At 55.3% G+C, this 57,671-nt stretch carries 48 protein-coding genes, 3 tRNA genes and 1 pseudogene (2 of these 52 cut by a window edge); 18 read left to right on the top strand and 34 right to left on the bottom strand.

From position 1 onward, the window contains the following. The 8 genes from AC2FAP_RS12695 to syd all read right to left on the bottom strand — a co-directional run. Positions 1 to 520, bottom strand: partial view of a glycerate kinase gene (locus AC2FAP_RS12695; protein WP_025203356.1) — the start only. It extends 626 nt beyond the left edge of the window; the window shows 520 of its 1,146 coding nt (coding positions 1-520); the start codon lies at positions 518 to 520; its stop codon lies off the left edge, out of view. Between the two features lie 77 nt (positions 521 to 597). After that, the gene (gudD, locus tag AC2FAP_RS12690) at positions 598 to 1,935 is read right to left on the bottom strand and encodes a glucarate dehydratase (RefSeq protein WP_252069826.1); all 1,338 of its coding nucleotides are present in this window, start codon (positions 1,933 to 1,935) and stop codon (positions 598 to 600) included. A gap of 15 nt (positions 1,936 to 1,950) precedes the next feature. Continuing rightward, positions 1,951 to 3,291: an enolase C-terminal domain-like protein gene (locus AC2FAP_RS12685; RefSeq protein WP_025203355.1), complete on the bottom strand. Its 1,341-nt coding sequence runs from the start codon at positions 3,289 to 3,291 to the stop codon at positions 1,951 to 1,953. Further along, entirely contained in the window at positions 3,291 to 4,646 is a 1,356-nt protein-coding gene (locus AC2FAP_RS12680) for an MFS transporter (RefSeq protein WP_020883799.1), read from the bottom strand. Before AC2FAP_RS12680 ends, AC2FAP_RS12685 begins: the two co-directional genes overlap by 1 nt. 372 nt (positions 4,647 to 5,018) lie before the next feature. Further along, entirely contained in the window at positions 5,019 to 5,468 is a 450-nt protein-coding gene (locus AC2FAP_RS12675) for a flavodoxin (protein ID WP_014171421.1), read from the bottom strand. Between the two features lie 15 nt (positions 5,469 to 5,483). Next, positions 5,484 to 6,269 carry a tRNA pseudouridine(65) synthase TruC gene (gene truC, locus AC2FAP_RS12670; protein WP_047366611.1) on the bottom strand — a complete coding sequence of 262 codons (786 nt, stop codon included), beginning with the start codon at positions 6,267 to 6,269 and terminating at the stop codon, positions 5,484 to 5,486. Then, positions 6,266 to 6,595, bottom strand: coding sequence for a YqcC family protein (locus AC2FAP_RS12665; protein WP_020883797.1), 330 nt, complete (start codon positions 6,593 to 6,595; stop codon positions 6,266 to 6,268). Before AC2FAP_RS12665 ends, truC begins: the two co-directional genes overlap by 4 nt. Before the next feature lie 630 nt (positions 6,596 to 7,225). Further along, the gene (gene syd, locus AC2FAP_RS12660; protein ID WP_040018897.1) at positions 7,226 to 7,771 is read right to left on the bottom strand and encodes a SecY-interacting protein; all 546 of its coding nucleotides are present in this window, start codon (positions 7,769 to 7,771) and stop codon (positions 7,226 to 7,228) included. A 69-nt stretch (positions 7,772 to 7,840) separates the two neighbouring features. Between syd and queF the strand changes: the two genes are divergently transcribed. From queF to xni, 5 genes are all read left to right on the top strand, one after another. Beyond that, positions 7,841 to 8,683, top strand: a complete 843-nt coding sequence (gene queF, locus AC2FAP_RS12655) for an NADPH-dependent 7-cyano-7-deazaguanine reductase QueF (protein ID WP_032680380.1) — start codon at positions 7,841 to 7,843, stop codon at positions 8,681 to 8,683. A 116-nt stretch (positions 8,684 to 8,799) separates the two neighbouring features. After that, entirely contained in the window at positions 8,800 to 10,164 is a 1,365-nt protein-coding gene (gene ppnN / locus AC2FAP_RS12650) for a nucleotide 5'-monophosphate nucleosidase PpnN (RefSeq protein WP_014171428.1), read from the top strand. A gap of 514 nt (positions 10,165 to 10,678) precedes the next feature. Continuing rightward, positions 10,679 to 11,974, top strand: a complete 1,296-nt coding sequence (locus AC2FAP_RS12645; RefSeq protein ID WP_333061514.1) for an HAAAP family serine/threonine permease — start codon at positions 10,679 to 10,681, stop codon at positions 11,972 to 11,974. Between the two features lie 65 nt (positions 11,975 to 12,039). After that, positions 12,040 to 13,407 (top strand): L-serine ammonia-lyase, encoded by a 1,368-nt coding sequence (locus AC2FAP_RS12640; RefSeq protein WP_020883793.1) that lies wholly within the window; start codon positions 12,040 to 12,042, stop codon positions 13,405 to 13,407. A gap of 112 nt (positions 13,408 to 13,519) precedes the next feature. Continuing rightward, positions 13,520 to 14,275: a flap endonuclease Xni gene (xni, locus tag AC2FAP_RS12635; protein ID WP_020883792.1), complete on the top strand. Its 756-nt coding sequence runs from the start codon at positions 13,520 to 13,522 to the stop codon at positions 14,273 to 14,275. A gap of 57 nt (positions 14,276 to 14,332) precedes the next feature. On the opposite strand, the gene rlmM is transcribed toward xni, so the two are convergent. The 4 genes from rlmM to AC2FAP_RS12615 all read right to left on the bottom strand — a co-directional run bounded on the left by rlmM (position 14,333) and on the right by AC2FAP_RS12615 (position 17,355). Beyond that, positions 14,333 to 15,433 (bottom strand): 23S rRNA (cytidine(2498)-2'-O)-methyltransferase RlmM, encoded by a 1,101-nt coding sequence (rlmM, locus tag AC2FAP_RS12630; RefSeq protein WP_025203351.1) that lies wholly within the window; start codon positions 15,431 to 15,433, stop codon positions 14,333 to 14,335. Beyond that, positions 15,426 to 15,821, bottom strand: coding sequence for a DUF423 domain-containing protein (locus AC2FAP_RS12625; protein ID WP_008499646.1), 396 nt, complete (start codon positions 15,819 to 15,821; stop codon positions 15,426 to 15,428). Before AC2FAP_RS12625 ends, rlmM begins: the two co-directional genes overlap by 8 nt. A gap of 39 nt (positions 15,822 to 15,860) precedes the next feature. Next, positions 15,861 to 16,778, bottom strand: a complete 918-nt coding sequence (gcvA, locus tag AC2FAP_RS12620) for a glycine cleavage system transcriptional regulator GcvA (protein ID WP_014171433.1) — start codon at positions 16,776 to 16,778, stop codon at positions 15,861 to 15,863. A gap of 349 nt (positions 16,779 to 17,127) precedes the next feature. Next, complete coding sequence (locus AC2FAP_RS12615) at positions 17,128 to 17,355, bottom strand: YgdI/YgdR family lipoprotein (protein ID WP_003862759.1); 228 nt, start codon at positions 17,353 to 17,355, stop codon at positions 17,128 to 17,130. 202 nt (positions 17,356 to 17,557) lie between these two features. Here AC2FAP_RS12615 and csdA point away from each other — a divergent pair, with 202 nt between their 5' ends. Both csdA and csdE read left to right on the top strand, forming a co-directional pair. Continuing rightward, on the top strand, positions 17,558 to 18,763 hold the full coding sequence (gene csdA / locus AC2FAP_RS12610) for a cysteine desulfurase CsdA (RefSeq protein WP_449541297.1): 1,206 nt from the start codon (positions 17,558 to 17,560) through the stop codon (positions 18,761 to 18,763). After that, complete coding sequence (gene csdE, locus AC2FAP_RS12605; RefSeq protein WP_014171435.1) at positions 18,763 to 19,209, top strand: cysteine desulfurase sulfur acceptor subunit CsdE; 447 nt, start codon at positions 18,763 to 18,765, stop codon at positions 19,207 to 19,209. Before csdA ends, csdE begins: the two co-directional genes overlap by 1 nt. On the opposite strand, the gene tcdA is transcribed toward csdE, so the two are convergent. Together tcdA and mltA are read right to left on the bottom strand one after the other, a co-directional pair. After that, on the bottom strand, positions 19,200 to 20,006 hold the full coding sequence (tcdA, locus tag AC2FAP_RS12600) for a tRNA cyclic N6-threonylcarbamoyladenosine(37) synthase TcdA (RefSeq protein ID WP_006811804.1): 807 nt from the start codon (positions 20,004 to 20,006) through the stop codon (positions 19,200 to 19,202). The genes csdE and tcdA overlap by 10 nt on opposite strands. Before the next feature lie 76 nt (positions 20,007 to 20,082). Beyond that, the gene (gene mltA, locus AC2FAP_RS12595; protein ID WP_025203349.1) at positions 20,083 to 21,180 is read right to left on the bottom strand and encodes a murein transglycosylase A; all 1,098 of its coding nucleotides are present in this window, start codon (positions 21,178 to 21,180) and stop codon (positions 20,083 to 20,085) included. 209 nt (positions 21,181 to 21,389) lie between these two features. Between mltA and AC2FAP_RS12590 the strand changes: the two genes are divergently transcribed. The 3 genes from AC2FAP_RS12590 (at position 21,390) to AC2FAP_RS12580 (ending at position 21,708) form a co-directional block, all read left to right on the top strand. Further along, positions 21,390 to 21,466, top strand: a tRNA-Met gene (locus AC2FAP_RS12590). A gap of 44 nt (positions 21,467 to 21,510) precedes the next feature. Then, positions 21,511 to 21,587, top strand: a tRNA-Met gene (locus AC2FAP_RS12585). Positions 21,588 to 21,631: 44 nt separating this feature from the next. Next, a tRNA-Met gene (locus tag AC2FAP_RS12580) sits at positions 21,632 to 21,708 on the top strand. Positions 21,709 to 21,795: 87 nt separating this feature from the next. Here the strand turns inward: AC2FAP_RS12580 and amiC are convergent. Then, positions 21,796 to 23,049 carry an N-acetylmuramoyl-L-alanine amidase AmiC gene (gene amiC, locus AC2FAP_RS12575; protein ID WP_020883787.1) on the bottom strand — a complete coding sequence of 418 codons (1,254 nt, stop codon included), beginning with the start codon at positions 23,047 to 23,049 and terminating at the stop codon, positions 21,796 to 21,798. 227 nt (positions 23,050 to 23,276) lie between these two features. Here amiC and argA point away from each other — a divergent pair, with 227 nt between their 5' ends. Next, on the top strand, positions 23,277 to 24,608 hold the full coding sequence (gene argA / locus AC2FAP_RS12570; RefSeq protein WP_020883786.1) for an amino-acid N-acetyltransferase: 1,332 nt from the start codon (positions 23,277 to 23,279) through the stop codon (positions 24,606 to 24,608). Between the two features lie 34 nt (positions 24,609 to 24,642). Here the strand turns inward: argA and recD are convergent, their stop codons facing one another. The 12 genes from recD to rppH form a co-directional block, all read right to left on the bottom strand. Next, positions 24,643 to 26,463, bottom strand: coding sequence for an exodeoxyribonuclease V subunit alpha (gene recD, locus AC2FAP_RS12565; protein WP_049023268.1), 1,821 nt, complete (start codon positions 26,461 to 26,463; stop codon positions 24,643 to 24,645). After that, complete coding sequence (gene recB / locus AC2FAP_RS12560) at positions 26,460 to 30,002, bottom strand: exodeoxyribonuclease V subunit beta (protein WP_049023267.1); 3,543 nt, start codon at positions 30,000 to 30,002, stop codon at positions 26,460 to 26,462. Before recB ends, recD begins: the two co-directional genes overlap by 4 nt. Further along, a complete protein-coding gene (gene ptrA / locus AC2FAP_RS12555) occupies positions 29,999 to 32,881 on the bottom strand; it encodes a pitrilysin (protein ID WP_020883783.1) in 2,883 nt (960 codons plus the stop codon). Before ptrA ends, recB begins: the two co-directional genes overlap by 4 nt. Before the next feature lie 139 nt (positions 32,882 to 33,020). Further along, positions 33,021 to 36,395, bottom strand: coding sequence for an exodeoxyribonuclease V subunit gamma (gene recC / locus AC2FAP_RS12550; RefSeq protein ID WP_449541298.1), 3,375 nt, complete (start codon positions 36,393 to 36,395; stop codon positions 33,021 to 33,023). 12 nt (positions 36,396 to 36,407) lie between these two features. Next, complete coding sequence (locus AC2FAP_RS12545) at positions 36,408 to 36,731, bottom strand: prepilin-type N-terminal cleavage/methylation domain-containing protein (RefSeq protein ID WP_014171443.1); 324 nt, start codon at positions 36,729 to 36,731, stop codon at positions 36,408 to 36,410. Next, positions 36,716 to 37,117 (bottom strand): DUF2509 family protein, encoded by a 402-nt coding sequence (locus AC2FAP_RS12540; RefSeq protein WP_020883781.1) that lies wholly within the window; start codon positions 37,115 to 37,117, stop codon positions 36,716 to 36,718. The genes AC2FAP_RS12545 and AC2FAP_RS12540 overlap by 16 nt, the downstream gene beginning before the upstream one ends. After that, positions 37,114 to 37,674, bottom strand: a complete 561-nt coding sequence (locus AC2FAP_RS12535) for a prepilin peptidase-dependent protein (protein WP_449540683.1) — start codon at positions 37,672 to 37,674, stop codon at positions 37,114 to 37,116. Before AC2FAP_RS12535 ends, AC2FAP_RS12540 begins: the two co-directional genes overlap by 4 nt. Further along, entirely contained in the window at positions 37,665 to 38,129 is a 465-nt protein-coding gene (locus AC2FAP_RS12530; RefSeq protein ID WP_063214020.1) for a prepilin peptidase-dependent protein, read from the bottom strand. The genes AC2FAP_RS12535 and AC2FAP_RS12530 overlap by 10 nt, the downstream gene beginning before the upstream one ends. 184 nt (positions 38,130 to 38,313) lie before the next feature. After that, complete coding sequence (thyA, locus tag AC2FAP_RS12525; RefSeq protein WP_048999247.1) at positions 38,314 to 39,108, bottom strand: thymidylate synthase; 795 nt, start codon at positions 39,106 to 39,108, stop codon at positions 38,314 to 38,316. Between the two features lie 6 nt (positions 39,109 to 39,114). Next, positions 39,115 to 39,990 carry a prolipoprotein diacylglyceryl transferase gene (gene lgt / locus AC2FAP_RS12520; RefSeq protein WP_014171449.1) on the bottom strand — a complete coding sequence of 292 codons (876 nt, stop codon included), beginning with the start codon at positions 39,988 to 39,990 and terminating at the stop codon, positions 39,115 to 39,117. Positions 39,991 to 40,203: 213 nt separating this feature from the next. Then, a complete protein-coding gene (gene ptsP, locus AC2FAP_RS12515) occupies positions 40,204 to 42,450 on the bottom strand; it encodes a phosphoenolpyruvate--protein phosphotransferase (protein WP_014171450.1) in 2,247 nt (748 codons plus the stop codon). A 12-nt stretch (positions 42,451 to 42,462) separates the two neighbouring features. Continuing rightward, positions 42,463 to 42,993 (bottom strand): RNA pyrophosphohydrolase, encoded by a 531-nt coding sequence (gene rppH / locus AC2FAP_RS12510; protein WP_013098553.1) that lies wholly within the window; start codon positions 42,991 to 42,993, stop codon positions 42,463 to 42,465. Positions 42,994 to 43,456: 463 nt separating this feature from the next. Between rppH and AC2FAP_RS12505 the strand changes: the two are divergent. From AC2FAP_RS12505 to AC2FAP_RS12490, 4 genes and pseudogenes are all read left to right on the top strand, one after another. Continuing rightward, positions 43,457 to 43,522 (top strand): annotated as a pseudogene (locus AC2FAP_RS12505) (hypothetical protein); the annotation flags it as partial. Positions 43,523 to 43,676: 154 nt separating this feature from the next. Continuing rightward, positions 43,677 to 44,369, top strand: coding sequence for a DNA mismatch repair endonuclease MutH (gene mutH / locus AC2FAP_RS12500; protein WP_449541299.1), 693 nt, complete (start codon positions 43,677 to 43,679; stop codon positions 44,367 to 44,369). A gap of 128 nt (positions 44,370 to 44,497) precedes the next feature. Then, positions 44,498 to 44,716 (top strand): YgdI/YgdR family lipoprotein, encoded by a 219-nt coding sequence (locus tag AC2FAP_RS12495; protein WP_020883776.1) that lies wholly within the window; start codon positions 44,498 to 44,500, stop codon positions 44,714 to 44,716. Positions 44,717 to 44,848: 132 nt separating this feature from the next. Further along, complete coding sequence (locus AC2FAP_RS12490) at positions 44,849 to 45,889, top strand: NADP(H)-dependent aldo-keto reductase (protein WP_047956049.1); 1,041 nt, start codon at positions 44,849 to 44,851, stop codon at positions 45,887 to 45,889. Between the two features lie 77 nt (positions 45,890 to 45,966). Here AC2FAP_RS12490 and lplT read toward each other — a convergent pair whose 3' ends face one another. Further along, complete coding sequence (lplT, locus tag AC2FAP_RS12485; protein WP_025203340.1) at positions 45,967 to 47,160, bottom strand: lysophospholipid transporter LplT; 1,194 nt, start codon at positions 47,158 to 47,160, stop codon at positions 45,967 to 45,969. Then, a complete protein-coding gene (gene aas, locus AC2FAP_RS12480; protein WP_020883773.1) occupies positions 47,153 to 49,312 on the bottom strand; it encodes a bifunctional acyl-ACP--phospholipid O-acyltransferase/long-chain-fatty-acid--ACP ligase in 2,160 nt (719 codons plus the stop codon). Before aas ends, lplT begins: the two co-directional genes overlap by 8 nt. A 424-nt stretch (positions 49,313 to 49,736) precedes the next feature. Between aas and galR the strand changes: the two genes are divergently transcribed. Then, on the top strand, positions 49,737 to 50,753 hold the full coding sequence (galR, locus tag AC2FAP_RS12475; RefSeq protein WP_020883772.1) for an HTH-type transcriptional regulator GalR: 1,017 nt from the start codon (positions 49,737 to 49,739) through the stop codon (positions 50,751 to 50,753). On the opposite strand, the gene AC2FAP_RS12470 is transcribed toward galR, so the two are convergent. The 4 genes from AC2FAP_RS12470 to AC2FAP_RS12455 form a co-directional block, all read right to left on the bottom strand. After that, complete coding sequence (locus tag AC2FAP_RS12470; protein WP_014171458.1) at positions 50,714 to 51,190, bottom strand: GNAT family N-acetyltransferase; 477 nt, start codon at positions 51,188 to 51,190, stop codon at positions 50,714 to 50,716. The genes galR and AC2FAP_RS12470 overlap by 40 nt on opposite strands. Then, entirely contained in the window at positions 51,187 to 51,960 is a 774-nt protein-coding gene (locus tag AC2FAP_RS12465) for a GntR family transcriptional regulator (protein WP_014171459.1), read from the bottom strand. The genes AC2FAP_RS12470 and AC2FAP_RS12465 overlap by 4 nt, the downstream gene beginning before the upstream one ends. Positions 51,961 to 52,050: 90 nt before the next feature. Then, entirely contained in the window at positions 52,051 to 53,478 is a 1,428-nt protein-coding gene (locus AC2FAP_RS12460; RefSeq protein ID WP_333061544.1) for a glycoside hydrolase family 1 protein, read from the bottom strand. Between the two features lie 7 nt (positions 53,479 to 53,485). Continuing rightward, a complete protein-coding gene (locus AC2FAP_RS12455) occupies positions 53,486 to 54,811 on the bottom strand; it encodes a PTS sugar transporter subunit IIC (RefSeq protein ID WP_020883770.1) in 1,326 nt (441 codons plus the stop codon). Positions 54,812 to 55,111: 300 nt separating this feature from the next. Here AC2FAP_RS12455 and AC2FAP_RS12450 point away from each other — a divergent pair, with 300 nt between their 5' ends. Further along, positions 55,112 to 56,149 (top strand): LacI family DNA-binding transcriptional regulator, encoded by a 1,038-nt coding sequence (locus AC2FAP_RS12450; RefSeq protein ID WP_032678896.1) that lies wholly within the window; start codon positions 55,112 to 55,114, stop codon positions 56,147 to 56,149. Here the strand turns inward: AC2FAP_RS12450 and lysA are convergent. Next, on the bottom strand, positions 56,119 to 57,381 hold the full coding sequence (lysA, locus tag AC2FAP_RS12445; protein ID WP_151887160.1) for a diaminopimelate decarboxylase: 1,263 nt from the start codon (positions 57,379 to 57,381) through the stop codon (positions 56,119 to 56,121). The two genes, AC2FAP_RS12450 and lysA, sit on opposite strands and share 31 nt — an antisense overlap. Positions 57,382 to 57,503: 122 nt before the next feature. Between lysA and AC2FAP_RS12440 the strand changes: the two genes are divergently transcribed. Further along, positions 57,504 to 57,671 carry the beginning of a LysR family transcriptional regulator gene (locus tag AC2FAP_RS12440; protein ID WP_449541300.1) on the top strand. 756 nt of this gene lie beyond the right edge of the window, so the window shows 168 of its 924 coding nt (coding positions 1-168); its start codon is at positions 57,504 to 57,506; its stop codon lies off the right edge, out of view.

The following is a 57,671-nucleotide window of genomic DNA, read 5'->3' as shown; positions in this document are numbered from 1 at the left end:
TACGGGCCAGTTTTGCCAGTTCGCCGCCCCCCTGTCCAAGGGGCTGCTCGTTGGTATCCAGCAGCTTTACCCCCAGTGCCTGCACCATGCCGGCACCGCCGTCATTGGTGGCACTGCCGCCAATACCAATAATAATATGCTTAACGCCCGCATCCAGCGCGTGCCGGATAAGCTCGCCGGTCCCCCAGGAGGTGGTAAGAAGGGGATTGCGTTGCGAAGGCGCGACCAGCTCCAGACCGCTTGCCGCCGCCATTTCAATAAACGCGCTCTGTTCGTCACCGGAGATGCCATAGAACCCGTCCACAGGCTCACCCAGCGGGCCTGAGACAGAGGCATGGACAATGCGCCCCTGCGTCGCCGCCACCATAGCTTCTACGGTACCTTCTCCACCATCGGCGACCGGCAATTTCACAAAGTCAGCCGCGGGGAAAATCTCGCGAAAACCCTGCTCAATCGCGGTGGCTACCTCAAGGGCACTCAGGCTTTCCTTATACGAATCCGGTGCGATAACAATCTTCATAAGCCATCCTTACGCATAGTCATTACGTTAAGCATACACCACGTAAACGACCGCTCATGGGAGCGGTCCCAATGCGTTTATCGTACCATGCACGGGCGTTTATTGTCGAATTTCCAGTCAGGTATCAAATATTGCATGGCCATCGCATCATCGCGTGCCCCAAGACCATGTTTTTGATACAGCTCGTGGGCTTTCATCACCTGATCCATATCCAGCTCAATGCCCAGACCCGGCGTGGTTGGCACCTGCACCATGCCTTCTTTGATCTCAAACGGCTCTCTGGTCAGACGCTGATTACCTTCCTGCCAGATCCAGTGAGTATCGATAGCGGTGATCGTGCCCGGTGCAGCAGCGGCCACGTGGGTGAACATCGCCAGCGAGACATCAAAGTGGTTATTGGAGTGCGAGCCCCAGGTCAGGCCAAATTCATGACACATCTGTGCCACACGCACCGACCCCTGCATCGTCCAGAAGTGGGGGTCTGCCAGCGGAATATCGACAGACTGTAACGACAGGGTGTGCCCCATCTGACGCCAGTCAGTGGCAATCATATTGGTCGCGGTGGGTAAACCGGTGGCGCGACGGAATTCCGCCATCACTTCACGGCCCGAGAAGCCCTGCTCAGCCCCGCACGGATCTTCCGCGTACGCCAGCACGCCTTTCAGTTGTTTACCAATGCGGATAGCTTCATCCAGAGACCAGGCACCGTTCGGGTCGAGCGTGACGCGCGCCTGCGGGAAACGTTTTGCCAGTGCGGTAATGGCTTCCGCCTCCTGTTCACCCGCAAGCACGCCGCCCTTAAGTTTGAAATCGTTGAAGCCATATTTTTCGTACGCGGCTTCCGCCAGGCGCACCACCGCATCCGGGGTCATCGCTTCTTCGTGGCGGAGTCGGTACCAGTCACATTGTTCATCCGCCTGGTTCTGGTACGGCAGCGGCGTCAGCGTGCGGTCGCCAACGAAGAACAGATAGCCCAGCATTTCCACTTCACTGCGCTGCTGGCCTTCGCCCAGCAGCGACGCAACGTTAACGCCCAGGTGTTGGCCCAGCAGATCCAGCATCGCGGCTTCGATACCGGTGACCACGTGAATGGTGGTTCGCAGGTCGAAGGTTTGCAGACCACGACCGCCGGCATCACGGTCAGCGAAGGTGCTCCGCACGGTATTGAGGATATTTTTATATTCGCCCAGCGTTTTTCCCACCACCAGCGGAGCGGCCTCTTCCAGCGTTTTGCGGATCTTCTCACCACCGGGGATTTCACCCACGCCGGTATGCCCGGAGTTATCGTTGATAATGACAATATTGCGGGTGAAAAACGGCGCATGCGCTCCGCTCAGGTTCATCAACATGCTGTCATGGCCGGCGACCGGAATGATCTGCATGGCAGTGACTACAGGGGTAGTAAAAGTACTCATCGTTCAATCCTTTTATCAGTGACGTCCAAAAACAGGGCGCTTACGATCAAATGTCCAGCCGGGGATCAGGTACTGCATCGGCCCCGCGTCGTTACGCGCGCCGCCTGGCAGTTTTTTATACGCCTCATGCGCGTGATGAACCTGATCCCAGTCAAGCTCAACGCCCAGCCCCGGTGCATCTGGTACGGCAATCTTGCCATTTTTGATTACCAGCGGTTCTTTCGTCAGGCGGGCTTCTCCCTCCTGCCAAATCCAGTGGGTATCAATGGCGGTCGGGTTGCCCGGAGCCGCCGCGCCAACGTGCGTAAACATCGCCAGCGAAATGTCGAAATGGTTGTTGGAGTGACAACCCCAGGTCAGTCCCCAGTCGTCGCAGAGCTGTGCGACGCGAACGGCACCTGAGAGTGTCCAGAAATGCGGGTCCGCCAGCGGAATATCGACCGCGTTCAGCATCACCGCGTGGCCCATTTCACGCCAGTTGGTGGCGATCATATTGGTGGCCACCGGTAGACCAGTGGCACGCCGGAATTCCGCCATCACTTCACGACCGGAGAAGCCCTGCTCGGCCCCGCACGGATCCTCCGCGTAGGTCAACACGTCGTCCAGCCCTTTGCATAAGGCAATGGCCTCATCCAGCAGCCATGCACCGTTCGGATCCACCGTGATGCGCGCATCCGGGAAGCGTTTTTTGAGCGCGCGGGCAGTTTCAATCTCCTGCTCGCCGGGCAATACGCCGCCTTTCAGCTTGAAATCTTTAAATCCGTAGCGATCCTGCGCGGCTTCCGCCAGCCGAACCACCGCCTCACCGGAAAGTGCCTCCTGGTGACGCAGGTGATACCACTCATGGTCGCCAGGGGAATGCGCCAGATAAGGCAGGTCGGTTTTGTTGCGATCGCCAACATAAAACAGATAACCGAGCACCGTCACCGCGTCGCGCTGTTTTCCTGGCCCCAGCAGTTCGCAGACCGGAACCTTCAGCGCCTTACCCAGTAAATCAAGCAGCGCAGCCTCCAGCGCGGCGACAGCGTTGACGCGCAGTTCGAACGTCCAGGCGCCTTTGCCGAACGTGTCAAAGTCTGCCGACTGATTGCCCTTGTGCACCCGCTGCACCACGTTATTGAGGCGAGCTACCTCTTTCCCGACGACCAGCGGAATGGCGTCTACCAGCGTCTGGTGGATAACCTCGCCACCCGGCGCTTCCCCAACGCCGGTGTGGCCCGCGGAGTCCGTCAGCACCACGATATTACGGGTAAACCAGGCGTTATGTGCGCCACCGATGTTGAGCAGCATACTGTCCTGTCCGGCCACCGGTATGACCTTCATGTCGGTAATCACCGGGCTTGATTGAGTCGTCATCAGCCGCGCTCCACTACAGGTTTAAGTTCCACGCGCTTGATATCACCCACCAGAACCAGGTAGCTCAGGACCGCCACCAGCGCGTGTACGCCAACGTAAATCAGCGCGCCGTTGAAGGAGCCGGTGGTTCCCACGATGTAGCCGATGGCAATGGGGGTCACAATCCCGGAGATGTTGCCAAACATATTGAACAGTCCACCGCTCAGGCCGCTGATCTCTTTCGGTGCGGTATCCGCCATGACCGCCCAGCCGAGGGCACCGATCCCTTTACCGAAGAAGGCCATCGCCATAAAGCCAATAATCATCCACTCAGCGCTAACGTAGTTACAGAACACCATGGTCATGGAGAGCAGCATACCGAGCACAATCGGCGTTTTACGCGCGATATTCAAAGAGCCTGTACGACGCATCAGCCAGTCGGAAATCACGCCCCCCAGCACGCCCCCTACAAAACCGCAGATAGCCGGGACTGACGCCACAAAGCCCGCTTTCAGGATCGACATCCCGCGCGCCTGCACCAGGTAAACCGGGAACCAGGTGATGAAGAAGTAAGTTAAGGCGTTAATGCAATACTGGCCCAGATAGATGCCGATCATCATGCGCGAGCCGACGAGCTGTTTGATCTGCGCCCATTTCTGGCTGAACGGCACTTTTGCTTTTGCCGATTTCTGATCCATGTTGATCAGCGCCCCGCCTTCAGCAATGTATTCCAGCTCTTTTTTATTCACGCCGGGATGCTGGTTCGGTTCGTGGATCACTTTCAGCCAGACGAAGCTAATGATGATCCCAAGCCCACCCATAAAGAAGAAGACATGTGACCAGCCCACTTCATGCGTCAGCCAGCCCATAATGGGTGCAAAGATCACCGTCGCAAAGTATTGCGCAGAGTTAAAAATTGCCACCGCCGTTCCCCTCTCCTGCGCCGGGAACCACGCCGCCACAATACGGCTGTTACCGGGGAAGGAAGGTGCTTCGGCTAAGCCCACCAGGAAGCGCAGGGTGAAGAGCGCAACGATGATGCCAAATCCGTTGAACACATCGACGAAGCCCTGCAACAGGGTAAATGCCGACCAGATGAAGATGGACCAGAAATAGACGCGTTTGGAGCCAAAACGATCAAGCAGCCAGCCGCCAGGAATTTGGCCTATAACGTAGGCCCATGAAAATGCGGAGAAAACGTAGCCCATGCCAACCGGATCAAGACCGATGTCTTTTGCCATTTCAGAACCGGCAATCGACAGCGTGGCACGGTCACCATAGTTAAAGGATGTGACGATAAACAGCATCACCACTATCCAGTAGCGCGCATTTGTGCGCTTCTCAGCGCTGCTCGCCGCGTGGCTTAATGTACTCATTGTTGCACTCCTGAATCCAGGCTCTCGCCAGTTCATTCTGTACAGCACCGGTAGGGTAACCAGAATGAGGGTTAGTATTTGGCAGTTTTGGTACGGCTTGATGCCGTTTTATAGTGCGCACTGCCTTTTTGATGACTGACCGGAAAAGTATAGGGAGAAGTGCCTCTGTCCCTCACCGTGCATGAACACAACATTGAGGGGTCAATGAGAAGTTGTTTGGGGCATAAGCCCAAAGCAGTGGAAGGTAGTTCACGGAATTCGCCGGAAGGCGGGAGAAAAGCAAAACGGTAACCGACGTTACCGTTTTGTGTTTGCGCTCGCGCCACGTGGGCGCGGGGGCCCGGGTATGCGAAGGGCTGCCCGGCCAGAGGGTTATTTAAGCAGCGTGGCCCAGTGTTCAACCCACGGGTTCGATTCACTCTCTGGCTCAGGGTGTTCACCGGCATCAATCAGCAGCATTTCACCGACGCGTTGCGCGCTCTGTTCCTGCAAAAGCGCATCGAACTGCTTACCGCCACCACAGAAATTGGCGTAAGAACTGTCGCCCAGAGCAATGATGCCGTAGTGAACATCTGGCTGATAGCCAAGCTGATCCTTGATTGCCTGGAAAAGCGGCACGATGCTGTCCGGCAGATCGCCCTGCCCGGTAGTGGAGGTAACCACCAGAATGTATTTATCTTTGTACTTTTCCCAGTCTGCCAGTTCCGGGTCTTCATAGACCGTGGCTTTATGGCCCTGACCTGCGAGTATCGCCTCAGCCTCTTCTGCTACCAGCAGCGAGTTGCCGTACATTGTGCCGACAAAAATGCCCACTTCAGCCATGATGTATTTCCTTGATTATTGCGCTTGCTGTTCATCCTGAACGTTGCCCGATACAAACTCAACCCTTTCATTTTCGGGGAGTTGCCCCAGCCAGCCAAACTGTGACAGGGCCTGCATCCAGACGTTATCCAGCCCCGCATAGAGAGTCAGCGGTTCGCCGGTAAACGGGTGCGTCAGGCTCAGTTCACTGGCATGCAGCATCAGGCGGTCGCAGCCAAAATGTTCGGCAGCACTGCGGTTCTGGCGCAAATCGCCGTGCTTGCTGTCACCGATAATCGGATGACGCAGATGTTTCAGATGACGGCGGAGCTGGTGTTTGCGCCCGGTTTTGGGCAACAGCTCAACCAGACTGTAGCGGGTGGTCGGAAACTTGCTGGTTGCCACCGGCATTTCCGTGGTGGCCATGCCGCGGTAATCCGTCACGGCAGGCTGCGGGCCTTTGTCATCGCGGGCAAATTTATCGGCAATTTTGTCCAGCTCTTCCACCAGCGGATAATCGAGCGTGGCGCTCTCCGTCAGCCAGCCACGAACGATCGCGTGGTAGCGTTTCTGGATCTGGTGCTGTTCAAACTGCTGCGACAGCAGGCGGCCCGCTTCGCTGGAAAGCCCCATCAGCAACACACCGGAGGTTGGCCTGTCGAGACGATGAGCCGTAAAGACGTGCTGACCAATCTGGTCGCGCACGGTTTGCATCACCACCACTTTTTCATCGCGGTCCAGCCAGCTTCGGTGCACCAGCCAGCCAGACGGTTTGTTTACCGCGACCAGCCACTCATCCTGATAGAGGATCTCAAGCGTCATGCATCTTCACCGACAAACACAGCATCCAGCTTTTCCAGCTCAATCAGCATGACATCGCGCGCAGGGTGGGTCGCGTCCAGCGCCATTTCATAATAAGGCGCAACAGCGAACGCCTGCGGCAGCGGGTGGCCGCCGTCGAGCAGCGCGTGCATGCGCGGAATTAATACCCACTGGAGCCATTCGAACGGTGCCAGCGTATCCAGACAGAACGGCTGAGTGCTTGCGAAGGCTTCTGGCTGCGGCGCGGTCTCCTGCCACAGCTGATGTTGGCGCAATAATGCCTCGATGGCGTGCAACCGGGCACGAACGCTATCGTGTTGCGTCATAGTAACCTCAACTGAAAAAGTGAACGGCGCGCAGCATAGCATTGCAGGAGGCAGAAATAAAAAAAGGGAGCACTGTAAAAACAGTGCTCCCGGTTCGTTCCGCAGCAATCCAGCTACAATTCGTGCTCCCTGCTCATCCGTGACAACTTTTCCTGAAGCCCGAAGGCCTGGTCATCCTTCACCTTATGCATCCTGCTCACATCGTCCTGATGTGTTTGTTTCATCCTGAAACGTCCTGGCCATCCTGACCCACCGACCATCCTGACCGGCTCTCATTCTCCCTTCCTGGAGGTGTCCCTTACGCATCCTGCGCGATCCTTTTGCTTCATCCTGAAGCCTTCCTGCAGCGTCATCCTGACGTGTTCCTGGTGAGAAACGCCATCATCCTGATGTTCGTTTCTCGTGTCGGCATCCTGTCGACACAACTAGAATCCGCTATTCTGCTTCGTCTTACAACCCATGCTGGCAGCGCTGTAAGCCGTCCCGTGCCCCCCTGGACGCGGCGATAGCTCATTAACATATTGAAAAATAGAGTAATGTTAATCTTAATTAAATAAGGCAATACTGAATGATCCAGCGATCTCTCACAACTCTGTAAGAGATCTCTCACACGTGCGATAGCATCGTGGATTACAGAAGTGGCTCAAGTCGGGTGAGGAATTCCGCAAGTGAGGGGGCGAGAGTCTCGCGATTGCGGGTACCGATGGTCTCTTTAACCACTTCACCAGACAGGTTGCAGACTGAGATAACGTCCAGTTCACTGTCCAGCGTGGCAATAAAGAGCGTCGGAGAAAGCTTAAGGCGTTTTTGCGTGACCAGATGACCAATCAGGTTTTCCTGAACACGCTGCAGATCGTCTTCACTCCAGGTCTGCAACAGCGTCAGCGTGATATCAGCAAATCGCGCAGGCATATCCCCTGCAAATTGCGTGGTATAAAACGCGTGAACCGCTGGTTGTACCACAATGTCCATTGCCCGTTCAACCGCATTTACATTTTGCTCACCCGTCGGGGATTGCGGTTGCCAGATAACGTAATCATCCGGAGAAGAGATAATACATGGCGAAGGTACACCATATAAGTCAGTGCTTTGCGGCCAAGTGCCGTGCGTTTCATGCCATGCATCGCAATAGCGGGTCGTGAAGGCAGTGAGGGCATTTGCAGTTTCGATGTCCACCGATTTCTCTCTTCTTGTAAGACAGGATAAACTCAGCCCATAAGTGTACCTGTAAAGTGACTATGAAACATGTCTTACGAAAATCATCAGGCGTTAACGGGCTTAACGCTGGGTAAATCGACCGATTACCGCGACACCTACGATGCAAGCCTGCTGCAGGGCGTACCGCGCAGTCTGAATCGCGATCCTCTGGGCCTGCGCGCTGACGCGCTGCCGTTTGTTGGCGGTGATATCTGGACGCTCTACGAGCTTTCCTGGCTCAACGCCCGCGGTCTGCCGCAGGTCGCAGTGGGCCATGTTGAACTGGATTATGCCAGCCAGAACCTGGTGGAATCCAAAAGCTTTAAGCTCTATCTCAACAGCTTTAACCAGACCAAATTCGACAGTCAGGAAGAGGTTCAGCATACCCTGGAGCGGGATTTAAGCGCCTGCGCACAGGGCAAGGTGAGCGTGTCACTCTATCGTCTGAATGAGCTGGAAGGGCAGCCTGTTGCCCACTTCAACGGCACCTGCATCGACGATCAGGATATCGCAGTGGATAATTACGAATTCAGTACCGATTACCTCGAAAATGCGGCAAGCGGAAAGATCGTTGAAGAGACGCTGGTAAGTCATTTACTGAAATCCAACTGCCTGATCACCCATCAGCCGGACTGGGGCTCCGTGCAGATCCAGTATCGCGGTCCGAAGATTGACCGGGAAAAACTGCTGCGCTACCTGGTGTCGTTCCGACATCACAACGAATTCCACGAGCAGTGCGTGGAGCGCATCTTTAATGATATTCAGCGTTTCTGTCATCCCGAAACGTTAAGCGTTTATGCGCGCTACACCCGCCGTGGTGGTCTGGATATCAATCCATGGCGCACCAACACGGACTTTGTGCCTGCCACCGGCCGTCTTGTACGCCAGTAACCTAAATATTTTCGCAATATGCGCGGTCTATTCCGCGCTTTAGGTTGTGAAACGTCGTAAGCCAGGGCTATTGTAATCAACAGGGAAAGACGATAATCGTCCCGTAAGGAGCTCACTTGATTACACATATTAGCCCTCTTGGCTCAATGGATATGTTGTCGCAGCTGGAAGTGGACATGCTTAAACGCACGGCCAGCAGCGATCTTTATCAATTGTTTCGTAACTGTTCACTTGCCGTACTGAACTCCGGAAGCCTGACCGACAACAGTAAAGAGCTGCTGTCCCGCTTCGAAAGCTTTGATATCAACGTGCTGCGCCGCGAGCGTGGCGTGAAACTTGAAGTGATCAACCCGCCGGAAGAGGCCTTTGTGGACGGGCGCATCATTCGCTCCCTTCAGGCCAACCTGTTTGCCGTGCTGCGTGACATCCTGTTTGTTAACGGGCAGATCCACAACGCAGGCCGCTTCCAGCATCTCGACCTGGAAAGCTCGGTACATATCACCAATCTGGTGTTCTCCATTTTACGTAACGCCCGCGCCCTGCATGTGGGCGAAGCCCCTAATATGGTCGTCTGCTGGGGTGGTCACTCGATTAACGAAACCGAATATCTCTATGCCCGTCGGGTGGGTAACCAACTCGGCCTGCGTGAGCTGAATATCTGTACCGGCTGTGGTCCCGGGGCGATGGAAGCGCCAATGAAAGGCGCGGCAGTGGGACACGCTCAGCAGCGTTACAAAGAAGGGCGCTTTATCGGCATGACCGAGCCGTCGATCATCGCCGCTGAGCCACCTAACCCGCTGGTTAACGAACTGATTATTATGCCGGATATCGAGAAACGCCTTGAGGCGTTTGTCCGTATCGCCCACGGGATAATCATCTTCCCGGGCGGCGTGGGAACCGCAGAAGAGCTGCTCTACCTGCTGGGTATTCTGATGAACCCGGCTAACAAAGATCAGGTTCTGCCGTTGATCCTGACCGGGCCGAAAGAGAGCGCTGACTACTTCCGCGTACTGGACGAGTTTATCGTGCATACGCTGGGGGAAACCGCGCGTCGTCACTATCGCATCATCATTGACGATGCGGCAGAAGTGGCGCGTCAGATGAAAAAAGCGATGCCGCTGGTAAAAGAGAACCGTCGCGACACCGGAGATGCCTACAGCTTTAACTGGTCAATCCGCATCGCGCCGGACCTGCAGATCCCGTTCGAACCCTCGCACGAAAACATGGCCAACCTGAAACTGTACCCGGACCAGCCGGTAGAAGTCCTGGCTGCCGACCTGCGACGCGCCTTCTCCGGCATCGTGGCGGGTAACGTGAAAGAGATGGGTATCCGTGCTATCGAGAAGTATGGTCCGTATAAGATCCATGGCGATCGCGAAATGATGCGCCGCATGGATGACATGCTGCAGGGCTTTGTTGCCCAGCACCGCATGAAGCTACCCGGGTCAGCGTACATTCCTTGCTACGAAATCTGCACGTAACATTTTCACTCTCCTGATAAAAGCCGGGTCACGATGTTGTGGGGCCCGGCTTTTTTATTACCGAAACAACTCATAGATATTGCTTATACCTTTTACAAACTCTGATGCCACGCAAACGATTACCTCGTTTTTACAACCGTAAATTATCAGCCTTAAACTAAATTACCTGCCAGAAAATCCTAAAAACCCATTTCTTTACAGCGTAAGACACCTATCTTCGCGGGTGCTCTTTTAGCTCACATGTTGTTGATGGTAGCCTTCGCGCCCGTAAATCCTCTTCGATGTTTTTTTAATAGATAAATGGTCTAAAGATGCCCACATCAAAAGTGGATTATTGCAATTGGGATCGGGATCACTGATAGATTCATAACGAGAATGTATCTTTCCGCCCGCCAATAGTTACGGGCGAAAATTATTAAAAAACCGTCACTGAACGAATTTCATATTACCGTCAGGCACTTTTTCATCGGATTTGACTACAAACCTGACAATTTGCTTCCTCCAGGAGATACAGATGGAAACCACTCAAACCAGCACCGTTGCTTCGATTGAATCCCGAAGTGGTTGGCGCAAATCAGATACCATGTGGATGCTTGGCCTTTACGGCACAGCTATCGGCGCTGGTGTATTGTTCCTTCCTATTAACGCAGGCGTCGGCGGTCTGATTCCGCTGATCATCATGGCTATCATTGCCTTCCCGATGACCTACTTTGCGCACCGCGGCCTGACCCGCTTCGTGCTGTCCGGTAAAAATCCTGGCGAAGACATTACTGAAGTCGTTGAAGAACATTTCGGCGTGGGCGCAGGTAAACTGATTACCCTGCTCTACTTCTTCGCGATTTACCCTATTTTGCTGGTTTACAGCGTTGCAATCACTAACACCGTTGAAAGCTTCATGCTGCACCAGCTGCACATGACGCCACCACCGCGTGCCATTCTGTCTCTGATCCTGATTGTGGGCATGATGACCATTGTCCGTTTCGGTGAGCAGATGATCGTGAAAGCGATGAGCATCCTGGTGTTCCCGTTTGTGGCTGCACTGATGGTACTGGCGCTGTATCTGATTCCACAGTGGCACGGTGCCGCGCTGGAAACGCTCTCCCTGAGCAGCGCATCTGTAACCGGTAACGGCCTGCTGATGACCCTGTGGCTGGCGATCCCGGTGATGGTATTCTCCTTTAACCACTCACCGATCATCTCCTCCTTCGCCGTGGCGAAGCGTGAAGAGTACGGCGACGGTGCAGAGAAGAAGTGCTCCAGCATCCTGGCGCGTGCGCACATCATGATGGTGCTGACCGTTATGTTCTTCGTCTTCAGCTGTGTACTGAGCCTCTCCCCGGCGGATCTGGCGGCAGCGAAAGAGCAGAACATCACTATTCTGTCTTACCTGGCGAACCACTTTAACGCACCGGTCATCGCGTGGATGGCCCCTATCATCGCGATCATCGCCATTACCAAATCCTTCCTCGGCCACTACCTGGGCGCACGTGAAGGCTTCAACGGTATGGTGATTAAATCTCTGCGCGGTAAAGGCAAGAGCATTGAAGTCAACAAACTGAACAAGATGACCGCGCTGTTCATGCTGGTCACCACCTGGGCAGTTGCCACGCTGAACCCAAGCATCCTGGGCATGATTGAAACCCTGGGCGGCCCGGTTATCGCGATGATTCTGTTCCTGATGCCGATGTACGCGATTCAGAAAGTACCTGCCATGCGCAAGTACAGCGGTCAGATTAGCAATATCTTCGTGGTTATCATGGGGCTTATCGCTATCTCCGCAATCTTCTACTCCCTGTACACCATGTTCTGATTATCACCCGCGCCGTCTCAGGACGGCGCACTCCTCCCCCTCTGACTGAAAGCAATGGACGCATCATGATTAGCGTATTCGATATTTTCAAAATCGGTATTGGTCCTTCCAGCTCTCACACCGTCGGACCAATGAAAGCCGGTAAGCAGTTCACGGATGACTTGATTGCGCGCGGCATTTTGCACGACGTAACCCGCGTGGTTGTCGATGTGTACGGCTCTCTCTCCCTGACAGGTAAGGGTCACCATACCGATATCGCCATTATCATGGGCCTGGCAGGAAACCTGCCGGATACCGTTGATATTGATGCGATCCCTGGTTTCATCCAGGACGTCAATACCCACGGTCGCCTGCTGCTGGCAAATGGCGAACATGAAGTGGAATTCCCGGTTGATCATTGCATGAATTTCCATGCTGACAACCTGTCACTGCACGAAAACGGAATGCGTATTACCGCACTGGCAGGCGACAAAGCGGTATACAGCCAGACTTACTACTCTATCGGCGGCGGGTTTATCGTCGACGAAGACCACTTTGGTGAAACCAGCACATCTTCCGTTGACGTGCCTTATCCGTACAAAACCGCGGCGGATCTTCAGCGTCACTGCCAGGAAACGGGGCTCTCCCTTTCCGGCCTGATGATGAAAAACGAGCTGGCCTTGCACAGCAAAGCGGAACTGGAGCAGCACTTCACCAGCGTCTGGGAAGTCATGCGCGGCGGTATCGAACGCGGGATCACTACCGAAGGCGTTCTGCCCGGTAAGCTTCGCGTACCACGCCGTGCGGCAGCGCTGCGTCGTATGCTCGTGAGCACCGACAAAACGACCACGGACCCTATGGCGGTCGTTGACTGGATCAATATGTTCGCGCTGGCGGTAAACGAAGAGAACGCTGCGGGTGGCCGCGTGGTGACAGCACCGACTAACGGCGCCTGCGGTATCGTTCCGGCGGTACTGGCGTACTACGACAAGTTTATCCGCGAAGTGAACGCCAACTCGCTGGCACGCTACCTGCTGGTCGCCAGTGCGATTGGTTCACTGTACAAGATGAACGCCTCCATTTCCGGTGCAGAAGTAGGCTGTCAGGGTGAAGTGGGCGTCGCCTGCTCCATGGCTGCGGCGGGTCTGGCAGAACTGCTGGGCGCAAGCCCGACACAGGTCTGTATTGCGGCTGAAATCGGCATGGAACATAACCTGGGACTGACCTGCGACCCGGTTGCCGGACAAGTACAGGTGCCTTGCATCGAGCGGAACGCCATCGCCTCCGTGAAGGCGGTCAACGCCGCACGTATGGCGCTGCGTCGTACCAGTGAACCGCGCGTTTGCCTCGATAAAGTTATCGAAACCATGTACGAAACAGGTAAAGATATGAACGCCAAATACCGCGAAACATCTCGCGGCGGCCTGGCGATGAAGATCGTGACCTGCGATTAAGCCTTTCAGGAAGCCTCGTTTTGCGAGGCTTCTTCCTGTTTTCCCCGCCGCACATAGTTTCCCACCGCTGACAATGTTACCCTTCCCCCATTAAACAGAAGGGAGATTATCTGTGGCTGTTCATTTGCTTATCGTCGATGCGCTCAACCTCATTCGCCGGATCCATGCGGTGCAAGGTACGCCCTGTAAGGACACGTGTCTGCACGCGCTGGAGCAACTTATCCGCCATAGCGAACCGACCCATGTGGTTGCCGTTTTTGATGACGAAGCGCGTAACAGCGGCTGGCGACACCAGCGCCTTCCCGACTACAAGGCCGGGCGCGCACCGATGCCTGACGATTTGCATGCCGAAATGCCGGCCATTCGCGCCGCCTTTGAACAGCGCGGCGTTCCCTGCTGGGGAGCCCATGGTAATGAAGCCGATGACCTGGCCGCCACGTTAGCCGTCAAGGTCGCGAACGCCGGGCATCAGGCCACCATCGTCTCAACCGATAAAGGCTACTGCCAGCTGCTTTCGCCCACCGTCCGCATCCGCGATTACTTCCAGAAGCGCTGGCTTGATGCCCCCTTTATCGCCAGTGAGTTTGGCGTCTCGCCGGAACAACTTCCTGACTACTGGGGGCTGGCCGGAATAAGCAGCTCGAAGGTTCCGGGAGTGGCAGGCATCGGGCCGAAGAGTGCCGCCCAGCTGCTGACGGATTTTCAGAGTCTGGAAGGGATTTACGCCAGGCTGGACGAGGTCCCGGAAAAATGGCGTAAGAAGCTGGAGGCGCATAAAGAGATGGCCTTTATCTGCCGGGATGTGGCGACGTTACAGACGGATTTACAGCTGGACGGGAACTTGCAGCAGTTGCGCTTAGAACGTTAAATCGTTTTCAGATGAATCGCCCGGCAAGCAAAACGCCACCGGGCAATGTAACGCGTATTATCGCTCGTCGCGACGTCCACCGACAGCAGCCCACCAGCGACGAATGTGCACCGTCACTTCTTCGCGGTCGTGATACAGCTGGCGCGCCTGAATCTCCACGTTAATGCCGTGCTCATCCATTTGCGCCTGGATATAGGCCAGGTTTTGCGAGACTTCCTCATAGCGCTTTTTCATCGGCAGCTTGAGGTTAAAGATAGTCTCACGGCACCAGCCGTTCACCAGCCAGGAGGCCATCAGCGCGGCCACTTTTGCCGGCTTCTCAACCATATCGCATACCATCCAGGAGATGTTGTTGCGGGTGGGACGATAGCGGAAACCATCTTCACGCAGCCAGGTGACCTGTCCGGTATCCATCAGGCTCTGGGCCATCGGGCCGTTATCAACCGAAGAGACCCACATGTTGCGTTTCACCAGTTGATAGGTCCAGCCGCCCGGACACGCGCCGAGATCGACCGCGTACATGCCGTTCGCCAGACGCTCATCCCACTCATCCGCCGGGATAAACACGTGGAACGCCTCTTCCAGCTTCAGGGTCGAACGGCTTGGCGCATCTGAAGGGAATTTCAGCCGCGGAATGCCCATGAAGAAGGGAGAGTTGTTGTTGGTGTAGGAGTAACCCGTATAGCAGCAGCCGGGGGCGATAAAGAATATATGCACCACCGGACGTTTTGGCGTTTCGTAGTTTGTCAGCACGCCTGCGTCACGCAGTGCAGCGCGCAGCGGTACGGTGAACTTACGGCAGAACTTCATCAGCTCTTTGCTTTCGTTGGTGTCCGCGACTTCAACACGCAGCTCGCCACCCTTTTCCACGACGCCCTGCAGCATACCCACAACCGGCGTGATGCGGTCTTCCGGCGGAAGATCTTTTAACAGTTCACCGGCGACAAACATCTGGCGAGCGAAGATCAGTGAGCTGAACGGCAGCTCACGCGCGAGTTTATCCGCATCCTCAGGCTGATAGCACTCGAATACGACGTAGCCGGCATTATCTTTAACGCGTGCAAAGCCAAAGACTTCGCGCTTCGCCGCTTTATCAGTAATTTCCGCGGCGCACTCTTTCTCAAACCCCGGGCGACAATATAAAACAACCTTATTCATGAACAACGCCCTTGCGTTTCAGACGGATGGCTCCGATAAACATTAATACCCAACCTGCCAGGAAGCTGACGCCGCCAACAGGTGTAACAAACGCCCACAGGCGTAAATGCGAAAGCGCCAGGCAGTACAGACTACCGCTGAACAACACGGTGCCTAACGCCAGGAATACGCTGCTCCAGTAAAACCAGATGCTGATGCGGCGCTGCATTGCCACCGCCAGGCCAAAAATCGCCAGCGTGTGGAATGCCTGGTATTCAAGGCCGGTCTGGATCCAGCCCATTTCTACCGCCCCCAACGACTTGCTTAATACATGTGCGCCAAAGGCGCCCAGTGCAACAAAAATAAAGCCACTCACCGCGGCAAAAATCAGCATGAATCGGCTGGTCATGTTTAAATCCTAAAGTGATGCGTGCCCGGCACACAAAAGTTACTGTTCATACCTGAAGCGGAATTTTTCTTGCTCACTCGCCGCTTTCGCCAGAATCCACTGTCGGAAAGCGGCTATTTTACCCAGTTCTGCCTGACTGTCATGACAAACCAGATAAAACGCGTTCTTGCTGACCAGCACATCATTAAATGGACAAACCAGACGGCCTGCCTCAATTTCGGACTGCGCCATGACGTTATTCGCCAACGCCACGCCTTGCCCGTGAATGGCAGCCTGTAACACCATTGCGCTGTGGCTAAAAATGGGGCCCTGCTGCACGTTTATATGATTAAGACCTAATTGACGGGTATAAGTTTGCCAGTCACGGCGAGAAGCATCATGTAAAAGCGTATGTCGCGCCAGGTCAGCGGGGGTCTTCAGCGCCTTTTCGCCCGTTAAGAGCAGCGGTGAACAGACCGGCAGCAGATATTCTGCGTATAATTTTTCGACACGCAAGCCTGGCCAGTTACCGCGGCCATAAAAAATGGCGACGTCCACATCATCGGCCAGCTTGTCTTCCTGACGGTCCACCGCCTGGATTCGAACGTCGATTCCCGGATAAGCTGAGTTAAAGCTTGTGAGTCTTGGCACCAGCCACTGAATGGCAAAACTGGGTAATAAACTTACCGTCAACGCGCCTTTTGCACTGCGGGCCTGCAGCTTGCGCGTGGCTTCCGTGAGCTGGGAAAAAATCTCTTTAATATCCTGAAAATAGCTCTGCCCCTCTTCGGTCAACAGTAATGAACGGTTGCGCCGACGGAACAGCTTAAGGCCCAGGAAATCCTCCAGAGACTTGATTTGGTGACTTACTGCGGCCTGTGTCACAAAAAGCTCATCGGCTGCGCGCGTGAAACTCAGGTGACGTGCTGCTGCATCAAAAACACGTAATGCATTTAGGGGTGGCAATCGCTTCGACATGGTTATCTGGCTTAGATGTTAACGAGATTTAACAAACAGGAAACAATGTTTAACCTATTAGTTTTTTTTATCTGAGCCATTATAATTTGTCCGTTGAGGAACTACCAGCAAATACCTATAGTGGCGGCACTTCCTGAGCCGGAACGAAGAGCTTTTTTCGGAATGCGTGTTCTGAAGGGCTTTTGGCTTACGGTTGTGATGTTGTGTTGTTGTGTTTGCAATTGGTCTGCGATTCAGACCACGGTAGCAACGCTACCAATTTTTCACTTCCTGTACATTTACCCTGTCTGTCCATAGTGATTAATGTAGCACCGCCAATTTGCGGTGCTTTTTTTTCGCCTGCGATCGATTAATGCTCGATTTCTTTCATTTCCTTCACGTCAGTGCGATTAATCTGCTGCTTATTCCCGTTCGCATCTTTATACGAAATCATACCGGTGTCGTTATCGGTTGTCGGTTTCCCTTCAGAGACGATAGAACGGCCATCGTTAGTATGCATTACGTAGTTGTTACCGGAACAGGCGCTCAGGGCAAAGGTCAACGCACAGGCAGAGATAATGGCGGCTGTCTTTTTCATGCTTATTCTCCTTTAGCAATTAATGCTATTCAAACATCGATTTATAACAGGCTTAAACATTCACCTAACCTTATTTAGCATAACCTGCTTTTTCAGAGTCGCCAGGATAAGTAAGGATTAGCAGACAAATCTGATAGATATCAACCTCCTTGCCCTGCCGATGAAATTGCGCGACGATCTCACTATTGAGATGAGGAATTCCATGAACGCTTTCAGTCCCGCGCAGTTTCGCGCACAGTTCCCGGCGCTGGCCGATGCCGGTATTTACCTTGATAGCGCTGCCACCGCCCTTAAGCCTCAGGCAGTCATTGAGGCGACGCAGCAGTTCTACAGCCTGAGCGCCGGGAACGTGCACCGTAGCCAGTTTGCCGAAGCACAGCGATTAACCGCGCGCTATGAAGCCGCACGCGATCAGGTCGCACGCCTGATCAACGCCGAAAGCGGGAAAAACATCGTCTGGACGCGAGGCACAACTGAAGCCATTAACATGGTGGCCCAGTGCTATGCGCGCCCGCGGCTAAAGCCCGGCGATGAAATTATTGTCAGTGAGGCAGAACACCACGCCAACCTGGTTCCGTGGCTGATGGTGGCTGAGCAAACGGGCGCGCGCATTGTGAAACTGCCGCTGGGTGCAGATCTTCTGCCAGACGTAGCGCGCTTATCTGAATTCATTACCCCCCGCAGCCGCATTCTGGCACTCGGACAAATGTCGAACGTCACAGGGGGTTGCCCGGATCTGGCTCTGGCCATCGACGTGGCCCACGCCAACGACATGGTGGTGATGGTCGACGGTGCCCAGGGCGTGGTGCATTTCCCCGCTGATGTACAAAAGCTGGATATTGATTTCTATGCCTTCTCAGGACATAAGCTGTATGGCCCAACCGGGATCGGGGTGCTGTACGGAAAACCGGTCCTGCTGGCGCAAATGACGCCGTGGCTTGGGGGAGGAAAAATGATCACCGAGGTGACCTTTGAGGGCTTTAAAACTCAGGATGTCCCTTACCGTCTGGAAGCCGGAACGCCGAACGTCGCAGGCGTCATCGGCCTCAGCGCCGCGCTTGAATGGCTGGCTGAAACGGATATCGCTCAGGCAGAACGCTGGAGCCGGGGTCTGGCGACGCTTGCAGAAGAAGCGCTGCAGAAACGTCCGGGTTTTCGATCGTTCCGCGTGCAGGACTCAAGCCTGCTGGCCTTTGATTTTGCCGGCGTTCATCATAGCGATATGGTTACGCTGCTTGCCGGGTATGGCATTGCCCTGCGTGCCGGCCAGCACTGCGCGCAACCATTACTGGCCGCGCTGGGTGTTAGCGGTACGCTGCGTGCGTCGTTTGCGCCGTATAATACGCAAAGCGATGTGGATGCGCTGGTTGATGCCGTTGACCGCGCCCTTGAAATACTGGTGGATTAATGACGAGTTCAGCGTTAGCCGAACATCCATTTGGCACGGTTATCACAGAAGAGACCTTAAAACAGACTTTCGCCCCGCTGTTGCAATGGGAAGACAAATATCGCCAGCTGATCCTGCTCGGCAAGCAGTTGCCGGCGCTGTCAGACGAACGCAAAGCGCAGGCGAAAGAGATTTCCGGCTGCGAGAACCGCGTCTGGCTGGGATGCACGGTATCCGGTGAAAAACTGCATTTCTTTGGCGACAGCGAAGGGCGTATCGTTCGCGGGCTGCTGGCGGTACTGTTAACCGCCGTGGAAGGGAAAAGCGCGGCGGAGCTGCTGACGCACTCGCCGCTGGCATTGTTCGATGAGCTGGGGCTACGGGCGCAGCTCAGCGCCTCGCGCGGTCAGGGCCTGGTCGCACTCAGTGAGGCGGTACAGGATGCCGCGCGTCAGGCTCAGGCCTGACGTTCCGCCTTCGCCATCATTTTCTTCAGGGCGTGAGAGACGGCTACAAAGCCGAAAGAGGCGGTCACCATGGTGGCCGCACCAAAGCCTGAGGCACAATCCATCCTTTTTGGCCCTTCCGCCGTGCTTTTCATCGCACACACCGAACCGTCAGCCTGCGGGTAGACTAAGGCTTCAGTCGAAAAGACACAGTCAACGCCCAGCTTGCCTTTACTGTTTTTCACGACGTTAAAATCGCTTTTTAAGCGCTCGCGCAGCTTGGCCGCCAGCGGGTCCTGAATCGTCTTTGCCAAATCGGCCACCTGAATCTGCGTGGGATCGATTTGCCCGCCAGCCCCCCCGGTGGTAACCAGAGGAACCTTGTAACGCCGACAGTAGGCAATCAACGCCGCTTTTGGACGCACGCTGTCGATAGCGTCGATGACATAGCTGTATCCTTTACTCATGTATTCGGCGACGTTATCTGCCGTCACAAAGTCATCAATCACCGTCACGCGGCATTCCGGGTTAATCAGGCGAATACGCTCCGCCATCACCTCAGATTTCGCCAGCCCGACGTTATCGCGCAGGGCATGGATTTGACGGTTGGTGTTGGTGACGCAAACGTCATCCATATCAATCAGCGTGATCGCGCCAATGCCGGTTCTCGCCAGCGCTTCCGCCGCCCAGGAGCCAACACCGCCAATCCCCACGACGCAGACATGCGCATCCGCAAACAGCTGCAGGGCTTTTTCACCATATAGACGTGCCGTGCCGCCAAAACGCTGACGCCAGGCATCGCTGATTACTACAGACATAAAACCTCAGATGTCAAAAGGGTGAGGTTATTCCTCACCCTTCTCTGTTAATTCAGTACGACTCAGAATACCACAATCAGCCGCTGAATACGTTACCGCTGCCAGGGGCTGCCTTGAGCACCCATACGCGCCCATAGTGGTTATACCAGCCTGCACGGTGCCCCGCATCCGGGCCAATGCCCTGATAAATATCGAAGTGCTGACCTTTAATCGCACCGCCGACATCCAGCGCGACCATCAGACGTAGCTCGTACTGACCGTTAAATTTGCCGTTGTTATCCAGCAGAGGCACTTCCGCCAGCAGCGTGGTACCCGCAGGAATAATAGAACGATCCGAAGCTACCGAGGCGCGGCCAATCAGTGGAACGGCACTCGCCCCTTTCACTGGCGCAAAGTTTTGCGGTTTAAAGAAGACAAACGACGGGTTCTGTTCCAGCAACTCACGCACTTCGGCTTCGCTGTGTTTTTCACCCCACTCGCGGATCGCCTGCATCGACATGTCTTCTTTTTTCACTTCGCCTCTGTCGATCAGCACTTTACCAATGCTGCGATAGGCATGACCGTTTTTACCGGAATAACTGAAGAAGTTCAGGGGGGAGCCATCGCCAAAGTCGATATAGCCGCTGCCCTGAACATCCATGATGAAGTTGTCCATCAGCGAGTTGCTGTAGGCCAGGACGTAGTTTTCGCTCAGCGCACCGGAGTAGATCTCAGCGCGGGACGGCAGACGACCGCGTTTAGGCGGCATTCGGTAAATGGGATACTGGAACTCGCCCTGACGCGTGTGTCGCGCCTGGATAACCGGGGTGTAGTAGCCGGTAAACTGGACGTTACCATAGTTATCCGCCCCTTCCATCTGCCAGGCGTCGATACCAAACTGGCGCATATTGCGCGTATCACCGCCCGCGCGCAGCCAGTCCTGTACCGCGTTATAAACGCTGCTCTGTGAGCCATACAGACGTGGCGACGCGTTGCGGATCTGGTAAACCTGCTCGGAAAAGTCTCCTGCGTTGATCGGTGCGCCAACGGCATCAGGTTGATTAACTAAAGAGAAAGGCTGGGATAGCTTCCCGTCTTTATACTGTTGACCGCGATCGGTCGGTTTAGAAGAGCAGGCCGCAAGAATGGCTACCATTGCCCCTGTCATTAGATACTTCGCCCAACGTCCTTTCATTATATCTCGTCTTAAAGTTGCCCATTACCGCGTGATGAAGATAACAAACCCACTGTTCTAAAGAAACGGAATCACATGCCCTTTGGCAAATTCTGAGCAAAAAATAGTCCAAATATCGCAACGCCGTTCAATTTACATACAAAGTTAATGATTTATGTGAAAAAGGGGTTGCATCACAAACCTAACCGAGTATAGTGCGCTTCCACGGACGCGGGGTGGAGCAGCCTGGTAGCTCGTCGGGCTCATAACCCGAAGGTCGTCGGTTCAAATCCGGCCCCCGCAACCAATTAAAATTTGATGAAGTATCTTCTACGACAGTAGGAAGACGGACGCGGGGTGGAGCAGCCTGGTAGCTCGTCGGGCTCATAACCCGAAGGTCGTCGGTTCAAATCCGGCCCCCGCAACCAATCAAATTTGAAGAAGTAAGTTTCTACAAGAGTAGAAAGACGGACGCGGGGTGGAGCAGCTTGGTAGCTCGTCGGGCTCATAACCCGAAGGTCGTCGGTTCAAATCCGGCCCCCGCAACCAACACTTCTAAAACAATAAACACCCTTCAGGGTGTTTTTTTGTATCTGCGGTGTGTGAAACTGCCGGGCGGTTACCCGGCGCACTCAACTACCCAAGCCTTGCCAGCGTCGCCCCATCTGAGAAATACGCCCGGATCCCTGCCAGAATCGACTCTGCCACTTCCTGCTGGAATTTTGCCGTCCTGAGCTTACGCTCCTCTTCCACGTTACTGATAAACGCGGTCTCGACCAGAATCGACGGAATATCCGGGGCCTTCAGCACCGCGAACCCGGCCTGTTCAACGCTGTTTTTGTGCAGCTTATTAACATTGCCTAGCTTGCCCAGCACCGCTTTACCAAATTTCAGGCTGTCGGTGATGGTCAGCGACTGCACCATATCAAACATGGTGTGGTCGACATAGCGGTCGCCACTTTTGCTCACGCCGCCAATCAGGTCCGAGGCGTTCTGAGAGTCAGCCAGGAATCTTGCGGCGGTGCTGGTTGCCCCTTTAGTCGAGAGCGCAAACACCGACGAACCGCTCGGCTGGCGGCTGGTAAACGCATCGGCATGGATCGAGACGAACAAGTCTGCACGCTGCTTCTGGGCTTTCGCCACGCGGACTTTCAGTGGAATAAAGACATCTTCGTTTCGCGTCATATAGGCGCGCATATTGCCTTCTTTATCGATCAGCGCCTTCAGCCGGCGGGCGATTTGCAGCACCACATCTTTTTCCCGGGTACGATATTTCCCCACTGCGCCCGAGTCTTCGCCGCCATGGCCAGGATCAAGCATGATCACAATCGGGCGATCGCGCCCTGCTTTTCCGGGCTGCGGACCGCTCTGGGCCGGTGGCACCTGCTTCTCCAGGTTGCCCTGGTTGTAGTCTTCCAGTAATGCCAGCAGCGGATCCTGAATATCCGTCGCATTCGCCGGATAGAGATCCATGACCAGACGCTCTTTGAACGTCGCAACAGGTGCCAGGGCAAACAGCTGCGGTTTAACGTTTTGCTTCAGCTCAAACACCATGCGCACGGTTTGCGGATCAAACTGACCCACGCGCGCCGATTTGATAAACGGATCGTCGCCGCGGATCTGCGCCGCCATTCCCTTAAGCACAGAGTTGAGGTTAACACCTTCGAGATCCACCACCACACGCTCAGGATTGCTGAGGGCAAATTGCTTATATTTCAGCACCCGATTGGATTCTACCGTGACGCGTGTATAGGTCGACGACGGCCAGACGCGCACCGCCACCACCTGACTGGTGGCGGCAAGACCCACCTGGCTGACGCTAAGCAACCACATCGCCCCTGCCCCTTTTAACAACCGGCGGCGGCTTATTGCTGAATTGGATCCCGACATGCTTCTCCCGAGCAAGAAAAGTGATTGATTTACAAAATCGCTAAATTGACCGAAAACTTTAACGAATGACGCATAAACTGTCATCTATAAAAGGGTAAACATTCATACGCTAACGCACGGATTACTTATCAATTTCTGTGGGTCGCAGAAAATTTAGGCTTGCACACACGGCCACAATCGAATAAAAATACATAAATTACGAATAAACATTCATTAAGGGTTGTGTCATGGTGAAGGAACGTAGAACCGAACTGGTCCAGGGATTCCGCCATTCTGTTCCCTATATCAACGCCCATCGGGGAAAAACGTTTGTCATCATGCTCGGCGGCGAAGCCATTGAGCATGAAAACTTTTCCAGCATCGTCAATGACATTGGCCTGCTGCACAGCCTCGGGATCCGCCTGGTTGTGGTGTATGGCGCGCGCCCGCAGATTGATGCCAACCTGGCCGCGCATCACCACGAGCCGATTTACCATAAACATACCCGCGTCACGGATGCGAAAACCCTTGAGCTGGTGAAACAGGCGGCGGGTCTGCTGCAGCTGGATATCACCGCTCGCCTGTCGATGAGCCTTAACAACACACCGCTGCAGGGCGCGCACATCAACGTTGTGAGCGGCAATTTTATCATCGCTCAGCCTCTCGGCGTGGACGATGGCGTGGACTATTGCCATAGCGGACGTATTCGTCGTATCGATGAAGAGGCCATTCACCGCCAGCTGGACAGCGGTGCCATCGTGCTGATGGGGCCTGTGGCAGTGTCCGTAACCGGTGAAAGCTTTAATCTCACCTCAGAAGAGATTGCCACTCAGTTGGCCATCAAGCTGAAGGCGGAGAAAATGATTGGGTTTTGCTCTTCCCAGGGCGTCGTGAATGATGAAGGGGTGATTGTGCCAGAGCTCTTCCCGAATGAGGCCCAGGCTCGCGTAGAAGCGCTGGAAGCCGAGGGGGATTACCACTCGGGTACCGTGCGTTTTTTGCGCGGTGCCGTGAAGGCCTGCCGCAGTGGCGTGCGTCGTAGCCACCTGATCAGCTATCAGGAAGACGGTGCCCTGCTGCAGGAACTGTTCTCCCGCGATGGTATCGGCACCCAGATTGTGATGGAGAGCGCGGAGCAGATCCGTCGCGCCACCATCAATGATATTGGCGGAATTCTGGAGCTGATTCGCCCACTGGAACAGCAGGGCATTCTGGTTCGGCGCTCCCGCGAACAGCTGGAGATGGAGATCGACAAATTCACCATTATTCAGCGCGATAACCTGACCATTGCCTGCGCCGCTCTCTACCCGTTCCCGGAAGAGCAGATCGGAGAAATGGCCTGCGTGGCGGTGCATCCTGACTACCGGAGCTCTTCACGGGGTGAAATGCTGCTTGAGCGCGTGGCGGCTCAGGCGCGTCAGATGGGGCTGAACAAGCTGTTCGTGCTGACTACGCGCAGCATTCACTGGTTCCAGGAGCGCGGATTTACACCGGTGGACATTGAATCACTGCCGGAGAGTAAGAAAGAGATGTACAACTATCAGCGCCGGTCAAAAGTGCTGATGGCCGATCTGGGATAATACGAAGCCCTCACCACCCGGTGGGGGCTATCGCTTAAAGGGATTCAAATATCGCGCTCAGGCCGCTTCGACGTTCCGTGCGGGTGGCAATCGCCTGTAGCAGTACGCGCTCATCGGCATACAGCGACAGGCGCTGACGCGCGCGCGTAATGGCGGTATAAATCAGTTCGCGGGTAATAACGGGCGAAAGCTGTGTCGGCAGGATCAGCGCCGCATGGTTGAACTCGGAGCCCTGAGACTTATGCACCGTCATTGCCCAGGCCGTTTCATGTTCAGGCAGACGGCTGGGCTGAACGGACTTCACGCTTCCATCCGGCATCTGGAACCAGACGCGCAGCCCCAGTCCACGATCGAGGGCAATCCCGATATCCCCGTTAAACAACCCCAGCGCGCTATCGTTGCGGGCGATCATCACCGGGCGTCCCTCATACCAGCGCGAGTGCGGGGTGCGGTGGATTTTGCGTTTCTGGCCCAGCAGCTGTTCGAACCTGTCGTTCAGACCGCTTACGCCAAATGGCCCTTCCCTCAGTGCGCACAGTAGCTGATACTCGCCAAAGGCGGCGAGCGCCTGTGCGGGCGTGCATTGCTGTTGTACACCCGTCAGGAAATGCTGATACCCCTGCAGGGCGTCATCAAGCATCGCCTGATACTCTTCCCCGGTTTGCAGCGATTTTTTCTCGATATCGGTGAATTGACCGTCAAATACCGCACAGGTCATCTGCCGGTCGCCTCTGTTCACAGCCGAAGCCAGCTGACCGATGCCCGAGTCGCTGCCGAAACGGTAGCTTTTTTGCAGCAGGCACAGGCTGTCGCGCAGCGCCCCCGCCAGGGAATGGTTTTCACTGGCGAGCGAACAGCCGGTCAGACGGGACAGCTCCTCAGCGCGTTCAGCGGTATATCCCAGGCTTGCATAAGTGCAGATATCTCCCAGCACCGCCCCGGCTTCCACCGAGGCAAGCTGGTCGCGATCGCCCAGGAAAATGACGCGGGCGTGCGCTGGCAGAGCATCAATCAACCGCGCCATCATCGTCAGGTCGATCATTGACGCCTCATCCACCACCAGCACATCCAGGTGCAACGGGTTACCGGCGTGATAACGCAGACGCTGGCTTCCCGGCTGAGCACCCAGCAGCCGGTGCAGCGTGCTGGCTTCGTTTGGGAAAAGGGCAAGCTGCTCCCCGGTGAGTGGCAACTTCTGCAGCGCACCACCTAACGACTCGGTCAGGCGTGCCGCCGCTTTGCCGGTAGGGGCCGCCAGACGAATACGGCACTTTTGCTCACCCGATAACTGAATCAGGGCGGCAAGCAGTTTGGCCACGGTGGTAGTTTTACCGGTTCCCGGGCCGCCAGAGATGACGGAGATCCGCCGTGTTAAGGCCACGGCCGCCGCCACTTTCTGCCAGTCTGTCGCCTCAACAGAGGTAAACAAGGTATCCAGCGTTTGCCGCAGTTGGTCTTCATCGCAGGGAAGAGGCGCATTGGTCTCGCTGAAAAAACGCGCGACCGCCAGTTCATTACGCCACAGTCGGTTGAGATACAAACGATCGCCCGTCAGGATCATGGGTGTCTGGCTATCGGCTGCGCTGACGGCAGGCGAACGGTGCAACACCGTCGGCCAGTCCACGGATTCTCCCAGCAGTGCAAAACAGGACTGCAGGGCCGCGGGCATTTTCTCATCCATCGCCAGACGCGAAAGCGGCAGGCAAACGTGCCCTTCCCCTGCGTCTTTACTCAGGATGGCAGCGGCGAGCATCACGGCAGGCTCATCACCGGACACCATCATGGCGAACTGTACGTCCAGGTGGCGCAGTAGTCGCTGTTCTACCGCTTCCAGCAACAATTCCTGCATCGTCATGCCACTTCCTCCGTGTTTGCTGCAAATAAGTTATCCATTTTCTCAATCAGTGCCGCATGCGGGCGTGTGCTAAAGATGCCTGAACGCGGGTCAGCCGCATCCACACCGCGCAGGAAAAGGTAAATCACCCCACCAAAGTGCTCTTCGTAACGGTAGTCAGCAATGCGATGGCGCAGATAACGATGCAGCGCCAGAGTATAGAGCTGGTACTGCAGATCGTAGCGATGCATTTGCATGGCGGATGCCATCGCCTGCTGGGTGTAGGCTTCGCTGTTCTCACCCAGCCAGTTTGATTTGTAATCCAGCAGGTAGTAGCGCCCTTCGTGACGGAAAACCAGGTCGATAAAGCCTTTTAACATCCCCTGCACCTGGCGGAAGTTCAGCGGCGGGCAACCGGCGGACAACGGGTCATACTCGCGGATCACCGCATCAAGCACGTCAGCCCGCAGCGGGCTGGCGATGGGAAGGTAAAACTCCATCTCCACCTGTTTATCTTTGGCGGTCAACTGGCTGAGAGAGAGGCCCTCTGCCGTGAGCGGGGCGTGCAGAATAGCGCGGATCCACTCGGTGAGGACCGGCTGCCATTGTGCATCATAGCCCCCACTCTGTAACATCTTCAGGACCCATTCGTCAGAGACAGGATGGGTAAAATCCAGCTCTTCAAACAGGCTATGCAAAAAGGTTCCCGGTGACGCGCCGCGTGGAAATTGATGCGGCGTAAGCGCAGGCTCAACCGGCACGCTACCGGCTCCGGCGGCATCAATATCCAGCTTTGGCATCAGGTCCTGCGCAATGCTCTGCCCGTGCTGCTGTAACCCGGAGTAGCTGGTAACGCGCCAGTCGTCGGCAATGGTGCGCAGAATCTGCCGGGCTTCCAGTTCAGATTCCCGCCAGTCCGGCATCTGCCAGCGGCTGTTATCGGGTGGCGACGGAATGTGCAGGGCAACATGCTCGCCGCACAGCGACTCGATGCACTGGCGCAGCCCGGCAGCATCTTTGGGCTCGCCGAGCTGAATGAGTCGCCCCAGCGCGCTCAGGTGGAAATCGCTCTCCCCCGACTTGTCGCCACGACGGCGAAACAGCGGCGCCACGCCCAGGCTGCAGTGCCAGACCGAACGGGTCAATGCCACGTAGAGCAGGCGTAAATCTTCCGCCAGACGTTCGGCCTCGGCCAGCTCAACGCTGGACTCCGCTTTACTGAGATCGAGCACCGCGTCGAACGACTCGCGATCGTGGTAAAAGGCCTGATCCTGCACGCGGTAATTGGCGATAAACGGCAGCCAGACCAGCGGATACTCCAGGCCTTTCGACTTGTGAATCGTGACGATCTGTACCAGATGTTTATCACTCTCAAGACGCATCTGCTGGCTGGAGGCGTTGCTGTTTGGGTCGGCAATCTGTTGCGCCAGCCAGCGCACCAGAGCATGTTCGCTTTCAAGCTGCGTGCCCGCCTCCTGCAACAGCTCACTGATATGTAAAATGTCGGTCAGACGGCGTTCACCGCCTGCTGTCGCGAGCATATTCTCCGCAAGGTGTCGCTTCGCCATGAGCTCACGCACCATCGCCATCACACCGCGCTTCTGCCATCGTTCACGGTAGTGAACAAACTCTTCGACGACCGCATCCCATGCGGCTTCGTCATTATTGAGTGCATCAATGTCACGGGCGTTCAGACCGAGCATGGCGCTGGCTAGTGCACTGCGAAGCGTACTTTCGCGCTCCGGGGACAGCACGGCCTGAAGCAGCCACAACATCTCCTGTGCTTCCAGAGTTTCAAAAACGCTGTCACGGTTTGAGAGGTAAACGGACGGGATGTTCAGCAGGGTAAGCGCATCGCGGATCAGCGACGCCTCCTGACGACTGCGCACCAGCACCGTGATATCAGAAGCCTTCACGGGGGCTGACTCATTTTCCTTCCACAACAGCGCCTCGCCACGCGCACCAGCGCTGAGCCAGTCACGGATCTGCGCGGCACAATGCTGGGCCATGGCATTTTGATAGTCCGCGACGCCACAGCCTTCACCGTCAAGCAGCCAGAAGTTCATGGCGGGCTGCGTCACCCCGTTGAATTCGAAACGCAGCGAGCTGTTTTTTGCGGCAAACTTTACCGGCTGAAAGGGGATCTCACGGAACATAAACGCCGTATCCATGCGGCTAAACAGCGCATTGACGCTTTGCACTATGCCCGGGGAAGAGCGCCAGTTGGTATCCAGCGTATAGTGCGCCTCTACCTCACTGCGGGCCTTCATGTAGGTGAAAATATCCGCACCGCGGAAGGCGTAAATGGCCTGTTTCGGATCGCCGATTAACAACAGCGCAGTGTCGGGCTGTTGTCGCCAGATGCGGCGGAAAATACGGTACTGCTGAGGGTCCGTATCCTGAAATTCGTCAATCATCGCTACCGGGAATCGGGTGCGGATCGCGCAGGCAAGGGCTTCGCCGTTTTCACTGCACAGCGCCGCATCAAGGCGGCTCAGCATATCGTCAAAACCCAGTTCGCCACGGCGACGTTTCTCACGTGATACGGCTTCGCGAATTTCCGTCATGGCGCGGGTGATCATCAGGTCATTGAGCGTGAGTGGCTCAGCGAGCAGCGATTCAATCGCAACAAACAGAGGATGCTCAGGCACAATGCCGTCGGCTTTAGTCCGCTCAATCAAAAAACGCTGCGAGAATTTCTCCAGTGCGTCCGGAAGCTGATAACCGCGCGTCTCTTCCTGCGCCCAGGCGCTGATCTTCTCGATCCATTTACCCTGGTTGCCGCGGTTAAATTTACGTCTGTCGATCCCGGAGTTTTCGATGATTGCCTCAATCTCACCGACGGACGCATTCCATTGTTGCTTGAGCGCAGCAATTTTTCCGACGATCTTTTCATGACGTGAAGCCAGCGTTTCGTCTGCAGGTGGCGGGGATTTGATAACCGGCGCTTCGCCCTGAAGATAACGGTCGATAGCGCGAAGAAGCTCTTCGGGACCTTTCCACAACGCATGGACCGCTTCAGCGATATCGCGCGATAAAGGGTAACAGTGGCGACGCCAGAAATCCGCACAGGCCTGATAGCGAAGCACAGATTCATCTTCAATGAGCTGCTGTTCAAACAGCATTCCGGATTCAAACGCATTCAGGCTCAGCATGCGCTGACAAAAACCATGAATGGTGAAAACGGACGCTTCGTCCATCTGCCGTTCCGCCAACAGCAGCCACTGGGCGGCCTGTTGCTTATCTGCAATCTCTTCAAGAAGGTTGGCGTAGAGAGGGTTATCCGTGGTCTGGCGCAGGCAGGCGATGCGCAGCTCATGAATATTGGCACGAATACGACCGCGCAGCTCAGCGGTAGCGGCCTCGGTGAAGGTGACCACCAGCAGCTCTTCCACGCTTAACGGACGTGGAAAAGCGGCGTTACCACCAAGCCCTAACAGAAGACGCAGATAGAGCGCGGCGATGGTGAAGGTTTTTCCCGTTCCCGCTGAGGCTTCAATCAATCGTTCACCCTGTAGAGGTAAACGTAAGGGATTAAGGGGCTCAGCGGTATCGGTCATTCTTTCTTACTCCAGGGCATAGATTGCTGCAGCGCGCTGACGCTCTTCCAGATCGTCCAGCCTTTGGGGTTAACGTAGTCCGTTTTCCCGTTCTGACTACCGGAAACCTGCGACAGAATCGCCATTCCCTGCGGTTTAACCACCGCCTGGTGGAAGAAATCAGCAACCTTCTGCGGCGTCAGCTGTTTTATCTCGGCCACTACTTTATCACGCGAATCAAATTTCAGATTACCGCGATCAAAATCTTTGCTCAGTTGTGATGCTTCTTCACCCAGCGTCTGCGGCGGCTGCATCACCTGAGCGATGACGGCCTGCTGAATCTGAGCAAACTCCTCCGGCTTCATCGCCCGCAGCTTCGCTTCCGCCTGTGGGAAGAATGCCTGATAACGCTGCCAGAGATAAGCAGGCTGTTTATCACTGCTTTGCAGCAGGAAGCCCAGCCCCCACTGGCGACCCACGTTCATGGAGAAGGCAAAGACCGCGTAACCAAGCTGCTCTTCTGTACGCAGCTGGTTGTAGAACCACGGCTGAATAATCTGCCCCAGCACCGCACTCTGCGCGGTACTGGTGAATTCATCATAACCCGTGGGTACAAACACAGCGGCCAGGGCTGAATCCGTGCTGTTACCCGCCTTTTCAAAAATCACATTCTGTTTTTTCTCAACCAGTACGTCCTGGTTGCGGCACCACTCGTCGCCTTTCGAACCAAGCTGCGTACGGACATTTTCTGCCAGTGTTTTGGCCTGTACGTCACTCATGTTTCCGACGATAAGGAACTCCGGACGCGTGTTCGTTTTCAGCGCATCACGATACGCCAGCACATCTTTTAAGGTGATAGAGGGCAGCAGCGCCCGGCGATCTTCGCGCTGGAAATAGGGAATTTGCGAAAGCATTTGCGTCGGCATGAGCGCCAGGTCATACGCTTTACCCTTCTCGGCAGAATCCATCATCTGCGCATACCAGGATTTGGCCTGCTCAAGTTGCTCTTCCGTCGGGGTATAGCTGAAATAACCTTCCAGTAACGCCTGGAACAGCTGCGGCAGACGCTGGGTGTAGCCGTTGGCATTGACCATCAGACCGTTATTGGCGTTGGTCGAGAAGCTTATCCCGCCGACGGCCGCCTGATTGCTAAGCTGATCGAGTGCGATACCGGCAAGATAGTCATTGAGCGCAAACATCACCTGATTTTTAGCGCTGTTCATTGCTTTTGGGTTACGCAGAACCACGCTCACATCGGCTTTCGGTTCACTCGCGAAATAGCGGCTTGGCGTATACACCACGCGCAGCGTCGGCTCGTCAACGATAAGTTCCGGGTGCGGATAGGCTTTCGTGGTTTTAATCAGCGAGAAATCATCCGGAATGTAGGGGTTCAGCTCCGGCAATTTAAGCGCGATCTCACCGGCCTTTTTCTGCCAGTCGGCGAAGGTCTGGTCACTGATTTTATCCACCTGGTAAGGGGCATCGACAAAATAGGCCATTTTGTTATGCGGTTCGTTCGGGCTGATATACCAGACGCGGGCATTCTGCGGCGTCATCATCGCCAGACGGGCTTTTACCGCGTCGGCGTCATACTGGTCGGCAATATTGACCGCGTCGAGGGTATGTTCCACCGGCACACGGATCATGGTATCGGCCAGCCATTCAACGTAATCCATGTCGCGGGTAATGGACGGATAACGGAAATCGAGATCCAGCACGTGCGCCAGTTCATCAAAGTAACGTTTATCGACGCCTTTATCGCGCAGCAAAGAGAGGTAGCTGAAGATAGCCGCCACGACGTCATCACGGTGAGCCAGACCTTTGTCAGTCAGGGTGGCGGAGATCGCCAGCACGCCGCTGTTGCCGTTCACAACCGGATCGGAGTCGGCACGGATACCTTCCACCAGCCCTTGTTTTTGCAGCCAGTCAGAAAGTGTTCCCGGGCTACGGTTGCCAATCAGGTAGGTGACCAGTTCATCGGTTTTGCTGCGAAACTGCGCCGTATTGTTATCAATGCGGAACTCAACGCGTAACACTTTACGCGGCAGTGCAGGAACGTAGTGGATAACGATCCCTTTTTGCGCGTCCGTGACCACAGGAACGTTTATCTGCGGCAGGTCGATATTTTTATTCGGTACCCGGCCAAACGTCTGTGCCGCCATGCTTGCCAGCTCAGGCAACGGTTTGTTGCTGTAGATGACCGCTTTCATCAGATTGGCGGAGTAGTATTTATCGCGAAAGGCATGCAGGGCATCCAGCACCGGGCTGTTCGGTTTATCGCTCAGCGTCTCCAGATTACCACCGGAAAAACGCGATCCCGGGTGCGCCGGGTTAATGGTTTCTGCACTCACCTGCGCCATACGCATCCCGTCTCGCGTACGGGCAAGGGTCAGTTCAGCATTAACGGCATTGCGTTCGCGGTCAGCGTATTTTTTATCCAGCAGGGGAGCCGCGATAGAATCCGCCAGACGATCCACTGCACCTCCCAGCGCATCATTCTCAACTTCGAGATAGAAGGCTGTACGGTACGGCGCCGTGCTGGCGTTGTGGCTGCCGCCATGCATTTTGAGAAATTCGGACAGGCTATCTGGCTGGGGGTATTTTTTGGAACCCATAAGCGTCATATGTTCCAGATAGTGTGCAAGCCCAGGGTGGGCTTCCGGATCTTCCAGCGACCCAACCGGCACCACCAGTGCCGACAGGGATTTCACCGCCTGCGGATCGGAAACCAGCAGCACAGTCATCCCGTTATCAAGGCGAATAGCCTGATACTGACGGGTATCTTTTTCGCTCTTACGGATAGTTTCCTGAATGGGTTGCCAACCGGAGCCTGCCTGAGTGAAAGGTGCCCAAAGGGCGACAAACAAAACAAACGCTTTGAACAAGGTGCTGCCTGGCATTACGACCTCTTTATCACGGCTACATCATTAACAAACTGCGTGCTGGACTCACCAACATCTCTTTCTTTGGGTACATCAGTCCGTGATAAGAAGTGCATCATAAATGAACACCCCATGCTGCGCAATTTTTATACAGCACTCAGGACTGATTAAATTTGAACAACGGTAACAGGTAGCGTTGTGCTTCTTCCGTGATAGCCTCGAAGTATTCAGGCTCAAGCGTTCGCCATAAACGTTGATACCAGACATCCTCACCTTCGCCGCGCACCATCATGTTACCTTCATACACCTGCATGAATTTACTCCGTGCTTTTTGCAGTGAAGCGTCATCCGTTAACATGGCATCATTCTGTGCGTCATAACAAGCTTTTATCCAGGCACCACCGCTCTCGGGCAGTAGCAGGAGCGGTTTATTCATTCCCCGCAGGTAGCCTTCAACGTACAAGGATAAATAACGTAACGCCTGCTCTGCGTCCATCGGTGGAAAGCGCCATTCGCCCTCTTTGCGGACAAAAATACGGCTTTCGCCTTTATGGCCGCCAGCACTGTAGACAAGATGTTCGAGCCAGAGTTGCAAACCTTGTGAAACGCTAAGCATGGAAGGACGCCAGCGCAGGAGCCCATCCGGCTGTACCTGAGTTAGCCAGCCCGTGAGCTGCACACCCTGGCAGTTGAGATCGATTTCAAGACTGGTTCCGGGTTGCCGGCATTCCCTCACGCGTTCTGCCAGAGCTTCCATCTCCTGGCGCTGCGCCTCCCAGACAATTTCTCCGAACGCCCCGTAGGGTAACTGCCCCGCAGCACGGTAGCGGCGGTAAAGCTTGTCGGCATCTTCCTCTTCAACCAGCGCGTTCAGCAGCTGCTGGTTTAACTGATACCGCTCCAGCCCTTCCAACGTAAATGGCTCTGCATCAGGAATTTCACTCTCTTCAGAACGGAAATTGACCTGCAACCGTTGCTGGAAGAAAGCGCGTACCGGATGCCCCCAAAACCGCTGAAGCTGTTCAAAGGTCAGGGTGTCTATCGGGCGAGGATCAAGCTCCTGAATGAAATCGGTATGCGCTCTCCCCTCTTTTTTCGCCGCAGGCAGCCATTCGTGGGCATAGCTCTGATGATCGCTGACCACGTAGTTCACCGGGTCAAACGGCATGCGGCTATGGAAGCGGGTGATATGCGCCTTCACTCGCTGCGCGCTTTCATCACAGTTACGGGCTTCATCCCCCGCCAGATAGTGGCTCTGCCCGATATAATCCGCCAGTTCCTGCACCAGAACAGAAGGAAAGCGCTCGCTGTTGTCCTGGATAGAGCGGCCGATATAGCTGATATACAGCTGACGTTGAGCCGAAATGAGCGCCTCAAGGAAGAGATAGCGGTCATCGTCACGACGGCTACGATCACCCCGCTTTGGATTCGCACTCATCAGATCAAAACCCAGCGGCGCCAAGGCGCGTGGATAAATACCGTCATTCATTCCGAGCAGGCACACCACTTTGAACGGGATAGAACGCATTGGCATCAGGGTGCAAATATTGATTGGGCCTGCCAGGAAACGCTGGCTAATTCGCTCCTGATCGAGCCGTTGCGTCAGCTCATCGCGCAGCAATGACAACGGAATAGCCTCGTTATAGTGGGAACTCACGCCCTCTTCGACGATCGCCTGCCACTGCGTTTCAATGAGCGCCATAGCGGCTTCGGTATCACTGTCCGGCAGGAAGAAATCATTGAGCAATGCCCTGCAAACCGGGAGCCACGCATCCAGCGGACGCGGCTGCATCAACTCAAGCCGCCAGCGGTTAAGTTGCATCAGCAGGGAAGCTAAATGACCAACCAGCTCAGCGATCAACCCGCTGGACTCATCGTAGGGCAGGACTTCATTCCACTCGCCCTGGCTGCTTTCCATCGCATAGCCCAGCAGCATACGCGTCAGGCCAAACCGCCAGGTGTGCTGGCCGGTAGGAGGAAGCTCGAACGCCTGAACGTTGTCATCATCAATGCCCCAGCGTACGCCGGACTCGTTAACCCACTGACGAAGGTAGCGCAGCCCCTCTTCATTAATATTGAAACGTGCGGCCAGGACTGGGACATCCAGTAATGCCAGGACATCTTCGGAGATAAACCGGCTATCCGGTAATGAAAGCAAAGTAATAAAGGCCTGCAAGGCCGGATGAGACTGGCGGGCCCGTCGGTCAGAAATGGCGTACGGCAGGTAGCGTTCACCCGTCGCACTCCCAAAAACAGCCTGAATAAAGGGACTGTAACTGTCGATATCCGCCACCATCACCACAATGTCACGTGGCGTCAGCTCAGGATCGTCCTGCAACATCGCCAGCAGTTGATCGTGAAGGACTTCAACCTCGCGCTGCGGGCTGTGGCAAACGTGGATCGTGACGCTGCGATCGTCGCCGTCCAGCTTGCGCTTACTGTCGCTGCGTTCAAATTCTTTCGCCGTAACGCCCATGACGGCGCGGTTTTCGAGATCCAGAATGTCGAGCTGGATATTATGCAGCAGGCTATCCGGAGCGATCTCGACGAAGGCATCCACATCCCCTTCGCCTGACGACGTGATGTCTGAGAGCATGTGAATGTAGTCACGGCCCAGCTTTCCCCAAGAGGCAAGCAGCGGGTTTGGCAGGTTTTGAATGCCGTGCTCATCAAATAGCTGTGCGGCAGACGCGCTGTCTTTAAACAGTGGCACGGTACGCTCTTCAAACAGGCGTCGTCTCTGGCGAGACACCAGCCGCGAAAGCCAGCGTTCATCCTGAATGTCGCCCCAGTACTGGCGACACGGATTGGTAAAGAGGATATGTATGTCGATGTGTTTACCCAGCGCACTCAGCGCCTGCAAATACACCGGTGGCAGCGCCGAGATGCCGCAGATAAACACGCGAGAGGGCAGCCGGGCTGGTCGCTCAGCGCTGTTTTCCAGTATGGAGATAAACCGCTGGTAGAGGTTTGCACGGTGCCACTTCGGCTGGCCAAGTTTCTCAGTGTGTTCCACCAGCGCTTTCCAGAGTGGCGCCTGCCAGACTTGCGCCTCCGGTAACCCGTCGACCCGCTCGCCCGTTTCCCAGCGAGTCAGCCATTCCGGGCGATACACCAGATACTGGTCATAGAGATCGGCGGTGCGCGATGCCAGCTGGAACAGCTTGCGTTTATCGGTGTCGTCATTGAGGTAGTGGCGTAGCATGACGAATTCATCATGCTGCAGCATGTCCGGCAACAATGCCATCAGCTTCCAGCTCATGCTTTGCTTGTTGAAGGCACTCTGTTCCGGGATGTCCGGCAACACGCGGACAAACATCTCCCAGATAAAACTCGCGGGCAGCGGGAAATCGATATTTGCGGCAATGCCGAATTTACGCGAAAGCGACATCTGCAGCCACTGTGCCATACCGGTGCTCTGCACCAGCACCATTTCTGGCTCAAAAGGATCGTCAAGCCGCTCGCGCTCAACGATAAATTCCATCAGCGCTTCCAGCACATCCAGACGATTTGAGTGGTAGACCCTTAACATAGACGCTCCCGACTACTGGCTAACCGGGCAATGCAGACGCGTCATCTCGCCGCGCCGCCCCAGAGGAGAAATAAGTGTAACCGTGATGCTGACACATCCAGAGAGTGTTGTCTGCCCCCGACTGACCTGCCAGCCTGCCGGGAGAGCAATTGTTGAAAGCTGAGACTGATTCCAGGCATGGTGCCAGAGCTGACGATACTGATTAAACATAGAGAACCGCGTCGCCAGTGCTCGCTGATAACCCGACAGTGCCGTGACGATCATCACCAGCAGCATCATCGCCAGTAATACCTCAACCATGCTAAAGCCTTTTTCTCTGCTCACGGCAGCTGGCATAACGCATTCTCCTTAAGCGGACAAAAATCACTCCAGCCGTGTGGCGAGAAATAGATCTTACCGTCGATGATTTCGCCTCTGCGCCATAGCAGCAGGTCATCACTCCCGGCGATAAGCAGCACACGCGCTTCATTCAGTAGTCGCAGGCAAACTCGCCACGCCGATACCTTTTTGCACTGGATCTCAGGCTCAGATAACCAGCTCTGAACGCGTCCCCATTCAAGCGCTGACTGCACGGATGCCTGCTGTTGAACCGAGCGGCTCTCACCGCCCACCAGTGCGCTAAACGTGGTCAGCTGCTGATTGAGGCCGGTGAGGATCAGTGTGCCCAACACCAGTAAAAGTAACACCAGCGCCAGCGAGGACATCCCGCGCTGCCGGTTCACAGGTTGTACCCCGTGACGCCATAAAAAGCCTGACAGGGGGCCCCCTGCTCGCCCTGACGAAGGGCGGTCATTTCAATATTCAGCTGGGGGGCAAACCCCGCATGCTCAACTTGACTCACCACAAAGTGCTGGATGAGAAGCCTGTTGGGGTCAGTGAGTTTCTCCCATCCTTTACCCTCACACGAGGTCGCCCCATGCAGGGTCTCCAGTGCACCTGATTCCAGACGAAAACCTGTGCTGTCGTTTTCCGAAGACGAGCTATCCCAGTTACCGTTACTGTTTGCATCCCACCGTACAATGACACAGCGACCTTGCCTGCCGATCGTCAGTCCCTGCCCCGCACAGTTTCCGGCGCAATACCCCGCACGCTGAAGCTGTTTGCCGAGGGATAAAAGGCGTTGCCACACCTCCTCCTCAAGCTCCCGCTGACCGGACTGCTGTAAAACAGCCCGCTGCAAGCCCGGTAAAAAGCGCGAGGCGCTTATCAGTAACAGACTGCTGATCGCCGTGGCAATCAGAACTTCCATCAGTGAGAAACCCTGCTGGTTTAGGGACATGAACCTTCTCCTGTGACATTGCACATCCTGATTCGCCCTCCATTCGAGACAATGACGAGCCATTCTCCTGCACGACTTTGCAGGCGTATTCGCCCTGCCCATGCCGTATCCCTGAGTCCATAGAAGCCAAATAACGGCGTTATTTCACTTACCGTGACCTCCGGCCACAGGGAAATAAATACAAACGGACTGCCCTTATCACAGCCCTGCACGAATGCGCTCATCAGACAGGTGACACCCCTGTCGCGTCGCAGTGTGACCTGGTGGTCACGGTTGTGCCGGTTTGCGTCATTACGCAGAAATACCAGGTAATCACGCACCTGCCCGGCGGTTTGCCAGAGCCGTTGCTGCCGTTGCCAGTTGTCCCAGCCGTATAGCCCGGAGGCGCTGAGAATGACCACCAGCGAGATAGCCACCAGGGTTTCGATAAGCGTAAAACCGTTCTCTTTTTTCATGCCGGGAGTGTGGCGAAATGGCCTGGAATTGACGAGCAACGGATGACCGTTTTACGAGCCCTTATCAAGGAAAGTTAAGCGGTTGCAGTGTGTTGCATACGTTCTGGATTACGCGTCGGAAAGCGGGAAGAAGGCGAAAAAAAACCGGCGCTAAACAGCACCGGTTATGTCACGATTGACGGCCTCAGATAGCGACGGGCGCTTTGATGCCAGGATGAGGGTCATAACCCTCAATCTCAAAATCGTCAAAGCGGTAATCAAAAATGGATTCCGGTTTGCGTTTGATAATCAGCTTAGGCAAGGCGCGCGGTTCGCGAGTCAGCTGGAGATGCGTCTGTTCCATATGGTTGCTGTAGAGGTGGGTATCCCCACCGGTCCAGACGAAATCGCCCACTTCCAGATCGCACTGCTGCGCCATCATATGCACTAACAGCGCATAGCTGGCAATGTTGAACGGCAGGCCGAGGAACACGTCGCAGGAGCGCTGATAGAGCTGGCAGGAGAGCTTACCGTCTGCCACATAGAACTGGAAGAACGCATGGCACGGTGCCAGTGCCATTTTGTCCAGCTCGCCGACGTTCCAGGCGGAAACGATAATACGGCGCGAGTCCGGATCGTTTTTCAGCTGGTTCATCACGGTGGTGATCTGGTCAATATGGCGGCCATCCGGCGTAGGCCATGCGCGCCACTGCTTACCGTACACCGGGCCCAGGTTGCCGTTTTGATCTGCCCATTCGTCCCAGATAGAGACGTTGTTTTCATGCAGATACGCAACGTTGGTATCGCCTTGCAGGAACCAAAGCAGTTCATGAATGATCGAGCGCAGGTGGCAGCGCTTTGTCGTCACCAGCGGAAAACCTTCCTGCAGATTGAAGCGCATCTGGTGGCCAAAAATGGAGAGCGTACCGGTACCGGTACGGTCATTTTTCGGCGTGCCCTCATCGAGCACTTTTTTCATCAGTTCAAGATACTGTTTCATGGTTCCTCAGGAAAGTTGTTGCTGTGGACGACGACGATACGCCCAAATCATCATAATGACACCCGCGACAATCATCGGAATGGAGAGGATCTGCCCCATGCTGATGTACTGTACCCATTCGCCGGTGAACTGTGCATCCGGCTGGCGGAAGAACTCGACGATGATACGGAATGCACCGTAGCCAATCAGGAACAGACCGGAGACAGACCCCATCGGACGCGGTTTACGGATAAACAGATTCAGGATGATAAACAGCACCACACCTTCCAGCGCCAGCTCGTAAAGCTGAGACATGTGGCGCGGCAGAACACCGTAAGTATCGAACAGGGATTGCCACTCAGGATGAGACGGCAGCAGCGCCATGTCCTCTGCACGCGAGCCCGGGAACAGCATGGTAAAGGAGACACTCGGGTCGACACGCCCCCAGAGCTCACCATTGATAAAGTTGCCCAGACGTCCTGCTCCCAGACCAAACGGGATCAGTGGCGCGATAAAATCTGACACCTGGAAGAAGTTGCGTTTGGTGCGTTTGGCAAAAATCACCATCACCAGGATCACACCAATCAGCCCGCCGTGGAAGGACATGCCGCCATCCCAGACGCGGAACAGGTAGAGTGGATCGTTCAGGAATACCGGGAGGTTATAGAACAGAACATACCCAATACGGCCGCCCAGGAACACGCCAAGGAAGCCTGCATACAGCAGGTTCTCGACTTCGTTTTTGGTCCAGCCACTGCCGGGACGACTGGCGCGACGGCCAGCAAGCCACATGGCAAAAATGAAGCCGACCAGGTACATCAGACCGTACCAGTGAAGCGAAACAGGTCCTATTGAGAAAATGACCGGATCAAATTCCGGAAAATGCAGATAACCACTGTTCATCTGTCACCACAAGATGTTGTTATTCCGCTGAAAGTGGACAGCGGTAGAAATGCGATTCTGCTGTTAGCAGAGGCTCCAAAGTTGCGAATCATAGCATAAGGCGGACGCGGAGGATGCGCCAGAGATGTAAAAGATGTGTATAGAGGAGTGTGTTATATCCTCACCTCCGCCCTGTCACAAAGGACGAGGACGGAGTGAGGGGAAAAGTACGTATTAGCGACCGCCGCGAATCAGGCCGCCCATACCGCGTCGTTCCATGAAGGCAGCCACCTGATGACGCACTTCGGCGGCCAGCTGCGCTTCAAGACTGCGTTCAGCCAGCTCGCGGGCATCCTCAATATCGATATGCCGCAGCAGGTACTTCACGCGGGCAACCGCACGGCCGTTCATGGAGAGGTGGCGGTACCCCAGCCCAATCAGGATTGCAACGCACATCGAATCTCCGGCCATTTCACCACACAGGCGCAAATCAATATCGTGCTGTTCGGCTTCTCGCGCGATCATCGCTAACGCCCGGATCATCGCAGGGTGCAGGCTGTCATAGATGCTGGCAACACGCGTGTTGTTACGGTCGACGGCCAGAATATACTGCGTCAGGTCATTGGTACCGACCGAGATAAAGTCGACACGGTTAGCCAGCTGCGGCAGCATAAAGACCATTGACGGCACTTCAAGCATCACCCCAATTCGTGGTTTGGGGATCGCATAGCCAATCATCTCTTCGACTTCACGACCGGCACGCTCAATCAGACGCCGCGCCTCGTCAATCTCATCAATGCTGGTGACCATCGGCAGTAAAATGCTGAGGTTACCCGTCGCCGCATTCGCGCGCAGCATGGCACGCACCTGGATCAGGAAGATCTCAGGCTGATCGAGCGTAATGCGTATCCCACGCCAGCCCAGGCACGGATTTTCCTCACTGATCGGCATGTACGGCAGCTGTTTATCTGCCCCGACATCAAGGGTGCGCAGGGTGACCGGTTTGTCGTTAAACATCTGCAGCATGCCCTGATACTGCGCAACCTGCTCCTCTTCAGAGGGAAAGCCACTTTGCAGCATGAACGGGATTTCGGTGCGGTATAAGCCGATACCGTCGATGCGGCTGCCGAGCTTCTCTTCATGCTCGGGGCTTAAACCTGCGTTGAGCATGACTTTGATTCGCTCGCCGCTTTTGAGCTGCGCGGGCAGATTAACGTCATCCTCTGCCAGCTTGCTTAATTCATTCTCTTCGCTGATAAGGCGCTGGTATTCCTGAAGCAGAACCGGCTCAGGATCAACCAACAGCTCACCGCGATAACCGTCGACCACCAGGGTGCGTCGGTGCAGCACCGATGGCTGGATATCCGCCCCCATAACGGTGGGAATTCCCAGCGCGCGCACCATAATGGCCGCGTGCGAGTTCGCCGCGCCATCGCGTACCACCACGCCCGCCAGGCGGTCATGAGGCAGTTCAGCCAGCGTTGTCGCGGAGAGTTCATCGGCAACGAGCACAAAACGTTTTGGCCAGGCATTCGCGCCCTGAATAGTGTCATCAAGATGGAACAGTAAACGCTGCCCCAGGGCGCGTAAATCACCGGCCCGCTCTTTCAGGTAACCGTCGGTCAGTGCCGCAAACTGCTCGGCAAATTTTTCGATGACCTTTTTAACCGCCCACTCCGCAACCGCACCTTTGTCGACTTCGTCAAAAAGCTCGCGGCGCAGACGTGCATCGGAGAGAAGGTGCGAGTAGAGGTCAAAAATGGCCGCCGTCTCTTTTTGCGCACCAGCGGCAAAGCGCTTGCTGTAGCGACGAAACTCATTCGACGCCTCTTCCAGCGCGGCGGTGAGACGCTCGCGCTCAAGCGCTTCATCAAGCGTTGAGGCTTCGTACACTTGCTCCATCAACGGCAGAGTGGCATCCATCCAGCCTTCGGCGATAGCGACGCCCGGCGACGCCGGAAGCGCGCGAATACGCGTATGGCGGTACTGACCAAACAGTGCCGTCAACTGGGACTGGGAGAGGATCGCGGCCATCTGCGTGGCCAGCGTGACGAGGAAAGACTCTTCGCTTTCATCGTACTGACGCAACTCACGCTGCTGTACCACCAGCACACCAAGCAGCTGACGGCGCTGAATAATCGGCACGCCCAGGAAGGCGCGGAAACGATCTTCTTTTACGGAGGGGATATATTTAAAGCTGGGGTGTTTTTGCGCGTCGGCAAGGTTGATAGGTTCGGCGAGTCGCCCAACCAGACCAACGATACCTTCATCAAACGCGAGCGTTACGGTGCGTCCACGTGGCTTTTTCAAACCACGGGTCGCCATCAGGTAATAGCAACGCCGATCGTGGTCGGCCAGATACACCGAACAGACTTCGGTCTCCATCGCAAGACAGATGTCGGTAACCAGAATGTTCAGCGCCTCATTCAGACGCGGCGCACTGGCCACCTTCTCGACTATTTCTCGCAAGCGGGTGAGCATGATTTGCGTAGCTTAACCTCTTTTACGTCGCCAGGCAGGTGCGCTCTGCGGCTTAGGCGGGATCTCCTGAAGCTGCATGACAACACTTGCGAACTCTTTCATCACCCTACGGTAAACATCGCGTTTAAATGACACGACCTGACGAACAGGATACCAATAGCTCACCCAACGCCAGCCATCAAATTCCGGCGTACTGCTGGTTTGCATATTGATATCTGAATCGTTGCCCACCAACTGCAGTAGAAACCATTTTTGTTTCTGGCCGATACAAACCGGCTTTGTGTCCCAACGCACCAAACGTTTCGGTAACTTGTAACGCAACCAGTTGCGGGTCGAAGCCAGGATGCGAACATCTTTTCGGCTTAAACCAACCTCTTCAAACAGCTCCCGGTACATCGCTTGTTCTGGGGACTCTCCCGGGTTGATCCCGCCTTGCGGGAACTGCCAGGAGTGCTGACCATATCGACGGGCCCACATCACCTGGCCCTGACGATTACAAATTACTATTCCTACGTTCGGGCGGTAGCCATCGTCATCAATCACCGGACTACCCCAAACTAAACCTTATATATGAATGATTGTTTCACACTACAGGGAGGTGGTAAACCACTCTCTTACAGGGCTGCAACCTAATAACATTTGAATAACTCACAAATACAGGCAGAGTTATAAACAGATGAGCAGCTCTGAGGGGAATTTTATTCACCTTTTCTGTGGATATAGTTGTGAAGAAGTGTCTGATTACCGATGAACAACCTCAGCCGCCGTCAATCCCTCTCCATTACCGAAAGAAAATAAAATCATTATTTTCATAAAGTTAATCACCATAAAACCAACCCACACCGCTTAATCGTGACGATCGTCACATCAGGGATCGTTGTGCTGATGAAAGATCGAACAGCGTCGGTTTTATCCACAGATTGTGCCAATAAGTTAGGCACAATTTGTTTGAAAATTGGATTTTCGTCGCACGTCAAGGCTGTAAATTGAAACAGTAGTCAGGGTTATGCCCAGTTATCCCACTTTTCTGTGGATAACATGGTGTAAGATCCTGTTCATTGTCAGTGACCAGAATTGAACAACCGAATTTTTGTCCCTCGCCATCCATTTTTTGTGTGCTAAAAAAACCTATAAATCATGCACATGGCATATTCGTACAGAAAAAGTTAAACTCTATCCACAGGGGACAATTTCTTAGTGTATTTTTTAATCAAAAGGTTACCTTCATGCAGTCGCTTTTACCCTTGCTTTCACCGCCGTCCAGCGAAACCCAGTTGCTACAGCAGGCGCAGCGTCTGGCTGGCTTTTCGCTTGGCGAGCTGGCGGCAATGGCTGGCCTGCCGATCCCTCAGGATCTGAAGCGGGATAAAGGCTGGATCGGCATGCTGCTGGAGCTGTGGCTGGGTGCAAGCGCAGGGAGTAAACCGGAGCAGGATTTCGCCGCCCTGGGCGTAGAGTTAAAAACCATTCCCATCGATAGCCTTGGCAAGCCCCTGGAAACGACATTCGTCTGCGTTGCACCGTTAACCGGGAATACCGGTGTGACGTGGGAAACCAGTCACGTTCGGCATAAACTGAAGCGCGTGCTTTGGGTCCCCGTAGAAGGAGAACGTCAGATCCCGCTGGCTGAACGCCGGGTTGGCGCACCGCTGCTGTGGAGTCCGGATGAAGATGAAGAGCATCAGCTGCGTCTGGACTGGGAAGAGCTGATGGATATGATTGTCCTCGGTCAGGTTGAGCGCATCACCGCCCGACACGGAGAGGTGTTACAGCTGAGGCCAAAGGCGGCGAACAGTAAAGCGCTCACGGAAGCAATCGGTGCCCGGGGCGAGCCGATACTGACATTGCCACGCGGTTTTTATCTCAAAAAGAACTTTACCGGGGCGCTCCTTGCTCGCCATTTCTTACTCAAAACGTAGTTTTTTACTTATTTTGAGAGCTCTCAAACATAATCACCTGGTTTTTAAGATTTTACCGCTTCCTCCTGTCGAAATATCGGGTTATTACTACACTATGATTTGATACGAGCCAGGTGAGGACGATAACGATGAAAAAATGGGCAGTGTTAATTTCAGCAGTCGGATTAGCGTTTGCAGTATCGGGCTGTAGCAGCGATTACGTGATGGCGACAAAAGATGGCCGGATGATCCTGACAGACGGCAAGCCGGAAGTCGATGATGACACCGGTCTGGTCAGCTACCGCGATCAGTCCGGGAATAAAATGCAGATCAATCGCGACGAAGTCTCGCAAATTATCGAGCGATAAACAGAGAGAGGTCAGTACCTTGCTGGCCTTTTTGATTTTTTTCTTCCCCTTTTGCTTCCCCTCTGCCATGTTTATATTCCTTTGTCGGGAGGTTCCTGACGCGGTCTACATGTCTATTGAAGGAAGCCGGCTATGCATTATCACCGTATCCCCCACAGCTCTCTGGAGATAAGCCAACTGGGGTTGGGCACGATGACATTTGGTGAACAAAACAGCGAAGCCGATGCCCATGCACAACTCGATTATGCCGTCAGCCAGGGCATTAACCTGATTGATGTCGCAGAGATGTACCCTGTTCCTCCACGCCCGGAAACGCAGGGGCTTACCGAAACCTACGTCGGCAACTGGCTGGCAAAACGCGGCAACCGCGAAAAACTGGTTGTCGCCTCGAAAGTCAGCGGCCCTGCGCGTAACAGCGATGCCGGGATCCGCCCAAACCAGATCCTCGATCGCAAGAATATCCGTGCCGCGCTGGATGCCAGCCTGAAGCGCCTGCAAACCGATTATCTTGATCTCTACCAGGTACACTGGCCGCAGCGTCCAACCAACTGCTTTGGTAAGCTCGGCTACAGCTGGAACGAAAGCGCTCCCGCCGTTACGCTGCTTGAAACGCTGGAAGCGCTGACCGAATGCCAGCGAGCGGGCAAAATCCGCTACATCGGTGTGTCTAACGAAACGGCTTTTGGCGTTATGCGCTACCTGCACCTGGCTGATAAACACGATCTGCCGCGCATTGTCACCATCCAGAACCCCTACAGCCTGCTCAACCGCAGTTACGAAGTGGGTCTGGCCGAAGTGACGCAATATGAAGAGGTTGAGCTGCTTGCCTATTCCTGCCTGGGCTTTGGTACGCTGACGGGTAAATACCTGAACGGTGCGAAGCCAGCCGGCGCGCGTAATACGCTCTTCAGCCGCTTTACCCGCTATAGCGGCGAGCAGACTCAGAAAGCCGTCGCGGCCTACGTTGATATTGCGAAGCGTCACGGGCTCGATCCTGCCCAGATGGCACTGGCCTTCGTACGCCGTCAGCCGTTTGTGGCCAGCACCCTGCTGGGCGCAACGACGATGGAACAGTTGAAAACCAACATTGAGAGTTTCCATCTGGACCTGAGCGAGGACGTGCTGGCGGAGATTGACGCGGTGCATCAGGTTTATACCTATCCGGCACCGTAAAAAAACAAAACGGCAACCTCTGTTGCCGTTTTTAATGTTTGCACCCGCTTGTGAAAAGGCGCTGAAGACGACCCGAATCAGCGGCGGCGCTGCCAGACCCACAAGCCGGCAATCGCCAGCGCGAACAGTCCACCGAACCCGACGCCAATCCCTACCACAGGCGCGCCGGCTTTAACCGCCAGCGAATACAGGCCCAGCATCAGCAGCATCGCCAGGTTTTCACCGAGGTTTTGTACCGCAATAGCATTGCCCGCCCCGACCGTCTGCTTGCCACGCTCCTGTAATAGCGCATTCAGCGGCACCACGAAGAAGCCCCCCAGAATACCAATCAGGATCAGCAGTACGTAGGCTGGCAATAACGCGTGTTGCAGCGCGAAAAAAAGCACCGCAACGCCAATCAGGATCCCTGCCGGCATGCAGCGAGCAACGGTGTCGAGCGTCACCAGTTTTGCCGCTGCCCCCGCGCCCACCACAATCCCGATCGCCACCATCGCATTAAGGTAGGTTGGCGTCGCGTTGTCCGTGATCCCCAGCGCCACCGGCACCCACAATACCAGCAGGAAGCGCAGCGTAACGCCAGCGCCCCAGAACATACTGGTGCCCATCAAAGAGAATCGTGTTTCACCGTTACGCCACAGTACGCGGCAGGCATTGAAGAAGCTGCCGGTCATCGGCTTAAAGCGCCAGGATTGCCCCGGACGCGCCACCGGCAGTTTCGGAATAAACAGGTTAGCGACTACCGCGCCACCGTACACCACAGCACACACGCCGAGGGCCGCCAGCACGTGCCAGTCAGCGAGGACACCGCCTGCGACGGAGCCAAGCAGGATTGCCGCAATGGTGGAGGACTCCATCAGCCCATTGGCTTTCACCAGCTTATCACCGGTGGTCAACTCCCCGAGGATGCCATACTTCGCCGGGGAGTAGGCTGCGGCGCCAATGCCGACCAGCGTATAGCCAATAAACGGATTGAAACCAAAACAAATGCTGGCGGCTCCCAGCAGTTTCAGGCCGTTGGCAAACATCATTACCCGGCCTTTCGGGAAGCTGTCCGCAACCTGTCCAACAAACGGTGCAAAGATAATGTAAGCGCCCACAAACACCATCTGCAGAACCGGCTGACTCCAGTCGGGGTAAAACTCAGCCTTGAGCAGTGCCAGCGTGGCAAACAGCAGCGCGTTATCGCCAAAGGCGGAAAGGAACTGGGCGGCAATCACCGCCATCATGCCTTTTGAGCGCAGAGAGGTGTTAGTGTGTACTGACTCACGCATTATGTTGTTCCGCCTGTTCAACCATGCCCTTGAGGGTCACGAAGTCGGGCTTACCGCTGCCGAGCACCGGAAGCTGTTTCAGGTAGCGAATATCACGAGGTACCGCCAGCTCCGGAATGCCGTGCTCGCGGGCATAGCTGAGTAACTGGTCGCGCTTAAGCTCGCTGTCGGTGGTGAACAGCACCAGCGCCTCGCCTTTACTAGCATCACTCTTCACAACCGTGGCATGCATCTTGTCGGCGGAGACGCCCGATGCCAGCTGTTCAACCATCTCAAGCGAGACCATTTCACCCGCAATCTTGGCAAAGCGTTTTGCACGCCCCTGGATCTGCACAAAGCCTTGCTCATCGAAACGTACAATATCGCCGGTGTCGTACCAGCCCGTTTCAATCTCGCCATTAACGTTTTCTGCAGTCGGTGCTTCCAGCACGCCGGGGTTTTCCACGCGCAGATAGCCGTTCATCACGTTTGGCCCTTTCAGCTGCAGACGGCCGCCGTCTTCAATACCAGGCACCGCCAGCAGACGAGCATCCAGCCCAGGCAGAATTCGGCCGACTGTCCCCGGCTTCGCCGCCATTGGCACGTTGATAGAGACCACCGGCGCACACTCTGTCACGCCATACCCCTCGAGGATGCGCAGACCAAATTTGTCCTGCCAGATCTGTCGCGTGCTCTCCTGCAGTTTTTCCGCGCCAGCAACCACGTAGCGCACGCGGAAGAAGTCATACGGGTTGGCGAAACGCGCGTAGTTTCCGAGGAAGGTTGAGGTTCCAAACAACACGGTACAGTTACGGTCATACACCAGCTCAGGCACAATGCGATAATGCAACGGGCTTGGATAAAGGAAGACTTCGGCACCGGTCAGCAGCGGCGTGAAAAGCCCCACCGTCAGACCAAAAGAGTGGAACAGCGGCAGCGCTGACATAAACCGGTCTTTCGCGGTAAAGTCGGCAATGCTTTTGATCTGCTCAACGTTCGCCAGAATACTCTTGTGACTGTGGACGACGCCTTTCGGGTTGCCTTCAGAGCCAGAGGTGAAGAGGATAATCGCGTCGTCTTCCGGCTGCTGTTTCACCTGGGCCAGACGCGGCATCAGCAGATGAGCAAAAATCCACAGTTTGTCGCCTGTCGTCACGTCCGCTTTAAGATCTTCCAGGAAGACCCAGCGTACCTGGGTAAGCTGTTCAGGAAGATGCCACAGTTTGCCTTTGTCGAGGAACTGGCGGGAGGTAAAGACGGTTTTGATTTGCGCTGCCGTGATGGCGCTGGTCAGCCCTTTCACGCCCGCCGTGTAATTCATCATCGCCGGAATACGGCCACGGGAAACGGCACCAAAAATCACCGCCGCACTGATGCCTGCGTTGGGCAGCATCAGGCCAATCTTTTCGCCCTGCTGACTGTACTTCTCAAGAATACGACCCACGAACAATGTTTTGGTCAGCAGCTTGCGATAGGTATCCGGGGTAAAGTTGATGTCTTCGATGCAGTTTTTCTTCGCGCCGTAGCGGTGCTGTGCCGACAACAGGGATTCATACAGCGTCTCGCGCGGGCGGACCGCCATACGCGCTTCCATCATAATCTGGTGCAGCATCTCCCCGGCAATTTTACGGCGATCGCGTGCACGGGGCGCGTCAGGCATCGGTAACGACGTTGGCGGCAGGATATGCAACGTAATTTTTGGGAACACGCGCTGCTTTACCAGCCCTTTCAGACGGCTGAAATAGGAGCGCTCCGCCCCTTCAATACGCAGTGGCACCACGGTTGCTTTTGACTTCGCCGCGACAAACCCGGCGCCGTCGTAGATTTTCATCAGTGAACCGGTCACCGAGATGCGCCCTTCCGGGAAAATAACCACCGGACGCCCCTGCTCCACCAGACGCACCAGATGTTTAATCATCATCGGTTTGGTCGGGTCGAGCGGCACAAAATCAATCAGCGGCGTGAGCCAGCGCATGTACCACTGCTGGCTGATGGAGGTATAAACCGCAAACACCGGACGCACGGGCAGAAATAGCGCCAGGAGAATGCCGTCGATAAAGGAAACATGGTTTGGTGTGATAAGAACGCGTTCGCCGCGAAGCGCCTGAGCATCGCCAGTGACGCGAATGCGAAAGAGAATACGAAAGAGTGTACGGAAGAACCCAAAAAGCATCTCAACTCCCTTTGCCAGCCAGTGTGAAGGGTTGATAGTAAATGGTGGCAGATTACACGAGAAGTGATACGGGAGCGACTGCAAAGTTGAGGCGAAAAAAAACCTGCGCATCCGCGCAGGTTGGTGCAAGAGAAGAGTACGAAACCGTACTAAGAATTCTCACCAATCAATACCTCTGGGATCTCGACTCTATCAATCTCCCCCTCATCCTCGCCATCGGACAATCGCAACAGCCTGAGGCAAAGTGTAACTAAAGGTTCAGATTGACATTATTCAGACATGACTGGCCGTGTAACGATTACACGGCCAGGGTTGTGCTGCGTCACGTTTGTGGAGGGCGAACCCCCGCGCCCCTTGAATGCACGGCGCTTTTCCGCAACACTATTTCGTGTGTAAACGCTTACCCCCACTAAGAAGGTATGTAATGGCGACAATAAAGGATGTGGCCCGTCTGGCTGGTGTTTCCGTGGCGACCGTCTCGCGCGTGATTAACGACTCCCCTAAAGCCAGTGACGCATCACGCCAGGCGGTGCAAAACGCCATGGAATCATTGAATTACCATCCGAATGCCAACGCCCGGGCCCTTGCCCAACAGTCTACTGAAACCATCGGACTGGTGGTGGGCGATGTGTCTGACCCGTTTTTCGGCGCCATGGTAAAAGCGGTTGAACAGGTTTCTTATCAGACCGGCAATTTTCTGCTGATCGGCAATGGCTATCACAACGAACAAAAAGAACGCCAGGCTATCGAACAGCTGATGCGCCACCGCTGTGCTGCGCTGGTTGTTCACGCCAAAATGATCCCCGATGCTGAACTCATTCATCTGATGAAGCAGATCCCCGGCATGGTGATCATCAACCGAATTATTCCCGGTTTTGAGAAACGCTGCGTGGCACTCGACGACCGCTACGGCGCCTGGCTTGCTACCCGCCATTTGATTCAGCAGGGCCATACCCGCATTGGTTATCTCTGCTCCAATCACCCGATTTCCGATGCCGAAGATCGCCTGCAGGGCTACTACGATGCCCTGCGCGAAAACGGTTTGCCGTGTAATGACCGGCTGGTGGCCTACGGCGAGCCGGATGAGAGTGGCGGCGAACAGGCAATGACAGAACTGCTGGGGCGTGGACGGAATTTCACGGCGGTTGCCAGCTATAACGACTCGATGGCCGCCGGGGCAATGGGGGTGTTAAATGACAACGGAATCGAGGTGCCGGGAGAAATTTCGCTCATTGGCTTTGATGATGTGCTGGTGTCCCGCTACGTGCGTCCCCGCCTGACCACGGTACGTTACCCGATTATCACAATGGCAACGCAGGCTGCGGAGCTGGCACTGGCGCTGGCCGAACAACGCCAGCCACCGGATATCACCCACCTGTTCAGCCCCACCTTAGTCCGCCGTCACTCCGTAGGTTCGCCAGCAGAAGCGGGAGAGGAATAGCGATACAGATGTACCGTTTTGTTCGGGTATTCAAGCGCATCGCCAATGTACTGCCAGCCGTAACGTTCGTAGAAGTCGCGGCAGGCAGACCACAGATGCAGTTCGTGATACCCGGCCTGCGCGGCATAGGCGATAACATGCTGCTGCAGTTTTCCCGCCAGTCCGTTACCACGCGCCGCTTCATCAACGTACAGCGCAGCCAGCCACGGACAAAGATCCTGTCGGGTGATTAAATCGCAGCGCCAGATCCCGACCGTACCCAGAAGCTGTTCGCCCTCCAGAGCAATAAAGGTCAACGGTAACGCGCCCGGCGTCTGGCTATGTTCAACGATGCTCTGGAAAAACGCCCGCGTAAGCCCGTCACCGAACGCCTGCCAGATCCAGTCAGTTACCTGTTCCGCATACTGAGGCGCGGCATAGAGAGGCAGAATAGTCACACCAGCTTCCCCTGAAAAACGGGCACAGACTCAAAAAGATAACCGTCAAAATCCGGCGCATCTTCATCGGAGAGTTCAAGTAAGCTCTTTTTCACATTTTCCAGATGCTGGAACATCGCCTGCCAGGCGCCCATCACGTCACGACGGCGAAGCGCCGCGAGGATGGTTTGCCTGTCGCCCAGCCATTTCAGGCGGTATGCACGGCTGGCGATATGCCCATTGAATTGCTGCCACAGCGGGCTGCTGTCCATGTGGTGCCAGATACTCTCTACCGTTGCCAGCAGCATCTGGTTTTGCGTTGCCCCCGCCAGCACCAGGTGAAACATTTTATTGTTGTCCTGGCTGTTATCGTTGGCGGCAATGGCGCGCTGCTCCTGCTCAATAATACGGCGCAGATTGTCGATGTCTGCGCGTGTCGCCATTTTGGCAGCAAACGCAGCGATGTTGCTTTCGAGGAGCTGGCGCGCCTGCAGGATCTCAAAGGGGCCGACGTCGCTGTTCAGAAAACGTTCTTCTTCGTTTTCGTGTTCTTCAGGAATGCGCATCACATAAACGCCAGACCCCTGGCGGATATCCACCGTGCCCTGCAGCTCCAGCATCAGCAATGCCTCACGCACGATGGTACGACTTACGCCGTACTTCTCAGCAATATTACGCTCGGGCGGCAGACGGGAACCTACGGGATAGTGCCCCTGGATAATTTGCGCCCGTAAATCCTCGCCAATTTCCTGGTACTGTTTTTTTTCCGGCAGGATGACAGCCTTATCCACGTTTTCACCTGTTTTTTCAGTTAATGCGCAGGCCGGGCGTCCTCCCGGCCAGTTTGTGCGCTATTTTACCAGAACCAGCATGGTTTTCGCTTACTTCCATTCATCATCGACCGGGAGCGTGAGCACGCGCGCATCGCGCAGCTGCCGGAACCAGCTCGCCGACCTTTTCGCCCGCCTGGCGCGATTGTTATCGAGATCGATCTCAATCAGCCCGTAGCGGTTTTTGAAGGCGTTCATCGGCGATACGTTGTCCGTGAAGGCCCACAGCATATAGCCATGACAGTTTGCCCCCTCCTCCCGCGCCAGCAGCGTGTAATAGAGGTGCTCGCGAATGAACGCAATGCGGTACTCGTCGTCAATGACCCCGTCACTGTTGCGAAACTGCGCTTCGTTCTCCACGCCCATCCCACTCTCCGCCACGAACCAGTCGATGTTGCGGTAGTCATTTTTTATCCGCATCGCCATATCGTAGATAATGCGGGGGTAGATTTCCCAGCCGCGGGATTTATTCATTCGCCGTCCTGGCAGTTCGAACGGTTCGTAGTAGTACGCCGGGTGGAACGGTGTCTCCGGGTGCCAGGCACGAGACGGCGCTTTCACCCGATGCGGGTAATAGAGGTTTATCCCCAGCTCATCGACGGTGTTCTGCGCAATCAGTTCCAACTCTTCTGCGGTGTAGTCCCACGCCACCTGATGCTGTTCCAGCAGCGTAAACAGTTCTGGCGGGTAGCGCCCGTGCACCAGCGGATCGAGAAATACGCGGTTATAGAACAGATCGTACTTCTCTGCGGCGTTAACATCGTGCGGTGCGCACGATCGAGGATAGGTGACTTCGGGGTTGAGAATACAACCAACCGAGCCAGGGTAGCCTTTGGCACGAAACAGCTGTACAACCTTTGCCGTCGCCAGAACCTTATGGTGGTTCCACTGCATCCATTTACCGGTATTCTGCTCGTAGGGCCAGCGCAGCGCATCGAGATAAACGCGGGTCTGTACCACGATCGGTTCATTGAAGGTAAACCAGCGGGTGACTTTACCGTGGTAGCGTTCAAAGACTTTTTCCGCATAGCGGACAAACAGTTCAACAACCTGCTTTGAAGCCCAGCCGCCGTAAGTGTCAAGCAGCACGCCCGGCAGCTCGTAATGCTCGAGGCAGATCATCGGCTCAATGCCCTGACTGTGCATCTCATCGAACAACGCGTCGTAATAGGCAGCGTACTCCTCGTCCACCGTCACTTTTTCATAGTCGGTTAAAAAACGTGACCAGTTAATCGAGGTTCGGTAGTGCGTCAGCCCTGCCTGCTTCATCAGCGCCACATCCTCGCGAAAGCGGTTGATAAAGTCGGTCGCCACCGCCGGGCCATAGCCGTTGTGCCAGACGTGACGATCGTTTTTGTACCAGAGATCGATCCACGAATCCTGCCCCGCCTTTTTGCCGCTCCAGCCTTCGGTTTGCCAGGCTGACGCGGCCGCGCCCAGAATGAAATCCTGCGGAATGGTTATCTGTTTTGTCGTCATCACATCCTCATGCATTGTCGGTCGCCTGTTGCAGCGCGGCCTGTTCGGCACGTCGTGAAGCAATCTTCACAAACGGCAGGTAGATAATGACGGCAGTCACAATGCAGATAAGCTGAGTGATGACCGCCCCCATCGATCCGGCGGTGGAGAGCCAGGCGTTGATCAGCGGCGGCGTGGTCCACGGCACCATCACCACGGCTTTACCGGCAAAGCCGGTCACAGTGGCAAAGTAACCGATAGAGCCGGTCACCAGCGGCGTGATAATGAAAGGAATGGCGAGGATCGGGTTAAGCATGATTGGCATGCCGAAGATCACCGGCTCGTTGATGTTAAAGAGCCCCGGACCAATGGAAAGCTTGGCGATCTCTTTCATCTCTTTGCGTTTGGTGGCAATCATGACCGCGATCAGCAGGCCGATGGTCAGCCCCGACCCGCCGATGCTCATATACACATCCCAGAACGGCATGGTGATGATATTCGGCACCTCTTTGCCCTGCTCAAAGGCGCTCATATTAACGGTGATGGCGCCTAACAGCAGCGGCTCGCGGATCGGCTTGATCATCTGGTTGCCGTGAATACCAATCACCCAGAAAAGCTGTGCGACAAACATCAGCAGCAGAATGCCCGGCAGGCTTTGCACCACGCGCTCCAGCGGCTGTTGCACCACCTGATAGACCGCGTCATAGAGATACATGCCGGTGAGTTGATGGAAGACGAAACCCAATGTGGCAATCGCGGTAGTGGTGATGATCGCCGGGATCAGCGCGGAGAACGATGCCGCCACGTTTGGCGGTACGGTGTCCGGCATCCTGATCTTCAGCCCCTTGCGGTTTTCCAGCCAGCAGTAAATTTCTACCGACAGAATCGCGATAAACATGCCGAGGAACAGGCTGCGGGTATCAGAGAACTGACGCAGCAGCACGTCTTTCACCACGTGCATTTCACCATCCACCAGCATCTCGACGGTTGTCGGCGTCACGCAGATAAAGCAGATCACCGCCAGCAGGCCAGGGAATAACGATTTGATCCCGTTGATGCGGCCCAGTTCGATACCGATTAAGAACACCGCGCCAATGTTAAGGAAATTCAGGGTGGCGTAATTGAGCGCGCTGGTGATGGGTTTTAGCGTGGCGAGAAAAGAGAGGGACTGGAAGCTCGCCAGGCCATTTTTCGGATCCAGTACCATATTGGAGATCAAAACAGAGAATGCCCCAACGATGATGACCGGCATTAAGGTAATAAAGGCAGACTTGATCGCCATGATATAGCGATAACTGTTGAATTTTGTGGCAAAACTGCCCAGAGCGTCGATCAGTTTTTCCTGTAATGCCATAGGGTAATACCTCAGTAAAAGGGCTTTTATTGGATAAGGTGTACAGCCGGATACTATTGGCATACCAAAAATAGCTTCATGTCGGGTTTTGTTCTGTGATTAAGCTCTCAACGACGTAACAGGTATTCCAAAATGCGGTTTATATCGATTTTGGCATACCACTTAAAACCCGGTATTTCGAACTGACCGATCGTTACCTAAAAGCGTGATCGTGCTGGAAGTTTTGCCCTTCCCGCATCGCTTATGCACCGGATGGTCTGTGTTAAACTGCAGATCGTTACGTGGAATCAGGAATGTCTAATGGCAACAATGCTGGATGTCTCATTGCGCGCGGGCGTGTCGAAAGCCACGGTATCGCGCGTGCTGAACGGCACAGGTCAGGTTAAAGAGAGTACGCGTCAGCAGGTGTTTAATGCGATGGAAGAGCTGGGCTACCGCCCAAATTTTCTCGCGCGTTCGCTGGCAAACCAGACCAGCAACAGCATTGGTCTGGTGGTCTCTACCTTTGATGGTTTTTACTTTGGTCGTCTTCTTCAGCAGGCCTCCCGACAGACGGAAACCCACGGCAAGCAGCTGATCGTCACGGATGGTCACGACGCCCCGGAGCAGGAAGAGCAGGCGGTACAAATGCTGGCCGATCGCAAATGCGATGCCATCGTGCTTTACACCCGCTACATGAGCGAAAAAGCGATCATGAAGCTGATCCATTCGGTGCAAACCCCGCTGGTGGTCATCAACCGTGAAGTCAGCCAGGCGCCCGATCGCTGCGTGTTCTTCGAACAGCAGGATGCCGCCTTTAAGGCCGTGGATTACCTGATCAACCAGGGCCACCGGGAGATCGCCTGTATCACCGTCCCGATCCACACGCCAACCGGGAAAGCGAGGCTGATGGGCTACCGTAAGGCGCTGGAAAAGCACGGCATTCGTCTGGACGAGCGGCGGATTAAGTATGGCGATGCGGGAATGACGCGAGGATATGAGCTCTGCAAAGAGCTGATTGCCGACGGTATAGCGTTTAGCGCTCTGTTTGCCTGTAACGATGATATGGCACTGGGTGCGTCCAAGGCGCTACACCAGGCGGGACTGCGGATCCCACAGGATATTTCCCTGTTTGGCTTTGACGATGCCCCATGCGCGAAATGGCTGGAGCCTGCGCTCTCGTCGGTTTACCTGCCTATCGACAATATGATCGTTACGGCTATCGATCAGGCGATCCGGCTGGCAAAAAACCAACCGGTCGACGCGATCCCGCCGTTCACCGGTACGCTGGTATTACGCGACTCGGTCACGACGGGGCCGTACTTCACTCAGACGAGTTCCAGCGCCAGCAGTTCCTGAATGGTCTGGCGGCGGCGGATCAGCCGCGCCTTGCCGTTATCAAACAACACTTCTGGCAGCAGCGGGCGGCTGTTGTAGTTTGAGGACATTGACGCCCCGTACGCACCGGTATCGTGCAGCACCAGATAGTCGCCTGGTTTAACTTCCGGCAGCGCGCGGGTTTCCACTTTCCCCCCTTCCTGCTGGGTAAAGACATCACCAGACTCACACAGCGGGCCCGCAACAACCGTCTCGATACGCGGCGCGTGAGTTAAATCGCGGCCATCGGCAGCCAGAGCCGAAATGTGGTGATAGCTGCCGTACATTGACGGGCGCATCAGATCGTTAAAGCCGGCGTCAATCAGCACAAAGTGGCGCGAGCCCATCTCTTTCACGCTGCGAACCTGCGCCACCAGCACCCCGGATTCAGCCACCAGGAAACGACCCGGCTCAATTTCCAGCTTAACGGCATGACCAAGATGCGCGGCGACCTGGTCACGCGCGGCGCTCCACAGGCCGTAATAGTGATCGGTGTCGATCGCCTCTTCCCCTTCACGGTAGGGAATGGAAAGACCGCCCCCGGCGGAGATCGCCTCCAGATCCTGACCAGACTCGATCACCTGGCGCACCATTGCGCCACAAACCTGCTCAAGGTGCGCGTAATCCACACCGGAGCCGATGTGCATATGAATGCCCACCAGCTTCAGATTGTAACGCTGCAAAACGTCCAGGGCGGCGGGCATATCGGCATACCAGATACCGTGCTTGCTGTTTTCGCCGCCGGTATTGGTTTTTTGACTATGACCGTGACCAAAGCCAGGGTTCACGCGCAGCCAGACGCGGTGGCCCGGAGAAACCTGCCCAAGCTGTTCCAGCATATCCACGGACCCGGCGTTTACCGGCACCTGCAGCTCATGGACGCGAGCAAGCGTGGCGTCGTCGATCACATCGGCGGTAAACACAATCGCGTCAGGATCGGCTTTCGGATCAAACCCGGCCGCCAGCGCGCGCTCAATCTCCCCCAGGGAGACGGAGTCGACCTTCACACCCTGCTCACGCATCAGACGCAGAATGTGGATATTGGAGCACGCCTTCTGGGCAAAACGCACCACGTCAAACTGATGCAGGGCAGCAATCTTCTCGCGAACAATCTGCGCGTCGTAGACCCACACCGGACAGCCAAACTCGGCAGGCAGGCGTAGCAGGTTTTCGGCATTCAAATCGGTATCAGTCTGGTTAAGCGGGCGTGGCATGGTCTTTCTCCGGGGTGACATTTTTTTATGATTACGCCACAGCAGGAAGAGAATAAAAAATATCGTTTTATCGCGAGTCTATGCAAAAATGATATGGACAGTTCTTTGTATTCAGGTGACCTATGCCCGCCGTCAATTTACGCCATATCGAGATTTTTCACGCCGTGATGACCACGGGCAACCTCACCGAGGCTGCGCAGATGCTCCATACCTCGCAGCCAACGGTCAGCCGCGAGCTGGCGCGATTCGAGAAAGTGCTGGGACTGAAGCTGTTCGAACGCACACGGGGC

It is taken from the genome of Enterobacter cloacae complex sp. 394I7, assembly GCF_057320345.1.
Note: the sequence above shows the minus strand (reverse complement) of the source record. Positions and strands in the feature narration are given on the sequence as shown.

Coding starts and splice junctions, on each gene's coding strand:
- gudD (WP_252069826.1), bottom strand. CDS start 1,935: ATGAGTACTTTTACTACCCCTGTAGTCACTGCCATGCAGATCATTCCG.
- AC2FAP_RS12685 (WP_025203355.1), bottom strand. CDS start 3,291: ATGACGACTCAATCAAGCCCGGTGATTACCGACATGAAGGTCATACCG.
- AC2FAP_RS12680 (WP_020883799.1), bottom strand. CDS start 4,646: ATGAGTACATTAAGCCACGCGGCGAGCAGCGCTGAGAAGCGCACAAAT.
- AC2FAP_RS12675 (WP_014171421.1), bottom strand. CDS start 5,468: ATGGCTGAAGTGGGCATTTTTGTCGGCACAATGTACGGCAACTCGCTG.
- truC (WP_047366611.1), bottom strand. CDS start 6,269: ATGACGCTTGAGATCCTCTATCAGGATGAGTGGCTGGTCGCGGTAAAC.
- AC2FAP_RS12665 (WP_020883797.1), bottom strand. CDS start 6,595: ATGACGCAACACGATAGCGTTCGTGCCCGGTTGCACGCCATCGAGGCA.
- queF (WP_032680380.1), top strand. CDS start 7,841: ATGTCTTACGAAAATCATCAGGCGTTAACGGGCTTAACGCTGGGTAAA.
- AC2FAP_RS12645 (WP_333061514.1), top strand. CDS start 10,679: ATGGAAACCACTCAAACCAGCACCGTTGCTTCGATTGAATCCCGAAGT.
- AC2FAP_RS12640 (WP_020883793.1), top strand. CDS start 12,040: ATGATTAGCGTATTCGATATTTTCAAAATCGGTATTGGTCCTTCCAGC.
- rlmM (WP_025203351.1), bottom strand. CDS start 15,433: ATGAATAAGGTTGTTTTATATTGTCGCCCGGGGTTTGAGAAAGAGTGC.
- AC2FAP_RS12625 (WP_008499646.1), bottom strand. CDS start 15,821: ATGACCAGCCGATTCATGCTGATTTTTGCCGCGGTGAGTGGCTTTATT.
- gcvA (WP_014171433.1), bottom strand. CDS start 16,778: ATGTCGAAGCGATTGCCACCCCTAAATGCATTACGTGTTTTTGATGCA.
- AC2FAP_RS12615 (WP_003862759.1), bottom strand. CDS start 17,355: ATGAAAAAGACAGCCGCCATTATCTCTGCCTGTGCGTTGACCTTTGCC.
- csdA (WP_449541297.1), top strand. CDS start 17,558: ATGAACGCTTTCAGTCCCGCGCAGTTTCGCGCACAGTTCCCGGCGCTG.
- csdE (WP_014171435.1), top strand. CDS start 18,763: ATGACGAGTTCAGCGTTAGCCGAACATCCATTTGGCACGGTTATCACA.
- tcdA (WP_006811804.1), bottom strand. CDS start 20,006: ATGTCTGTAGTAATCAGCGATGCCTGGCGTCAGCGTTTTGGCGGCACG.
- mltA (WP_025203349.1), bottom strand. CDS start 21,180: ATGAAAGGACGTTGGGCGAAGTATCTAATGACAGGGGCAATGGTAGCC.
- amiC (WP_020883787.1), bottom strand. CDS start 23,049: ATGTCGGGATCCAATTCAGCAATAAGCCGCCGCCGGTTGTTAAAAGGG.
- argA (WP_020883786.1), top strand. CDS start 23,277: ATGGTGAAGGAACGTAGAACCGAACTGGTCCAGGGATTCCGCCATTCT.
- recD (WP_049023268.1), bottom strand. CDS start 26,463: ATGACGATGCAGGAATTGTTGCTGGAAGCGGTAGAACAGCGACTACTG.
- recB (WP_049023267.1), bottom strand. CDS start 30,002: ATGACCGATACCGCTGAGCCCCTTAATCCCTTACGTTTACCTCTACAG.
- ptrA (WP_020883783.1), bottom strand. CDS start 32,881: ATGCCAGGCAGCACCTTGTTCAAAGCGTTTGTTTTGTTTGTCGCCCTT.
- recC (WP_449541298.1), bottom strand. CDS start 36,395: ATGTTAAGGGTCTACCACTCAAATCGTCTGGATGTGCTGGAAGCGCTG.
- AC2FAP_RS12545 (WP_014171443.1), bottom strand. CDS start 36,731: ATGCCAGCTGCCGTGAGCAGAGAAAAAGGCTTTAGCATGGTTGAGGTA.
- AC2FAP_RS12535 (WP_449540683.1), bottom strand. CDS start 37,674: ATGTCCCTAAACCAGCAGGGTTTCTCACTGATGGAAGTTCTGATTGCC.
- AC2FAP_RS12530 (WP_063214020.1), bottom strand. CDS start 38,129: ATGAAAAAAGAGAACGGTTTTACGCTTATCGAAACCCTGGTGGCTATC.
- thyA (WP_048999247.1), bottom strand. CDS start 39,108: ATGAAACAGTATCTTGAACTGATGAAAAAAGTGCTCGATGAGGGCACG.
- lgt (WP_014171449.1), bottom strand. CDS start 39,990: ATGAACAGTGGTTATCTGCATTTTCCGGAATTTGATCCGGTCATTTTC.
- ptsP (WP_014171450.1), bottom strand. CDS start 42,450: ATGCTCACCCGCTTGCGAGAAATAGTCGAGAAGGTGGCCAGTGCGCCG.
- mutH (WP_449541299.1), top strand. CDS start 43,677: ATGCAGTCGCTTTTACCCTTGCTTTCACCGCCGTCCAGCGAAACCCAG.
- AC2FAP_RS12495 (WP_020883776.1), top strand. CDS start 44,498: ATGAAAAAATGGGCAGTGTTAATTTCAGCAGTCGGATTAGCGTTTGCA.
- AC2FAP_RS12490 (WP_047956049.1), top strand. CDS start 44,849: ATGCATTATCACCGTATCCCCCACAGCTCTCTGGAGATAAGCCAACTG.
- lplT (WP_025203340.1), bottom strand. CDS start 47,160: ATGCGTGAGTCAGTACACACTAACACCTCTCTGCGCTCAAAAGGCATG.
- aas (WP_020883773.1), bottom strand. CDS start 49,312: ATGCTTTTTGGGTTCTTCCGTACACTCTTTCGTATTCTCTTTCGCATT.
- galR (WP_020883772.1), top strand. CDS start 49,737: ATGGCGACAATAAAGGATGTGGCCCGTCTGGCTGGTGTTTCCGTGGCG.
- AC2FAP_RS12460 (WP_333061544.1), bottom strand. CDS start 53,478: ATGACGACAAAACAGATAACCATTCCGCAGGATTTCATTCTGGGCGCG.
- AC2FAP_RS12455 (WP_020883770.1), bottom strand. CDS start 54,811: ATGGCATTACAGGAAAAACTGATCGACGCTCTGGGCAGTTTTGCCACA.
- AC2FAP_RS12450 (WP_032678896.1), top strand. CDS start 55,112: ATGGCAACAATGCTGGATGTCTCATTGCGCGCGGGCGTGTCGAAAGCC.
- lysA (WP_151887160.1), bottom strand. CDS start 57,381: ATGCCACGCCCGCTTAACCAGACTGATACCGATTTGAATGCCGAAAAC.